The following is a 57,671-nucleotide window of genomic DNA, read 5'->3' on the forward strand; positions in this document are numbered from 1 at the left end:
AGGGAATCGGTGCGAAAAACTCTAGCCAAAAACGGTCCAGTTTGCCGGCCTCAGATCAACCGTGGATGCATCGATTCGAACTGGCGAGGGGTGGTCGAAAGGATCTGGCTGATCTCGTTATGGCGCTGGGCGACGGCGGAGATCGCGGCGAACTCTAGGGTGACGTCATGGTCGAAAGCTTCAGCATCGATGGCGAGCAGTGGGCAGATCCAGCGCACCTGCGGCGTAGACCGCAGGCAGGCGTGTTTTCTGATCTCAAGGCCTGAGGAGTCTGGGGTCTTCTTTGTGTCTCTTCGAGCTCCTTCAAGTTCTCGATCCCGAATTCGGTGCAGGGCGCGGCGCTGTCTTCGCCGAAGCTATAGACCCAGATGACTCGTCCTCGACTTCCATTTCGTTGGTGACATTTAGCGGCTAGCGGGTCGCGCCGAGGTAGGGTCGAGGATCGTCGCGCCGGCAGGCATGCGGATTTCCCGGACTGCGCGCTCCCATTTGCTTCACTCCAAGGCTTGTGGGACCTATCCGGTGGCGCAGCTTTCGGTGCATCGCGTCGCACTCGATAGTGAACTGCGTGAGAGTGTCGTACAGCCACGACCTATTCCATCGCTTCCAGCAGAAGCCCTTTGTTTCCGAGCCTGCGCCAGATGGCGCCTGACCTTCTTCTCTACCTAATCTTGATGTAGCTCAAGAACTCACTGGAATGTCCAATCCCGAAGTAGTTCACCCACCTCCGGAGCATCGGATTGATCAGGCTTATTACCCTGACAATCGGTTGCGAGATATCCGTCCAGCGTAGGCCGCAGACGGAGTGGTTAGCGCTTAAGCAGTCCAGGGTTTTCCTTGTAGGTAAGCTCGATCAGGTTCTCGATTCCGAAGTCGGTGAACGCCTTGACGCCGTCTTCTCCGACGCCATAGATCCAGATGACGCCGTCCTCGATCTCCATTTCGATGGCGATGTCGCGCAGCCAGTCTTCGTCTTCACCGAGGTCCTTTGCGACCTGGGTAATGGTGGTGACGTGATGGACCTTGTTGACGTGCATGGTCTGCTGCTCGAGCGGAGATCGCTGATGCCGGTGTCACTGGGTTTATTGCTGCCGGTCGGATCGTAACCAGCAAGGCAATGCCTTGTGACAGGAATTCCGGGCCCTGGCGGTTGGTGCGCTGGTCGAGCGGGTGGTTCTCGACGCCTTGATGTCGGATCAGATTGCAATCGCACTCGCGGCGGCGGGCCAGCTGGAGGAAGAGGGCCGTCAGCTCGAGCGTCAGTGGGCTCTCTTCGCGTGGAGCGCGCCCGCTACGAGGCCGAGCGCACGCGGCGTCAGTATGATACCGTCGAGCCCGAGAACTGCCTAGGAAGAGAAGCTGCGTGTCGGCGAGGCTTCGAGCAGGAACATGTGCGTTGGCGCGCGCTGGAGTCGCTTGTTATTGGCCCGGCGGAACGCGCAGCGCTACAAGCGCTTGCCGAGAATCTGCCGCGGATTTGGAACGCGGCCACCACGTCGGCAGCCGATCGAAAGCACATTCTGCGGCTTGTCATCCGCGAAGTCGTTCTTGATCAGAAGCTGACCCAAGGTCAGGTTTGGCTCAAGATCGTATGGCAGACGGGCGCGATCAGCGAACCTCACGTGCAGCGGCGCGTTCACACTTACGCGACTACATCGATTATTGATTGTTTGCGGCAACGAATCGCCGAGTTGAATGCTGAACACAAAATGACGAGATCGCGGCAATACTCAATCAGGAAGGCTTTGTCGCGACCCGCGGCTGCGCCTTTAGGCAAAATCCGATGCGCTGGCCTGACGGCAGCTTCTCGATTCAGGGCGCAGCAGCGAGCTTGGAATAACCCCGCAAACCGTCTTCGATTATCTCACGCGCGGATTATCGGCAGGCCGTCAGCTAGCCAAGAGCCAGCCATGGCAGATCGAACTCTCAGACGAACAAATCAGTCAACTTCGCAAGCGGGTGCGGCGCACCAAGCGTTCGAAGAAGGAGGATCATGAAGTCATCGGCTCTCCGATGGACGCATGCCATTGGTCCACGGGGAGCTGGCAGTGACGATGGTGGAACGGCCGTAGCGATCTTCGAGGGTTTCCAGGAGGTCGTGATAGGCGCCGGCATCAAGCGGCTCGAGACCCCAATCGTCGAAGCGCCGCTCGTGGAGTAGGATTTTCTTCGCCTGCAAAGTAGACGTGATCGGCGACGAGCGTTGCGTGAGGCTGGGCTTCCGAAAGGAGGGCGGCCTCGTCGGCGAGTACGACCGCGACACACAACGGCGTATTCCGAATCATATCGGCGCGCGCGTCCCGAGGATATCGGCTCGCTCATGGCGGGATTGTCGGGGGGGCATGGTGACGTTCTCGTCAAGGCTGATTTCGTGCGGATCGTTCGCGGTTCAATGACACAGCGTATCGGCTCCGCCTTGATCTCCTTCCGCTTTACCCAGGGGAGCTGGGCAAGCCGCCTGCCCTCACCGATGGTCACAGAACCGCAGCCGCCCCTTCTCCGTCGAACTCCGGTTCTACAACCAGATTTTGCAGGATGTCCTTGGCGGCGATGCTCGCGGCATAGGCCTCGATCGTCGTCTCGCTGTGCGGCGTCTGCGGAAGACACTCGTCGTCTTCGTCGTTCCATCCTCCCCCGTCCTTCCCCAATCCGCGCCTTGAGCTCTGTCGCTCATTGCAGGTTGGGCTGAACGAAAAACAAGCTATGCTGGCCTCCAAGCTCAGTACCTCACGAACCTGCTTCCCGCGGTGGACGCCCAATCCGCAGAACCACCAACTTGAATGCCAGTGCAGCGCTACTTATCGCTTTCGTCCGGTGACGCAGACAGAGCATTGCCCAAAACCGCAATCAGCTCCTGCTTCGCACCCCGTGTGCCCAGTAGACCTACATGTCGGACGTAGTTCGCATCCGCAATCGCGGTTCGCACGAGCTTCTGCTGGTCGGCGATAGCGTTCGGTGTCCAGGCTGGGACGAGAGCCGTACCCAGTCCTTCGGCAACGAGCATGGCGATCGCCTCAAGCCCATCCAGCTCGAAAATTTCATTTACCCGAAGCTGATGATCGTCAAGGAAGCGACTGATAATGCGACCCGTCCAGGACTGACGGTCCATGCGGATGAAGGGGGTTTTGGCAAGATGGGCGGCAATGCCCCCCTCATCAAGCGGGCCGGCGCTCAGCAATTGAAGCCGTTCCTGACGGAGCGAGTGCCAGCTCAGCGACTTCGGGATCTGCCAAGGTGGCCGGACGATGACCGCGCAGTCGATCGTCCCGCCGTGGAGGAACTGGATGAGCTGTTCGGATGTACCGGGGACGACCTTGAGGCTCATATCCGGTGCCATCTGCGTCAGCCGCCGGATCGTGCCAGGAAGCAGCGAGATCATGGCGGTCGAGATGCTGCCGAGGGTGAGGTTGCCGCGCGGCATCCCCATCTGCGCGATCTGGCCCAGCTCCGCTATGTGGGCCAGCAGCGAGCGGCTGGCATCGGCCACGGCGCGTCCCGCCGCTGAGACGGTCATCGAACGACCATTGCGCACCACCAACGAAGCTTTGAATTCTCGCTCCAGAGCCTGAAGCTGCTCCGTGACCGTTGAGGCGGCAAGTCCTAGACGCCGGGCGGCGGCGGCAACGCTGCCGCATTCCGCCACAGCGAGCAGGGTGGCGAGGTGGCGGGTATTCAACGGAAAATCCGATGTTTGAACATGCAAATAGGACGGTAGCCCCTTGGTTTGGGCACGCGCAATATCCCGGCGGCAAATTTCGGAGGAAACTATGCTGCTCGATCACACCGCGTCCGGCGTCTTCGCCATCGCGCCCACACCCTTCCACGACGACTGGGCCTCCGCGGATCGCATGACGGATTTCTACGGCTCCGTGGGGTGTGACGGCATCACCATTCTCGGTGTTATGGGAGAGGCGCCGAAGCTGGAGGCTCAGGAGGCGAGGGAATTCGCAACGAGGATGATCCGCCGGGCCGGCAAGATACAGATCATCGTCGGCGTGAGCGCGCCGGGCTTTGCCGCCATGCGCGCGCTGACGCGAGAGGCCATGGAGGCGGGCGCCGCCGGCGTGATGATCGCACCACCTAACACGCTGCGGACCGAAGACCAGATTGTTTCCTATTATTCTCAAGCCGCCGCGGCCATCGGCGAATACGTTGTCGTCAAGTCCGGCCGGGTAGGAAAGCGTGGCGCGGCTCACGACATCTTCGACGCGCATCTGCCACTGCTGCGCTACGAGCAGCAGCCCAACATCGGTCTCGCCGTGCGCAAGTACCTGATGGCGCGCCGCGGCATCATCGCCAACCCGGCACTGCGTCCCCCCGGGAGCCGGCCTCTCCGCCAAGGCCCGCGCCGAGATCGACTATCTGCTGCAGCGCCTCGCGCGAACCGACCGCCGCCCCTTGGCCCAGACCGCGTAACGAGCCCGAACATGGATTTGGGACTTGAAGGACGCTTGCCACTCGCTTTCGGCGGTGGCGGTGGCCTCGGCGATGCCATCGTTGGCAGCCGAAGTGGCAAAGGTGGTGCTATTCGACCGTGCCGAGAGCGCTTTGGCGCGGGTGGCAGCGGAAATCCGCGAAGGGCCCGAGGTGAAAATTGTGCCGAGGGACCTCGCCGACCCTGCGTCGATCGAGCCGCGGATTGCGAAATCGAGGCGGAGAGCCCGATTCAATTCTCGGTGGGACACTATGGCGAGCCCCGCAGCTAGTAGTTACTTTCTTGGCCGGCGCAAGAGCCAACTACATCACCGGATCCGTCATTCGGGTTGATGCCGGGTTGAGACCCAGCACTCGGTGGCGGGGAACGAGGACAAAAAGCAATTAACGCACCTAAGACTTTGCAGGAGGCCGTCCCATGACCAAGATTGCCCGTGTCGATGTATGCCTAGCCAGGGTTCCCCTTTCCAATCCGATCAATTTCTCGACTCGCACGGTGAGGGCTCGCGAATACTGCCTTGTCCGCATCACCGGCGAGGATGGGAAGCAGGGTCTTGGCTACAGCTATGCCGTGAATAATTCCGGCGCGCTCCTCGCCGATGCGGCGCGGGAGATTCTGGCGCCGCAGCTGATCGGTGACGAGTCCACCCGCGTCGAGGGGATCTGGCGTGAACTTTATCAGGAAACGCTGTTGATCGGGCGTGTGGGCGTCGTCATGCGGGCTCTTTCCGCCATCGACATCGCTCTTTGGGATCTGTCGGCGCGCAGCGTCGGGCTGCCGCTGAACCGCTACCTCGGGAGCTGCGTCCTCGATCGAGTGCCCGCTTATGGAAGCGGCGGCTATTACTGGCCCGGCAAGGACAACCGGGCGCTGGCGGAGGAGGCGCAAGCCTTTGTCGCAGCGGGGCACAAAGCCATCAAGATCAAGACTGGTCGCCTCTCGCCTGGAGAGGAGGAGGAGCGCCTTGCAGCCGTTCGCGAGGCCACGGGGCCGGACGTCGAGATCATGCTCGATGCGAACAACGCTTGGCCGGATCTGGCCACTGCCATGCGCTATGTGAAGCGCCTTGAGAAATACGATCCGTACTGGATCGAAGAGCCTTTTCTTCCTGACGATATCGATAGTCACGCTTTGCTGGCCGAGCGGACGCCGGTGATGTTAGCGACCGGCGAGGTCGAAGCGGGCCGCTGGCGGTTCAAGGATCTGGTCGAACGTAGGGCCGCGCAAATCATTATGCCCGACGCCATCGTCTGCGGCGGTGTCACGGAATGGCGGCGAATTGCCGCGATGGCCGCCTGCTACGGCATACAGGTCTCGCCCCATGCCTGGCATGACGTGCATGTGCATCTTGTCGCCTCGGCGCCGAATGCGAGCTGGGTGGAATTCATGCCTGACGATCATGTCGTGAACTTCCGTCTGCTCATCGACCGCCAGTTGAAGCTGGAGAACGGTGACCTGCTTCTTCCGCAGGAACCCGGTCTCGGCTTCGCCTTCGACGAGGCCGCTATTGAGCGCTACGGCGTGGCAGCGCCTGACCGGAAGCGTTGGAGGGCCGTCAAACAAGCGTGACGACAAGCCAAACGGGAAACACTCACGGACAGGTAACATGAGGTTGCGGCGATTGCCGTCGACCAAAACCGCAGACCGGAGGAAGGATGACTGGAACAAGCAGCATCGTTCAGCGAGGTTGGGTGTCCCATGGCACAGCCGGCGGATTCGTCTTCGTCGGTTGTTTCACAACCGAGCAGCGCAAAGCGCGCGGCAGGGGGATCGACGTCTACCGCGCCCAACCCTGGTCCGGCACCTGGACCTATGCGCATCACGTGGGCGGTCTCGTCAACCCGTCTTTTCTCATCACCGATCCGAAACGCCGCGCGCTCTATATGGTGCACGGCGATTCCGATTTCGTGAGCGCCTTCGCCATCGACGCCGCCACCGGAGCACTCGTGCCACTAGGCCAAGCTGCCACCGGCGGGAAGAACGGCGTCCATCTGACGCTCGCCCCTTCGGGCCAGTTTCTGCTCGTCGCAAACTACGCAACTGGCTCGATCGCGACACTACCCATCCGGCCGGACAGCTCTCTGGAGCCGTCGGTGCATCTGCTCGATTTGCCGGGAGAAACCGGCCCGCACCGCACCGAACAAACCTTCTCGCATCCGCATTGCGTGGTCCCCGCCCCTTCCGGGCGCTTCATCCTGGTGCCAGACAAGGGTCTCGACTGCGTTTTCACTCTCGCATTTGATGCGGCGGACGGGCGTCTCGAGATCGTGAGCCGAGTAGCGATGCGATCCGGCGCCGGACCGCGCCATCTCGTGTTCCATCCGCACCTGTCGTTCGCCTTCATCGTCAACGAACTGGAGTCGTCCGTCGCAACCTGCCGGTGGGATGAGAAGGCAGGCAAGCTGATGCCCCTGCACTTGGCGCCCGCTCTGCCGGCGGACTTCTTCGGCGCGAGTACAGCCGCGGCGATCGTGATCTCGCCCTGCGGCCGCTTTGTCTATGCCTCCAATCGCGGGCTGGATAGCATCGCGCGTTTCGCCTTTGACGAGACGGACGGTCGGCTGGACACCCTTGGCTGGACATCGACACAGGGGCGCGAACCGCGCTTCATGACGCTCGATCCCGCAGGACAATGTTTGATAGTCGCCAACGAGCAGGGTAATAGCATTGTGACGTTCGAGATCGATCCCATATCAGGCGACCTCTCCCAGCGCGATGCGGCGCTTGTGAGCGCTAGTCCGTGCACGCTTGCCTTTCTGCAAGCTTGATTTGGTCCCCGGCGTCTCATGCAATTTAGACACGGAGTCTGATATGACAGTTCCCGCGAAGCCTACCCTGCTGACTGGCGCGTCAGGCGCCTTGGGCCGTGTGCTGGCGAAGGCGCTCGCGGCCCAAGGGTGGGCCTTACGGCTCACCGATCGGGTGCCGTTTCCCGACAAGGTCCCAGAGGGCGCGCGCTTCACACTCGCCGAGCTCGAGGACGGACCTGCGATTCTCCGCCTCGCGGAAGGATGCGGAACCATCCTGCATTTCGGAGGCATCTCCGTGGAGCATCCGTTCGAAACGGTCATCGGGCCCAACATTCGCGGGCTCTATCATGCCTATGAGGCCGCGCGACGAGAGAGAATGCGGATGGTGTTCGCCTCATCGAATCACACGATCGGATTTCATGAGCGCAACGAGGTTCTCGACGACGACTGTCAAATGCGCTCAGATGGCTATTATGGCATCTCAAAGGCCTATGGCGAACTAATGGGTTGGCTCTATTGGGATAAGTACGGCGTGGAGAGCGTGTTCCTGCGCATCGGCTCGTGCACGCCAGAGCCGACAGACGACCGGATGCTGAGCACGTGGCTCTCCCATGGGGACCTGACACGACTTGTGGAGCGCAGCACGCTCGCTGAGAGTACCGGCCGTGCCGGCTGCCTCGTGATTTGGGGAGTTTCCAAGAATGCACGGATGACGTGGTGGCGCAAGGACGGGCGAGAGACTATCGGTTGGGCTCCGCAGGACAGTGCTGATCCTTACATTGCCAAGCTCGACGGAAAGGCAAGTGGCAACCCTGTTGCCGAACGCTACCAGGGCGGCAGCTTTTGCGCTCTTGATTACTCCCGTAAAGCACCGACGTAACTTGGAGGGCACCGTGTCATAAGGCGGCGATGTCGCCTAGCTCGTCATGTAACACACGTACAGCCCAAAAAATTACACCTCGCTCATCCACTTCCAGCAAAACCGCTACAGAGTGCGCACGAAGTACATGAACCAGGTGCTGAGCTTGCGCGTGTACCCGCAATGGCTCGTTCGCCTCTCAACACGCCTTGGCTCGCTTCCCCGCGCACCGGGACTTGGCGGGCTTCGACTTCGAGGCCACATCGATCAACGAGCAACTGGTTCGAGAGCTGCACACCTTGGAGTTCACCGAGCAAGCTTACAACCTCGTTCTGATCGGCGGCCCGGGGCACGGGCCCGACGCATCTGGGACCACCTTGGTGGTGGAATCAGTCGACCGACACCAGAAGCGGTCGTGAGCGCGAGGCGATACGGCCAGCTTTGCCCGAGGCCCAATTTTAGCGTGGAGACGGGATACGAATCCTGGCGGTTCAAGCTTAAGGATGCACTAAGAGATGTACACAATCCATCGAGCCTGGCTTCGGGTTCATGAAGCGGGTCAAGATTGATTCGGCACACGGGTTACTCAGAAGTCTGCGGAAGCACTTTGAGGTCCTTCCGCATGATCTGCTGCGGCCAGCGTGTGCTGACACAGTCCGGCAGAACAGGCCAAATCAGTCCTGTCAACCAGCTCTTCTGGCTTGCGGCCGGAGTGCCCCCCCGGTCGGGGTTCGTTATGTCTTTTCCAAGGTAATGCAGCGGTACCCTTTTTGCACCAAGACCGCATTTTTCAATTCAGCCGCCGCCCGGTCTCCTTGTCGAACACATGCACTAGCGCGGCATCGGGCTGCACGCGGATGATCTCCCCTGGCCTGACTTGGATGCGCTCGCGGAATACCAGAGTGAGCTCCTGACCGCCGGCCTTGGCTAACACCAGGGTTTCCGCGCCAGTTGGTTCGACCACCATCACCTCGACCGGCAGCCCATTGTCGGTGAGGCAAAAATGTTCGGGGCGGATGCCGTAAAGCGCCGGGCGGCCGTCGCCGATGGCTGCCCCAGCGGCGAGTGGCAGCACGAGGGCGCCGGACTGAAAACCGGACGTCTCCAGGCGCCCGTCGAGGATGTTCATTGCCGGCGAGCCGATGAAGCCGGCGACGAACAGGTTGGCCGGCTTGTCATAGAGCTCGAGCGGCGCGCCGACCTGCTCGACCACGCCGTCATGCATGACCACGATCTTGTCAGCCATGGTCATTGCCTCGGTCTGATCGTGAGTGACATAGATGGTGGTAGTCTTGAGTCGCTGGTAGAGCGCCTTGATCTCGGTGCGCATCGCCACCCGCAACTTGGCGTCGAGGTTCGAAAGCGGCTCGTCAAACAAGAAGACCTGCGGGTCGCGAACGAGTGCCCGCCCCATGGCGACTCGTTGGCGCTGGCCGCCAGAGAGTTCGCGCGGATAACGCCCGAGCAGTTGCTCGAGCCCGAGGATGGCCGCAGCTCGGTTGACGCGGGTGGCGATCTCCGCCTTCAGCGCCCGCTTCAGCTTAAGCGAGAACGCCATGTTGTCGGCCACGGTCATATGGGGATAAAGCGCGTAGCTCTGGAAAACCATGGCGATGTCACGCTCCTTCGGTGCCGCGTCGTTCACAACTCGATGGCCGATGCGGATCTCGCCGGCGGAGATGTTTTCCAGGCCCGCGATCATGCGCAAAAGGGTCGATTTCCCACAGCCGGAGGGCCCGACCAGGGCCACGAATTCGCCATCGGCGATGGCAAGCGACACGCCATGAACTACCTGGACCTTGCCGTAGGCCTTCTTCACGCTGCGAATCTCAACTGAAGCCATCTCGTCATTCCCTCATCTTGTCTCGGTTCTGCGCGAACTGTTCAGCGCAGCAGATTGAAGCCTGGCACGGATATCAGCCTTTGAGTGCACCTTGCGTGAGGCCCTCGGTGAAGCGTCTCTGCATGAGGACAAAAAGGACGATCACCGGAAGGAACGTGATCACGGTGCCCGAGAAGACCAGGTGATAGGAGGTCACGTTCGTGGAGACAAAGCGGACAAGCCCAAGCGGCAGAGTCTGTACGTCTGGGCTGATCAGCACCACCAGTGGCAGGAAAAAGTCGTTCCAAGTCGACAGTGCCGAGATGATCACCAACGCCTGCACCGCGGGCATGGAAAGCGGCAGGAAAACCCGCGTCAGAATCTGGAAATGGTTGGCTCCGTCGACCTTGGCCGCTTCGCTGAGCTCGCCAGGAACACTAACAAAGAACGAGCGCATCAGGAAAATACCAAAGGGCGCGCCGTTGCTCACCTGCGCCAGCACCACGCCCGTCAGCGAGTCGATCAGGCCGAGGCCAGTTAGCACTTGGTAGAGGGGGATGATGATCGCGTTGATCGGAATGGTGAGCCCGAAGATGAAGCCGTAGAACACCCATTCGCGTCCGGGAAAACGCATCTTGGCGAGCACATAGCCGGCGGGCACGCAAACAAGGAGCAGTAGGAGCACCACGCCTGCCACGTTCATCAGGCTGTTGCCGATGAGATCCGCAAAGCCGCCAATCTTCCATGCGTCCGCGTAGTTTTGCCACATCAGCTTGTTGGGCAGCGCGAAGGGATTGCTTGCGCCGATTTCCGCCTCAGTTTTAAGACTCGAGGTAATGAGCCACAGAAACGGAGCTACGATGATGAACGTCGCCGGCGCGAGTAACGCCAGAACCCGCCAGTCTTTACGTGAGACGCTCATACAGCCCTCCGGGCGCGCCAGCGATTGAAGGCGATCGTGATGGTAATGGCGATCACACTCATCAGGATGCACAGCACCGCCGCCAAGCCGTGGTCCTGCACTTGAAAAGTCAGGTGATAGATGTAGATTGAGATAATCTCACTGGCGTAGAACGGCCCGCCGGCGGTCATCACGAAGACCGTCGCGAAGCCTCGCAGGGCGTTTATCATGGCCAGCGAGAGGACGAAGGTCGTCACCTCGCGAAGGCCGGGCAACGTGACGTGGATCAGCTTCTGCCACGCGTTGGCCCCATCCACTTCGGCAGCATCGTAAAGGCTTGGGTCGAGATTCTGCAGTCCGGCCATAAAGAGCAGCATGTAGAGCCCGAAGCCTTGCCAGGAACTTGCCACGTTGACCGAGAACAGGACAAGCAGCGGGTCGGAGAGCCAGCCTTGCTCCAGCCAGGCCAAGTTTAGCTTCGCGAGCACGCTGTTCATGAGCCCGTAGAATGGATCGTAGACGTTGGCCCAGATCACGCCTACCACGGCGAGAGAGACAAGGTGGGGCAAAAAAAGCGTCGTGCGAAAGAACACCTTGCCGCGGACGAGGCTGCTGACCGCGAGCGCAAGCGCCAGGCCGAGTCCAACGGACAACACCACGTGATAAAAGAGCCATAGGAACGTGCGCGCCAAGCTCCCCCAGACAATTGAGTCGCCATAGGCGCGCACATAGTTGTCGAGCCCGACAAACTGCGCCTCCGTGTTGAAGCCGTGGGAATTTGTGAAGCTGATCCACACCGTGGCCACGATCGGCAGCAGCGAGAAGACCGAGTAGACCGCGATCGCCGGCAGGAGCAGGGCGAAAGCCGTGGCGCGGCTGTCACGTAATCGCCTCTGCGGGCGTCTGTCGGCGATGGAGGAGGAAGCAGGGTGGCTGCCCACACTTTCATCAGCAAAAGCGTCCTGAACCAATTTCGCTCTCGATGGCATGGAAATCTCGACCTACTGTCCCATCTTGCCCTGGATCTGCGCAAGTCCGTCGTTGGCAGAGACTTGGCCGCCAATCAGTCCGCCAATCACCTGATAGTAGGTGTCAATTGCGCCACTGGGGATGTAGCCCGTGGGGTTGTAGCCGATGCCCTTGGCCGCAGCCGTGAAGGCATCGCGCCTGACGGGAAGGGCCGGCTTCAAGTCGGGCACATCGCGCACTGGGAGCGAAATGTGCTCGTTGCGGAGCCGCATGATCTTATCCGAAAGCATGAAGTCGATCCATTTCATGGCAAGTTCCGGCTGCTTCGAGCTCACCGGGACCATCCATGACTGCGACACGGATCCGATAGGTAGAGACCCGTCCTCCAGGTCGCTCGGGATCGTCGCATAGCCGAGATTCGAAAGATCGTAGCCGACCCGCCGGGCTATTTCGGTGAACCACGGGCCGGCGAAGAACAGGGCCGCGCGCTTGTTAGCCCACAGGCGAACGGCGGCATCCCGGTCGAGGCTCACCATCTTAGGATTGATGTGCCCGGCCTTGACGCCGTCAATCAGGTTCTGCGCTCCTTTGATGACTCTCGGATCAGTCCAAGGGATTTTTCCGGACACGACCTGACCCATCACCTCTCGGCCGGCTGCGGCCTGCAAGTAGCTGCCGAACAGATGGCCGCCGCTGGTGCTGTTGCGGACGCCGACCGCGATGGGCTCGATGCCAGAGGCCCTGATCTTGTCCAGTGTGGATTGGAAGGCAGCCCATCCGCCTTTGAGCGACCAGCCGTTCTTGTTGAACATGTCCTTGTGATACCAGATGCCGATTGCCTCGAGGTCATCCGGCACCTCGTAGATGTCGCCGCCGAACTGGCCAGCAAGCTCTTTGTAGAGCCAAGGATAGATTTTGTCCTTCCACCCCCTTTTGTCATATTCCGCCGTCAGCGGCCGCACCAGCTTGGCGTTGGCGACAATGGCGACGCGGCCGATCCCGGCAGTGGTAATAAGCACGTCGGGTCCAACGTTGGACTGGATTGCCGCCTGAACCGCGCCGTTGCTGATGTTACCGGTCGGTTTCATGTAGTTGACCGTCACGGATGGATTCGCGGCCTCGAACTCAGCCTTGATCTTGTTCCAGAGCTCCGCAGTCGCCGGGTCCGCTAACTGATCGGTCGACCAGACCACCAGCGTCTGCGACTGCGCGGATGCAACGCCTCCCAGAACTCCGAGGATGGCAAGGGCCGAAGCGGCAATCAGACGTTTAAGCATAGTCCCCTCCTCTTAAGGCGTGCCATTTTTCGCGCGCCAACGTTTTCAGCGTAGAAATATTGCGCGGCGCTCTGCACCCATTCCGGATGATCGGCCGCGCCTATGCTTATGTTGGGCGCCGGCGGCTGAGCGGTCGCACTGACATGACGGAACTCCAAAAACCGCGTTTGGCCTAGGCTTGCGTCGTGAATTGGTCAGACGGTTGGAAACTCAGCGATGCGGAGCCTCGAGCAGCCATAGGGAATGAGCTCAACCACCGTCTCCACGCGGGCGGACGTCAATCCGATACCCATGTGGTGTTCTGCGGTGCAGACCGGGCTCACAGGCACGGGTGCGGCATTGGCTCCGTTCATGCCCCATTGCGGGACAAGTTCGGCCTTCACTTTAAGGATCATCGGAACGTCGTCTTGCCAAGGCAAATACTCGGTTGAGCCAGCCGTCCGGACCGGCTCTCCCTTCTGGGCAAAAGGCATTGAGCTGATCTTGTTGAAGATCACTTCGCATTGTGGGTGGTTCCGATCGATAGAGAGTGCGTAATTCCAATCGGTGACGGGCGCGATCCGCCAGTTGACACATCCAGGAGGCGTCTCCTCGTGCCCTACCCGGCACCCTCTCTCCTGCAGCACGTTAAGCGAGGGGAGCTTCTCAAAGGCCTGTCCAATTCGAAGGACAAAATAGAGCGGCCCCCAGGCAACGGCCACGGCATTATTCTGACGAGTCTCTGTGCGAACCTTGAAATTGAAGTTCAGGGTCACCACGTCACCGTCTTTCCACTCGCGCTCTACCTTGAACACCGCTCCACTTTGAGGATACCTCGGAGCGGCTTCTCCGGCGACGGAAACCTCCGCCCGGTTCGCCCAAGACGGAATCCTGAAGTAAAGCGGGAAATTGAGCGGTTCCTTACAGTGAACCGTGACACGCACACGGTCTGAGAAGGGATAATCCGTCTCTTCCGTGATCTCGACGAGCTTCCCCTCGGCGACGTTGGCGCTGAAACGGCAGGGACCATACCCCATCGCGATTAGGCCGTTGTCCGGGGTGGCCATCCACATCGACTCCACGTAGCGCGGCCAAGGCGAATGCATGTTGGACAAGCAGCACGGAAAATTCGGCGTAAAGCCGTAGATATTGGAGCTGTCGATGTTCCAGTGCCACGGCCGCCTCGCAACAGAAACCAAAACCTGATTGGCCTGCTGGTCGTACTGGTGGGCCCACATGTCCGCTGTGCAGGTGCCAGGGAAGGCATTGAAAATTAGCTGCTCGATGCGGTCAGCGAACTGCACATCGCCGATAACCGCAAAGTTATTCTCGAGGGAAAAGAGCAATTCCTCGATGGCACACAATTCTGTGCCCGCCACGGGATCTCTGCTTGCAAACCACTCGTCAGCCGCCCACCGGCCCCCCACCTGCCCATAGGCTTCGTCGAGATAGGTCATGCCTTGAACAACGACATCCCTTTCGCTCCGATCGCTGGAGATGAGTGAGTGGAGCACCGGGTATTGAACAGCAATGGCCGCACGAACGCCGTGCCGGCTAAATTCCGACGGAGCCTGATCGGGAAATTTTTGCGACGTAACGTCGGGAAAGCGAACGAAGTATTTGGGATCCTGGGGGAAGTTCGCGAAGTAATTGGTCCAGTCATCGACGCAGGCTTTCGTGCAGCGATCAAGCAGGGCGAGGACGTCTTTCTCGCCAGTTTGATTGTAGTACCAGATCCCAAAGCTCAGCAGCATCCCGACCATCAATGGCTCGACCGCCAAAATGGATTCGCGCATGGAATCGGTAAAGTCGAGAATGCGGCGAACCACTTGGATAGCTCGCCGGTCGCCGGTGAGTTCGTAGTATTCGGGCATCAACCTGCCGATGTAAAACCAAGCGGTGACGTTCGGCGTCACGTCGGCTAGTTTCTCGGCGGCAAGCACAAACTCTATGTAGGGCTTGCCGATAGTCATGAGCTGGTCGTCATGAAGGACGCCTGCCAGGGCTATCAATCCTTCGAGCCAGCGCGCACCGTAGCGTGGGGTGTATGTGTCCTCGCGGCCCTCCGCGTCGCCCTTCCACACTGATTTGTTGATGGCGCTCCACACCTCAGGGATGTGGCTCGTGAGGCTGTTCGCTTGGACGTTCAATTGAGACAGAAGCCATCCCGACGGACGGATCGCTCCCAACGGCAATTTGACATATCGGTTTTGGGCCAGTGGGGCGCGATTATTCTGGTAATTCGCGGCGGCGTGATCGGGCAGCATCATGTCCTTCAGCATTTGTTACGTGTGGAAATTATTGTGCGGGCCCAGCTTTGATGTCTACCATGCTGTCTGCACTTCAAACGTCGGATTTTCCGTTGAATACGCGGCATCTCTCTGCCCTGCTCGCCGTTGAGGAATGCGACAGCCTAGCCGCCACGGCTGCACCTCGACGCAGTTTGCGCATTCCGCTGAGGTGAAGGCGTCAAGGAGCCTTCCAACCGCGTCCGACAGGGCCCTGAGGGCGCCTCGCCGCGGGCGATGAAAGATGAACTGAAGGGGTGAATCAGAACGGCGAAGCAAACTTGCTAACTGATTCGGCCGCTGTTTTGACGAGGCACAAGCGCCTGAAATAAGCTTGTAGCAGCCACATGCCTTCCGCTCGACGACGCACTTGCGGCCATCGATCTGCAAAATGCCGCGCCTCTTGCTGATCAACTTTTGTTCTTCGAATTGGATTAGAGTTTCCGTTACCCCGGCGCGACGCAATCCCAACACGAACGAAAGGTACTCACGGGCAACCGGAAGTACATGAACCTCAAAAGCGTCACGCGCTAAGCACAGCCGATCGCGCCTAACCCCGTGCAATCCCATCTGAGCGCAACGCAAGGCCAGCACTTGAACGTACTGAAAAAGCCGTTCCCGGACTTCAGGACGCCCGTTCACGACTCGACGCAAGTGGTCGACACGGATCCCTGAGCGGGCGCTCCAAGACCGAGCACGACGGATTGATGCGTCGAAAGACGCCCTCCGACTAAGAGCGAAGCGTCGAATCGCACCGCGATGTCCTACAAGCACGCTTCGCGTCGCGACCACCCTTCGCGAGACGGGACCCAGCTCGTTGGAATAGACGTGATCAAGATGCCTCGGCTTTTGCAGCACCACGCGCTCCCTTAGGTCCATAGGTTCAAGGAACTCCCCTATTGTCGCGAGGCCCTGGAGAGAAATTCCCGCCAGAATCGTATTCTTGACAAAGCGTTGTAGGCTGCACCGCTCCTGCCGGTGAAGCTCCTGCTGTGTGCCGGACACCCGCGTGAGAATCGCATCTCCTGAGCTGTCAAGCGCCTCCAAGACGGCGGGCGCGTTGTCGGTCATAGTTCGGTCCACCCCTAGCATCTGGATTTCTCCGGACTGACCACGCCCGACTCTAACGACGTTTCAACCCTGATTAGTGCAATCAGCCTGGTTTCGACGCTCAAATTCGGCTTTTCGAGCGCTCTTTTCGCCGGATTCCAACTGGCCGGGCGGGCGGCCGCGTGTGCCAGCCCTCGCTTGGACCGCACCAATTTACCATTGCGCAGAAAAGGGATGGGGATTTGCTGTTCCCAATCGCTTGACACGTATGGTTATGGTGATTGCGGGCGAGGTGACGTGCAGTCATTGGGCCTGCCTTCGAACCTGAAGTTGCCTTGGGTTCCTCAGAAAAAGACGGCGAGCTTGTCGAAATACCGCGTTCTTTAGTCCCGCCTAAGATGTGAACTTTCGGAGGTTTGTCCATTTGGCTCCCGCCGTGAACGCTGATGTCGCCAAAGATCCAGATCAGCATTTGCCGCCGCGCGGACCACCCGCTCCGCGGTCAGGTAATTTGTCCATGATCGATCTCGAGAAGCTCACTCAGACGCGCCGCGTACACTCAAGAAGGGCATGACCCGGCTCGATATCGTCACAATCGGGTAATCTTCAATCCGCGTTTCCTGATTTCTCGTTGGCACGCACTTGCATTGGGCACGATCTCCTCTGTCTTTGCGAGTGAGAGCCGAAACTCGGGTGAGTAGGCCGGTGGGATTTCGCCGCCGGCCGCTCGAAGGTAGGGTCGAGGACTGGCGCGCCGACAGGCCTCTCGACCGTGCCACGTTTCCAGTCCCCTCCACGTCGCACGCAGCATGCGGATTTCCCGCACTGCGCGCTCCCATTTGCTTCACGCCAACGCTCATGGGACCTATCCTGCTGGGGCGACTTTCGGCCCGTCGCGTCGCACTCTGTAGGCGTTGAACAGCCCGAGAGTGTCGTACAGCCACCGCCTATTCCATCGTTCCCAGCCGAAGCCCTTTCGTTTCTGAGCATGCGCCAGATGGCGCCTGACCTTCTTCTCCACCCAGTCTTTGATGAAGCTAAAGCACTCGCTGGAATGCCCCACCGCGAAGTAGTTCACCCACCCCCGGAGCATCGGATTGATCAAGTTTATCACTCGTTCAATCGGTTGCGACCGGTGTCGGCGGAACACCTCTTTGAGCGCCCGCACCAGTGCCGTCCGCTTTTTGAGCTTGGGCGTGTAATGCGGCCGCATCGCTCCGCTTAGTCCGCGGAGGTAGCGGAACTCAAAGCCCAGGAACCCAAAGCACTCACCGCGCTCAAGGTCCACTGTGCGGCTCTTTTCATCATTGATTTCCACCTGCAGCTTGGCGAACTCCTCCCGGAGTCGTTTGGTCACGGCTCCAATCAGCCAGTCATGACGCTTGTAGGCGTCGATCAAGACCACCAGGTCGTCAGCGAATCGCGCGTATTCGACGTAGGTGTACTTGCCGTTGCGGGTGACTTGCCGCGCTCGCTCCAGCATCCTGTCCACCTCATTGAGGTAGAGATTACTGAGTAAAGGCGAGATCACACCACCCTGCGGAACGCCCTTCTTGCCTGAGGCTTTCAGCATCATCTTTAGGAGATGCATTATATCCGCGTCATCAACCCGCCGCGCCACTTTCTCCAACAGCCGGTCATGCCGGACATTGTCAAAGTAGGCCCGCAGGTCAATGTCGAGAATCCGCGTCTTCCGTTGGACTATCGCTTCAGCCACACGCTTGATGGCGCCATGTGCTGTCCGTTTGGGCCGATATCCATACGACCCCGGTTGGAAGTCAGCCTCGAACACAGGCTCGAGGATGAGCTTGAGCGCCCCTTGCACCACTCTGTCGCGGATCGCCGGAATCGAGAGGACGCGGACTTTGCCCCCGTCCTTCGGTATCTCCTGCCTCCGCGCGGGAAGTGGCCGGTAGGTACGCCCGATCAGTTCGTCCCGTAACTGCTCAAGCAGAGCTTCCACGCCTTGCGTCTCAATGGCCTCGAAGGTGACGCCGTCTATTCCCGGTGCTCCATCGTTCTCTTTGGCCATCTCATACGCAGCGCGCAGGGTCTCCATCTTGCAGACGTGGACGTATAGTCCCCAGAACCGCCAGGACGGTTCAGCCTTTGCCTTGACGTATATTCTCCGCCTCAGGTCCTGCAAATCAATGGACGCCTTTGTCATCTCGTCCTTGCCTTCCCCTATGTTGGAGACATTGCAAATGGCAGGGTCCCTTGGCTCCACGGATATTACTCCGCTTCATTGCTACTCCGGACCCGGCCGCCACCCTCTCGTCTTCGGCCGACTTCCCGGTTTCGCCGGTTATACGGCCTACCTTGCTCCGACGATTTCGCGTCGGGACGAGGAGGGCTTCTCCAGTTGCTCAGCATGTCCTTGTCACCGTGCTGTCGCTTCCACCCCGCCGAGGTGAACATCCGTATCGGTCAGTCTTCGGTTGCTCATGCGGCCTTCGCCCTCCGGTTGAAAGCTCGGCCCTCGGGGATACTCACTTTCGAGGCCACAACGCGTTCACTTTTATTACGGCCCGATGACTCGTAGCCTCCCCTGGGGAGACTTTGTCGATAGGCTTCAGAGTTTCAGTTTCCATCACCTCTGCTATCCAAACTACGGGGCTCTGACTTCTACCCCGGCAGGTTTGTCTCCTGCTGAACATGCCAGCCTTCGCTGGACACACAACCGAGCGTGAGACTCTCGCCTCACTCGGCTCCGATCAGGCAAACGTACCGATCATACTGAGCCGCCAGTGCACGAAAAGATTCGCGTTTTCCTGAGCCAACTTTTGAAGAAAGCGGCTCGCGCGGATCTTGTGAGCCCTAAAGTGTTTGAACTTCCGCATCGTCCAAGCCAGAAGCATCTGATTGATGTATCTGAGCATGGGGTACAGAGCCGATGACGAGTATCGTCCGTAGTATTCTATCCCCCTAGGAGAGGAATGATCTGTCGTGCGATCTCGTTCATTGTCAATTCTGTGCGATGTCGTAGGTTCAATTCCCGAATCGCCGCCCGCATGGCTTTCAGCGCCGAGGCGCTGACCGCCGGGTTGACGCCCAGAACAGTGTGTTGTCTCGGGAGCGTCGAACCAACCGGGGCCGAAAGCCGTATCCGAGGAAGTTGAATTGAATGTTCGGATACGTGCCTTTGCGCTTCCCGTCCTTGCAGTAGACGATCTTGGTTTTCGTCGGATGCATTTCCGGGCGGCACTCTGCCAGGCGCGCTCTTGAAGCTCTGCCTTGAGAGCCTGAGCTTCTTGCTCGTTCCGGCAGTGCACCAGTCCATCGTCTGCACACCGACACCACGGGAGGTCTGGGTACGTCCATGTCATCCAGAGATCGAACGCGTAATGCAGGAACAGGTTTGCCAGAATCGGGCTGACAACGCCCCCCTGAGGGGTTCCACGCGTTCTCTCAGCCTTCATCCCGTCAGCATGTTTCATTGGCGCCGTCAGCCATCGTTCGATGTAGAGTAACTCCGGTCGCCGCCAGGCCGTGTCGCCGTTGGACTGCTTTACCTGCAAATTGAGGTTGTACTCGTGGAGCCAGCAGAGCGCCCGTCGGGCACTGCCCAGTTCCTCGACCTTGTCGAACACCAGCTTGATCGCTTCCAAGACACGCCGATCCGGATCTTTCTCATAACGGTCGCCGGCCTTCACGAAGCCGACGGGCGCTGCCACAACCAACTCGCCCGGGCGCGCCTTCTCGTAGCGGGCCGAGAGCGAGCGCTGGCGCAACAGATCCAGCTCGTACTCGTTAAGGCTGCCCTTGAGCCCGAGCAGCAGGCGGTCCTTGCCGTGCCTTGGCGCATAGATGGTCTCCTGATCGACCAGAACAGTGTCGACCAGCGGCACATCTCGATGAGTTGCTGCCAATCCCGGCTGTTGCGAGCGAAGCGCGAGAGCTCGCGGGCGCAAACCGCACCAACCTCACCGAGGCAAACCTCTGCTACCATCCGCGCAAAGCCAGCGCGTTGTACCCCGCCGGCAGCTGAACGACCGAGATCATCATCGATCACTTCGATCTCGGACCATCCGAGCGTCGTCAGCCGGTCCCACATGGCGTATTGGAATGGCGTATTGGAACGCGCTGCTCTCCCGATTGTACAACACCTGATGTGCTGAGGATTGACGCACGTAAAGAAGCGCTTTGCGCTCCAGATGATGAGGTCTGACTTTGTCAGAGATCATGATCGGCCTCCTTCGCGGCGGTATCACTGTCGTCGCAGCATGGTCGAGGATTAACTGCGTCATCAGACTCGTGAGGCCGCCCGCGCTTCCGCCGGCAGCTCCGGCCATGCGGGCGCGCCGATGGCGCCGTGCGAAGACCGCTCCCGAACAGATCCATCTGCTGCGGTCGCGGTCGTCGATTGTGTCGGTATCCGTTCCTTGGCGTTGTCGTCTCGCGCGACATGAGTCTCTGCCCGATTCTGGTCGTGAGAGGCTCTGGATGCGCCAGAAAGCAGGGCAGCTGATGGCGATCGATGCCCCAAGGCCTGATCGAGACGCGCAGAGAGCGCCGCAAGTGCGTCGATGCTGACAAACGGCTGAATTGTCAAAGGCTGGGCGTCAGAGGCGCAAAACTCTAGTTCTGGGTGGTCCAAACCTCGGTCTCGCTGCATAAGGTGATGGACTCTACCAATTCTTGGAGGAGTTTGCGGGGCTCCGATCAGTTAGAAGCTCTTCTTGAAACTGATATCCATTGGAATGGGCCTCCTCCACAAGGCTAGCAGGAAGGGGCCTATGCCAAGAGACAACCAATAGGCATGGCGAACCTCTCGCCATTGTCGAGCACGCCGTCTGCGCGATCAGCCGGACCTGGAAACTCTGTGGAATCGAGCCAAGCGCCAGGAAGACCTGAAAGATCATGGACAAAGAGATTGCAAAGTCGGACCACGTGACGCAGGGGCAAGTTGCGGAAGATTTCGACCGCTTCGCCGACTCGTTCGAGGAAATAATCAATCAAGCCGTCGCCTTCACAGGGCGAGATCGCGCATTTTACATTCAGGTGAAACGCGAACATATCCTGCGTCTGGCTCAGCGACATTTCGCCGATCTCGAAAGCCTGAATGTGCTGGATCTAGGCTGCGGAACCGGTGCGTGTCATCCCGGGCTTAAAGGCAGGTTTGGTGAACTCCACGGCGTGGATGTGTCTTCCGAAAGCATCAAATTGGCGGCGGCGCGGTACCCTTTCGTGCGCTACTCGACGTACGACGGCAGCCGACTGCCCTACGGAGATGGACAGTTTTCGATCGTCTTCACGATCTGCGTGATGCACCATGTCCCTCCGCCGCAATGGGAGAGCTTCGTGGCCGAGGCGTATCGCGTCACCGCGCCCGGTGGGTTAATGCTCGTCTTTGAGAACAATCCCTACAATCCGCTGACGCAATACTTTGTCCAAACATGCGAAATCGACAAGGATGCTGTCTTGTTGCGGCCCGCGAAGTTGCGTCGCATGTTCACTGCGGCCGGCTTCACTAGTGTCTTCACGCGGACCATCCTTTCAGTCCCCCCCGCTGGGGGATTCCTGACCAGAATGGATTCGGTATTGGGTGTTCTGCCTTTCGGGGCACAGTACTATCTCAGCGCTACAAAGAAAGCATTCTGACAGATTTATCGGCAACGACAACGCAGGCTATCAAGAAATGCTCGACATCTTCGGGGAACTCGAAGCCTACGACGCTGTCGTCCGCATATCTGACGACAATGACATCCCCTCTTGCCTCTTGGCGCTACCATTGTTGGATCCAAAGATCAACATGACACAAGTAGACATCCGCAAGCAGCGGCGAGCACTGCTCCCTGGGGCGTGCCCAGATACGATAGACTTCTGATCCCGTTCTCGATGACGCCGACGTTCTGCCATTTGCGGATCAGGCGCAACATGCGTCGATCGGCGATCCGGTGCTCGAGGAAGGGCAACATCCATCTGTGATCGATCTTATCGAAGGAAGCGGCCACAGACTACCCATCACCCTGATATTCCAGATTCGCTAACCGTCACCCGCGAGCGCCACGCCTTCGAAGGCCAGTCGCTCGCCGTGATCAGCAGCATCCGGCGGCGCGGCGTCCTCCTCGTTCTCGTGGTCTAGCCAGACGGAAGCCGCTCGCTGATTCCGGCCAACTGGACCGATTGGAACGCCGAGCGGGCAAGGCGAACGATGCTGGTGGTGCCCACGATCTCGGCCGGCTCGGCGATTTGCTCCACCTGCGCAAGATCATTGACGCTCTCTACCACCGACCCGTCGAGCCGGTGCAGTGCAAGGAGCGCAACCATGCAACCGAACCTGGCCTTTCTCGACCGCCCCGATCTTCCGACCCCCTTTCCAGCAGCCCCGTCGGCGACGGCGTGGGAGCAGCTCGACGAAGCCTCGCGCATCGCGGCGCTCGAGATCCTCGCACGTCTCATCGCCCGCATGATCTCGGCCAGGTCGACGAGGGAGGCAAGCGATGAATGAACGCGCCAAGATCACGGCCAGCCATCTGTCCCGCCAGGCCATCGATTACCTGCGCCGGTCGAGCGCCGCCCAGGTCGAGCACAATCGCGTGTCGACCGATCGACAGTATGCGCTTGCCGCCAAAGCCCGTGAACTTGGCTGGCCCAATGATCGCATCATCGTCATCGATGAGGACCTCAGGCTCTCCGGTTCCGGCTTTGTTGCGAGATCGGGCTTCGCGCGCCTCACTGCCGAAGTCGCACTCGCCCCCGTCGGCCTCGTGCTCGGACTCGAGGTCTCGCGCCTGGCGCGCAACAATGCCGATTGGCACCGCCTCATCGACCTCGGCGGCCTCACCGACACGCTGATCGGCGATGCAGATGGCATCTATCATCCGGCCCTCTTCAATGATCGCCTCCTGCTCGGGCTGAGCGAGGGCGAGCTGCATGTGCTGAGGGCTCGCCTGAACGGCGGCCTTCGCAACAAGGCAGATGTCCGCCACCTCGAACGCCGGACGTGCGCCGGGCACCTACTCGGGCCGAGATCTCAATGGTGCGTCGGGATCGTCGAGCGGGCTTCTGGCCCGTGCGATCAGATTGGTTGCGACTTGCGTGTAGCGCTCCGTCGATGACAGTCTCGCATGCCAAGAAGGACTTGGATGAGCCGGATATCAGTACCGCGCTCGTAAAGTGAGTAGCCAAGCTGTGCCGCAGAACATGTGCCGTCATCCGCTTATCGAGGCCGGCATGTGCTGAGCTTTTGCGGCAAGCCTCTTGCAGCGTGGCGACGTTCACCGGATCGTCCGGAATGCGCCCCGGAAACAGCCAATGGCGCGGTTTGGCCAGACACCAGTAGGATCGCAGGATGCTGAGCAGCCGCGGTGACAGCATCACGTAACGATCCTTGCCGCCCTTGCCGGCGGTGATCAGGATCAGCAAGCGCCTGCTGTCGATCGCGCTGGGCTTCAGGCGGCTGGCCTCGCCGACCCGTAGCGCGCAGCGTAGGCCGTCACCAGCGCAACGCGGTCGCGCAGGGCCGGTACAGCCTCCAGGAAACGGGCGACTTCCTGCGCACTCAGCACCAGCGGTTGCTTGATCGGCTCGCGGGCCGGAATAATGTTCTCAATCGCCTCCTTGCGCCCGAGCGTCACCGCATAGAAAAAGCGCAACGCGCACGTCACTTGGTTGATGTTGGTCCACGACCGCTTCAACCTTGCTGCGTCGACCGCGTCAAGTTGCGCAGCGTCGCATCCTCGATCATGCGGCGGCGCAGCGGGCTCGAACTCATCGTGGCCATGAGGCACTCCTGTCTCCAGAGGAATGGACTTGCAGTCCCATCCTCTCGAACAGATGCCCGTCAAATAAACGGCCTCGCCACGCCCTCCCGCGGAGCGGTCCGTAGCTCGGAGGTGAAAGTCCTCCACCGAGCTGATGGAGGTGAAGGGTAGTGATGCGCAAGGGCTGTCGCCGCGAAGCGGAGTCTGAAGGAAGCGCGAAACAAAGGCGTGAGCCGATGAACAAAAACCGGATACGAGGCGCAAGCGTCGGACGAGCGGGCAATGAGCCGCGAAGTCCATATCCATCAACGACGCAAAGCGTAGATCCGGCGGTTGTGCGCCGAAGGCGACTGAGCTTACCCCGGGAGATCTGCTGCGTGTCGCCTCTGGCGACTGAGGTGGCCGAAGACCATCTGACCGCGAGGCAGAAGTCAGCAGAGGGCATATCAGGTCAAGCAGTCGGCGAGGCTATTGAGGCACTCCAAGGCTGAAAGGCGGAGCAACGGATAGGCTGAGCCGGAAACGATGACCGAAGGCCCGAACGAGTAAGAGTGCCAAATAGGATTGGCAACTCATGAGTGGAGAGCGGCAGAAGACCCAGTACGAGCTGGCCTTGGCAACCGAGGACAAGGGCGAAACCCGTATCAGCGGATGCGAAGGGACCGAACCACTCGTGGCGCAGCCAAACCTCGAAAGCCCGGCTTTTGCGGAACCATTGATGGAGGAGGTGTGCGCCCGAGGAAATCTCGAAATAGCGTGGAAACGCAAGGAAACAAGGGTGGCCCCGGCGTGATGGGATGACCATCGAAGACGCCAAAGGCTACCTGCTAAGCACTGGCCAAACATTCGATTCCAGTTGCTCGAGGAGACTTACCAGCCGCAACCGTTCAAGCGGGTCGAAATACCCAAGCCGGACGGTGGGATCAGAAAGCTCGGCTTGCCGACGCGCCGGGCATAATACACCTCATACAGTGTGCCTTGGGGATGGTGGGTGAAGATGGCTTGAAGTCGCAACCCATTTTCGGAGACGCCGGTCGACGCAATCGTCGATGGTGATTGCATATGGCGCATTCGGCTTGCGTTGCAGGGCCGAGACTATACCACGTTCGATCCAGTAATGGACGACCCACAGGCTGACGCCAAATCTCTCACAAACCTGGCTGACGTTCAGCGTTCCGGCGGGAAGAGATTGGCCAGTGATACGATGCTTGTAGCGGATCCATCGAATCATGCTGACGGTGAACGGCCTTCCGGTCGAGCTTGTCTGGCCATTGCTTTTGAGTTGCGCGACGATCTCATGATCATCATGTAGTTCCGCCAGCGCGCGGATTTTGGCAACGAACTCATCGGGATAACGAACTGCTTCGGGGCGGTTCGGCCGCTGCCGGACCTCAATTGTCTCAGTAGCCCCACCTTGCCAGCGAATTTGCAATCGCAGCAGCTTGGGCTCTGGACCCTTAGCGACGGTGATGTCGCGTATCAACAGACGGAGCATCCGCTTGCGGTCACGAGCTGAAGTGCTTGAAGCCTTCCACAGTCGGGGAAAGTCCCTGCCAAGCTGCAGTATTTGCTGCCTCTGTTCGGTTGTGATGCTACGCAGGTTCTGGCGCTCAAAATTGGCCAATTCAGTCTCGAGCTCGAGAAGCCGCTCCATTGCATCGTTCCAGCGCTTCTCGAGCGTACTGGTAACCAACCGATTGCTGGGGTCTGCTTCTTCATAGCGTCGTTCTGCCAAGTCACAATCATAACGGGCCCGGTCTATCCTTCGTTGCCATTGCGCAGCAATTGACCTGTCGCGCTCCTCCAAGCTTGTCAGCGCTTGCAACGCCAGTTTAACCGTCAGTGGCGTGACGGCGGTCAACAGGCGCTCTGCAATGGCGTGATCAAGCGGTTTTGATGGCAGAGACATGCAGTGTTGCGGCGCCAGTGCCTCCCGACGCCTCCAGTTGCATTCATAGATCGGGTAAAGACCGCCATTGCCGGCGTAGCGCACATTTAGACGCCGTCCGCAAGCGCCACAAAGCAATAAACCTTGCAGCAAACAAAGTCCCTCTCGAGCGGGTCCGGCGATAACTTCGCTGTTGGTCCTGTTCGCCGCCAAGTGTTCGCGGTTGGTAAAGAATCGATCCCAGGTAATATAACCAGCATGGTGATCGGGAATGACAACACGCCACTCATCTTGTGGCATGCGGCGCAACTGAGTTTGGATCTCACCGGTAGGGCCAACCTGCTTACAAGATTGATATCGGCCAAACACGTAAGTGCCGGCGTAAGAAGGATTGGCAAGGACACCGAGCACGCGTGAATGGGTAAGTCGTCCCCAGATCAGCTTGCCGTCCCAGACGCCGCCATAGGCTCGGCGTGGAAAGACAAGGCCGAGTTCATTGAACCGTTTAACTACGCCGTAGGCGCTGCTCTCTTGTTCAAATAGTTCGAAGACTGTTCGAACCGCGCCTTGCACTTCCTGATCGGGGTCGAGGGTGATCCTATCGCCGTCGAATACCAAACCGACCGGCAGAGGGAAGTGCAATTCACCTTTCTGCGCCTTGTTGAGTTTGCCTCCGTGGAGGCGCGCGCGAATGATGTGCAGCTCTGCCTGAGCAAACGTACCCTTCATGCCAAGCACAAGGCTGTCGTTGAAGTCCGCCGGATTGTAGCAGCCATCGCCGTCGAACACCAATGTGCGTGTCACCGCGCACAGCTCCAGCAAGCGATGCCAATCCTTGTTCGAGCGGGCCAGGCGCGAGGCTTCCAGAGAGAAGATCGCGCCGACTTGGCCCATCGCCACATCGCTGACCAGCGTCTTGAAGTCGTCGCGATTGGTCGCCTGCTCGCCGGAGTGACCGAGATCCCGGTCGAGGATCCGGATCTGCTCCGGAGTCCACCCGAGCGACCTCGCTTGGTCCGCTAAGTTGTACTGGCGCTCTGTGCTCTCTTGATTGAAGCGGACTTGCCCCATCGTCGACTGACGGATGTAGATGCAGGCCTGCCGCGCCAGATGATGATCGGCAATCTTGGGATTGATCATGATCGGGTCCTTCCACATCGGGCGGCGGAGCGCCTGCAGCGAGATAGGAGTCGATCATGTTGGCGATGATGGCGCCCGCCTCGGTAAAGTCGAGGGCTGCGACCGCCGGATCCATCTAATCGAGACTTTCGCGGCGACGCAGAAGCTCGGCATTGATCGCGCAAATCTCGTTGAGCATCTCCTGGAGCTTGCGGTAGTTGGCGAGAAACTCGGCCACCTGAGGATACGCGCCATTCGGCACATAGCCGAGCCGCGGGCGTTCGCCGGTTCGAGCGATTGTGGACAGGTAACGCTTGGGGCCGTGTCCCGGTCCGTCGACGCAGTGGCAGCTGGGTCGGCCGCAGCGCTTGTAGGTCTCGATGAGCGACCCGCGCACAATCTGCTCGATCGGCGGCAGGGCACGCAAGAGCTGGTGGCGGCGCTTTCGCAGGGCCGCGGAAGAAGGCTTCTTCATTTGCGGACCGAATCGAATTGATGTCCGAGTGATTCAGAAGCTGAGTCATTGGTCAAGCCTCATTTCTTGTGCTTCAACGAAGAGGCGAATTCGGCGAGCGCAAGCAGACCAAGGGCGTCGATGAGCAACGGCTGCTGGCCATTGATAGGCTCGCTCCGAGCACCGGGAAGCGCCCAGTCCGTCCAGTCGCGTGGGACAGCAAGCGATCCGATCTCGGCGTGGCGCAGGCTCAAAGTCTCGACGCCAGAGACCTTTCTGACCTTGAGGACAGCAAATCGCTGACCACGAAGTACATGGAAGGGATGGGTTATCTCAGCCGAACCCAAATCCTGACGGGGCTGAAGTGCAGTTCGACGTAACCGTGCCATGCGTCGTTGACCGACTGATCCGGCAAGCTTTGCTGCAAGTTCTCCAAGAGCGGTGGGACCCGACGTTCTCTGAGTACAGTTACGGCTTCCGACCGGAGCGCTCCGCTCATCAAGCGGTGGCCCAGGCGCAGCAGTATATCGCTGAGGGCTACAACGTCGTGATTGATCTCGATCTCGAAAAGCTTTTCGACCAGGTCAACCATGACAGCTTGAGGGCTCGCGTCGCCAAACGGGTGACCGACAAACGCGTGCTCAAACTCATCAGGGCCTTTCTCAAGGCCGGGGTGATGGACGATGGTTTGGTCCGACCGGTGGAGAACTCCGCAAGGCGGTCCGCTTTCGTCCCTCTTAAGCAACCTCGTGCTCGACGACCTCGATAAGGAGTTGGCCCAACGCGCTCACCGTTTTTGCCGTTACGCTGATGACTGCAACATCTATGTTCGCAGCTTCCGCGCCGGCGCTCGGGTCATGACTTCGGTGATCCGGTTCCTGACCCAGAAGCTGCGGCTGAAGGTCAACGAGGCGAAAGCGCGGTGGCGCGCCCGGAGGAGCGCAAGTTCCTGGGATTCAGCATCTCGAACGACGGAGGCGAGCGGCGCATCGCGCCAAAGGCCCTCGATGCATTCAAGGCGCGGATTCGGGACATCACCAGCCGGACACGCGGGGTCAGTCTGACGCGGTTGGTCGAAGATTTAAGACCATACCTCATCGGCTGGCGCGGATACTTCGGCTTCTGCCAGACTCCCCTAGAGTGCTCACGAATCTGGAAGCATGGATCCCCGAAGATTACGCATGTATCTTTGGCGGCAATGGCGGAACGGGTACAATCGCTTCAAGGAACTGCGCCGTCGTGGCGTGTCAACGATCCAAGCGGCGACCGCCGCCAGTTCATCGACGGGCCCTGGCGCATGTCAGCACACCGGTGATCCAGAAAGCCCTGCGCAACCACGTATTCGATCAACTCGGGCTTCCCCGGCTCTACATTCCCGCCAAAGCTTAACTCAATCGAACCGCCGTGGTACGGACCCGTATGCCCGGTGGTGTGGGAGGGGCGGTGTCATGAGCCCCCCTATCCCGATCAATGGCGCGCGATTTCATTTCGGAAGGATGAGCGATTTCGAGCGGAATCAGCGCTCGTACGGCCTGAGCTTTGCGACGGCTGCTTCCTTGACTACAGATGGCACGCAGGTAGGTCTGCGTCGTTTCGATCAACTCTTGACCGAGCCACAGCGCAATTACGAAGCAATCGACGCTTGCTTGCAGCAGCTCCATCGCAGCGGTGTGCTTGAGCACGTGCGGCGATACCCCTTGGACACCAATGACGAACAGCTCTCGCCGGCGACACGCACATGCTTGGCCAGAAACGGCTCGACGCTGTCGGCGCTAAGCCAACCAGCGTGCATATTGGAGAACTACGCGTTTGCCCGTGGCGCGCCGGTTCCTTGAGCCATGCCTGGAGGGGGCCTCGCACATGCGCGCCGGCGCTGAGGTGGACAGGATCCCTGTCGAGGCTGATCAGCTCGGATAGGCGCAAGCCGGCTCGGCCGCGGCCAGCAGCAAGATATAATAACGACACGTCCGAGGATCTGGGGCGACGAGCATCGCCTCGATCTCGAGTCGCGTCAGGGAATGCACCTGACGCTTGTCGTGACGCTTGCTTGGTATCGCCAAGACTCGCCGGATCAGAGCGCTGTGCGGATTCACGCCGGACACAAGGTTGCAGTGGCCAAGTTGCAAACCCACGTACGCCTGCCTACTACACAGCTTACGACGACTGCAAAAATCCGTTGTAGGCTTCAAATATGATATCCATATCACTTCTCGATGGCGTCCAGCCCAAACATTTAGTCGTGCCCTCCGTGTCGAGAACATAGTCAATATTCGCAATGGCAAACTGCTCTGGATAAAGCAGTGTCAAGGCCGCTCTATCAAGCAATGAAAGTGTAGGCTGCAGCATAACTGCCGGTATAGGAAGAAGGATTGATCTTGAGCCGGCTCGCCGGATCAATTCTCGGAGAAGCTCTCTGACAGTAGGCGGTTCATGGGAGCCGAGATGAAATGGACCAAGGGGGCAATTTCTTTCTACGGCCGCCAGCGCGGCGGCGACGCAATCCTCAACGGCGATCATTTGATAACGGTTTTTGCCAGCGCCTATTAGGGGAATGGGCAGTCCCGCTCTAATCAGTCGAAAGAGCTTCTTCAATATTCCAAGGCGCCCGGCACCAGTGATAAGTCTTGGACGAAATATGGTTGCATGGAGGCCGAACTCCCTACAGGCTTGTATCAGAAGCCGCTCCGCTCCGACCTTGCTCCTACCATACGGTCCGATCGGAAGTTGCATATCGGTCGTATTGACCGGTGTGTGATCGGGCTTTCCGTAGGTCATGTCGGTGGAAAAAAAAACAAGTCGCTGCGTGGAGCCCGCTGAAATTGCCTCCAGCAGACAGCGGGTGCCATTCACGTTAACGTCAGCAAACCATTCGTCTCGATTTCTATGAGGCACACCACGGTGGAACTGACGTGCTGCAAGATGATAGACCACATCATCACGCCCAAGATGAAGCTTCCTGAGGTCTCGATGCTGACGCACGTCACCCCTCACGAAATCTATTGAGTTCTTGGTTGCTAGTGGCTCCTCGACATCAAATACGATAATCTTCTCTCCCCGGCGGGCGAGAGCGGATACCATGTACGTTCCAGTGAAGCCAGCCCCTCCGGTGATGACGTGTCGCATCGGGGCTACACCGTTCGACCAAATAAGATTACCCGACGTAAATCAGTCCTATGCCAATGAGTATCGCAAGAGGTATTGCTTCGCCGAGTGGAAGGAAATTGAGTACGACTGTGACTACCATATCCAAATGATTGTGCGGCCATGTGGACAAGGATATCGCCCACGAGGATCACAGCTTTCACTATTGGCTCCATTTCTGGCTATGCGGCCGTTCTCGCCGGGCTTCACGGCAGGATTGCTCTGCCAGCGCGGGGGGGCGTACGGGCTTCAACAAAAACTGCCTGTAAGCATTCGGAAAGTCCCCGTCGTTGACGGGGGTTTCGAACGTAGCGGCGATGACGTAGTCCGCATGCCCGGCTCCAAAGGAGGCGATGACACCGGCTTGGTCAAGATGACGCGGGCCATCCGGCTCGATCAGCAGCCACGCTTTGGCCAGATCGGCGCAGTTCTCAAGTCCGAGCGCTTTCACCGCGGCCGCGTTAGTGCCGAGATATCCCCTGAGCACCAATTGTGCATCGAACGTTCCCTCCACCGGCACGCCACCGCTGGCAGTCCCGATCAGCCATGGTAGACCGAGCGCTCGCGTCTCGAGCACATACAGCAGGCCCGGCGAGCGGCCAGAGAGATCGACCACCGGGGTACCTACTTCTAGGCCGGCCGCACGAGCCTGGGCTCTGGCCGTGGCCAGATAGTCGTGGAAGGGTTGCGAGAGCACCAATTTTCCACTACCCGGCAGGGGCGTGACAGCGGTATAAGCGCGCACATCTTTCACCTGACGCCACGGCTTGAGGATGCCAGCATTGACCGCTGATGCAGTGAGCAACTGTGCCAGCACCGTCAGGGGCAGCAGGGTGGCGACGCTGCGTCCCTGTTGCCCAAGAGGGCTCAGGAAGGCAACGACCGCGAGCATCCAGAACAAGGCGGCTTTCGAACCGAGGGTCCAGTAGTTGCCAGTGGTGCCCAATGCGTACAGGTGTGGCAGGACCAAAAAGGTTAGCGCTAGAGCGATGCCGGTGGGAGCCTGGGTGCGCAGAACCAATCCCTCACGGTAGAACATCGCGCCAAAGCATGTGAAGGCCGGCACCAGGAACAGGGTCGAGGGCTTGATGCTGATCGGATCGGTCCCCAGCAGCGCAATCGCTATTGTTATGATCAACACCGCAGCGAGAACCAGCGATGGGAGCAACTTGTGGGTAGCCCCCAAGAGAATGCTGAGCAGAAGGGCTGTCGCCATTAAGACAGCGATAGCGAGTTGCAAGCGACTGGTGGCGGGCCAGTCGATCCGATACATGAGAGACACCTCGTGCCCGGCACCCAGCAGGGTTTCCACCTCAACGTTGTTGACCATACGGGTCACCAGCCCGGTGATGCCGCCGTCAATCAAGGAGGCGGTAACGATCAGTAGAGCGAGGGCGACCAGCGCCGCGCCAAACATGGGCAGCAACGACTTTCGGCGCAAAACGACCACATAGAGCATAACGACGAGGGCAATGGCCGCAGCCGTGGTCGGCTTGGCCATGAAGCAGCACCAGCCGCCAACGCCGACCAGGATCCACCCCAAGACCTGGTGGATTCGCCCTGGCCGGTCGGCTAGCAGCAAACCGATCATCACCATAAAGAGCGATTGAACGTTCAGCGAGTTGTAGTTGGGGGTGAACACCCAGAAGTAAGAGCCGGACAATGCCAAGCTGGCCATCCCTGCCGATAGCACCGCTGCCTGCGGCTTGCCTACTGTCCAGAGGCGACGGATCGTGAGGAAGCTGACAATCCAGCCCAACGCCATGGTGAGCGTGACATTCGCGATGCGAAGCACTGCGATGTCGCCACCGGCCCATTGATATGGCCAGTGATAGACGAAGCCGAAAAGGGACGGCGGAATATTGATTGCGTAGGGGAATGGGTTCGCGATGAAGTTGAGGTATAAACCTTCGTCGCTGAGATCGAGACCGTAACTGCTGTAGTATAGCTGCCAACTCAAAAGGATCGCTGTGGTAACGGCGGACAGAGTCAGCAAAGTGCGATCCAGCAAGACTGACAACGTCCTTCCGTTGGCAAAGTGGTTATCTCTTGGCATAAGCCCTTCCGGCCAATCTCGTAGAGGAGGCCCATCCGAATGGATATCAGCCTGGAGGACCTTCTAGCTGAGCTGAGCTCCTGCAATCTCCTCCCAAAATTGGTAGAGTCCATCCACTCGCAGGGAGATGGATATGCAGCCGAGCCGGGTACGGAAAAGCAGATCGTCGGTAATCTTGCGGGAGCAAAAAGCCGGGGACGAAGAAAGGCCTACGTGTGTGTAGCAAACATGGGATCAGCAACGCAAACAAATGGAAGATCCAAGTACGGCGGCCTGGAAGTTTCCGGTGTCAGGTGACTGAAGGCACGAACACGAAGCTGAAGAAGTTGAACGCATGTGCTCTCCCAGGAGCGGCCCTCCGCCGCGGGCTACTAGTTCTACGGGGCATTGCCGTGACGCCGAAATCAGCGTCGAGTTCCCGGCCTAAATAAAGCCGCCGAAGCGCAACTCGACTTCCCAAAGAAGCCTTACTGGATCTTCGCAAGTCCCGCATCCGAAACGGCTATCCCCGCCATGTGAGTGATAAGCAATTGAACTTCGTCGCTTTCTTACGGGTGGGCGGGCCACGGAAGAATTCCGCGCGCAATCGTTCGGCATTGCAACGCACGGCACCTAGCGAGCCTCTGACCGTTCAACATAGATGGCGCCGTGACGACAATCTCGTAGTGACAGCGGCGAGTCTTTACACCCTGAGACTTGCTAATTTCCTTAGCAGCTACTGTGAAGGAATTTCGCTGTGGACTAGCGCTGCGAATCTCTATGGTCAATCCTGCATGACTGACCGAGCGTTCGCCGAGTTACTCATGCATGTAGAGGAAGCAAAGCGCGATGAAAAAGAAGATTGCTGAAATCAGGACGACTATCCGCACGACCACTCTGTACAAAGGTACGGTCTAAGCTGGTCGACGGGTAGCCCTGGATATCTTGTGACAGGCACAGCGGAATGAGCATCGGAGGATGGTCCTTCAATCGCCCGCCTTTGTGACAGGTTCAGGAGAGTAACATGGTTGATTTGATCCAGCTGCGCATTGCTCCGGCTATCTCAACATCTGTCGACGCCAGTCCGATCACGATTTTGACGGCAGAACTAGGCATGGCGCCGGTGCCGACGATCAAATTGGCGCTCTCCAACTCTACGTCAGTCCTATCCATCACAGACGGCGACTGGCGCGCCGGCGGCTACCTCGCAGGTCTGCAAGAAGTTATCGACACCGAACTGAGATGGGCTACGGACAACAAGCCACAACTGGTCGAAGCGGCACAGCAATCCTTAAAGCCGCTGATCCCTCTCATGGTCAGCGACGCCTTTACCATCCCGAAGGATCTCACCAACACATCGACCAAAGAGGAGCGCACACGCTTCTACCATCACGAATATCAAAGCAAGCTGCTAGTCGGATTAGCGGAATTTCTGATCGGATGCGCTCGGGAACGGAACGAAAGGCACGTAGCCGTTATCGATCGGGCGCCTGCCCTGTTCAATTCGACCAAGAATCTCGTCAAACTTCTCGTCAGGTTGGAAAACGGTGCGAGTCTGTTTCGATTTATCGTGATCGACTATGAACAATGTCTTTATTCTCCTGATGCCAATGAATTGTACTTCGACAGATACAGTCCGCACGAACTAGCGCCGATCTTTAGTCGGGATATCGCTCTGGAGAAGCAACGACAGATCTTTGAGGCGAGTGGCGGAAATCCGCTGATCGCGGAGGCTTTGAGCAAATGTGAGGCGGCCGGATTACCGGTTGGCTATCTCGACCCAATAGCGATTGTGGACCTCTATTTAGCCAGCCTCACCGGCGGTGAACGGCGCAGTCTTCTGAAACCATATATCGAGTCCAATCGTACGACGCCTGATCTGATCGCGCAGCGCAACTATGCAGTTTTCGAGCACGCGACTGCAGATCATCTGCACGAGCAGTTACATCGCGGATGCCTGGATCGATATCTCGCCGGCGAGGCACCGCTCGTCATACTTCGTGCGCCCTCTGCTCGGGACAAATACAAGCGGCAGGAGTTACTCGCCGAGCCGAGTGAGATCCTGCAAAGCATCGGACTGTATGACTTATGGTTTAGCTATTCGGGGAGATTTTTGCCGACCCGGCGCTCGGCGCCTTGGATCGGGAGATTGTGTGAGGCTATCGCCTACGATCCCTACTATGGAGAATATCAGAACGACTTGGGGAACCTGCTTTCAAAAGTACCTAGCTGTGAAGCCGAGGCTCTAGAGGCATCTGCCCGTGCGATTGAGCTTTGCCCGCCCTACTATGAAGCCCATCTCAACAGGGCAACATTACGCGCCAGAATGGGCAACGCCGCTGGCGCCCTGAGCGACCTCGACAGAGCACTCACAATCAAGCCGAACGAATGGCGAGCTCACTTCGGGAAGGGCAACATTCTGATGGGGCAAAACAAGGTGAAAGCTGCGCTACAATCCTATCTCTCCGCGTCCGAGATCAACTCCCAAAGCGCCGATTTGCAAAGCAATCTCGGCCTCGCTTATTCCGAGCTTGGCAATGGTAGCGAGAGCATTGCGTACTATCGTCGGGCACTTGACCTCAATCCCTGGCACGCGCTCATGCACAACAATCCGGCCACTGAGTATTTTAAGGCGGGCGAGCGAGATAGGTCGCTTCACCATGCCACAGCCGCGGCCGAGATCGGTAGGGACCCGGACTATGGCCCTACCCTCGAACATATCCAGATGAGTGTGCAAGCTGATCTTGGTCCCCAACGAAGGAGACAGCCTGCGTCTTACCCAAGCCCATGAGCCAGGTTCCAAGCGAGCCGGCGCTGGCTCGCTCTCCAACTTAGCGGCCGCGCGATACGGCATGTCAGGGAATGAGGGGTTACAACTTTGAAGTTCAGTGAAGTTGCCAGGCGCGCTCCGTCCGAAGCGCTAAAGCACTGCGTTTTCACTTGCGATCGGGTTGACGACATTGGGGTTCCTGCCAACGTATGCCGTGTTTTCTTGCAAGGGGATGCACACCAAATTGAGGGCGATATCGGGCTGTCGCTTGGTTGCGAGAACGTTTATCGCGCCCCAAACGGGGTCGCTGTTACCCCACCGCTGATCGATGTGCGTGTTCCGGACAGTCGTCGTTGGTATGACGTCATCGACGGCACAACTTGGCGCGAGCTGAGCGAGCCAGCGTTCGGAATCGGCGCATTGTTGGGCAGGCTAGTAAGAGCTGCAGTTGTTCTACTGACCACCGACAAGACGATTTCTACGTCCAGACAGGCTGGTTACCTTTACTTCAATCCCCTTCTTCTTGAACCCGGGCCAGCCAGAGTATCTCAATCTCGTCAACCGCCCCGGAGGTACGTATCTGATCCTCAGGGCTTTATCGTACCGATATCTCGCGGGACATGGCACCACGGCATTTTCTCGTTTGCGAACCCGACCGCAATCAAACTTGCCCGACTCAATGACGCTTCGCTGGGCATCGTCTAGCGATGAGCATAACGAGCACACGACAACTCATGTATCTGTCGTTTCTTATCATTCAGATCGGTAGTTGGGCATTCAGAGTCGGCATCCTGATTGGCCTCCTTCAATCCAATATGAGTGCGGCGGGCGTTGGAGTTGCGGTCATTTTTGCTCCTATCACGCTCGGCAGCCTCTTCTTGTCCCCCCTGGTCGACAGAGACGATCCGCTGACGGTCATGATGATCGTTAATGCCATTCGCGTTTGTGCGCTCCTTTCCATCTTTTGTTCGATAGAGATTAACTCCTTTTCGACCTACGTTTCCATCGTCGTCTTGAGCTTAGTCCAACCCATCTACTTGTCGGCCCAAGTCTCTTACTTCCGGCGCATCACACCAGAAGACGGCATGATCTCCGTGTTAGGCAATATTACCAATATCGAGTGGCTCACATATCTACTGGGAATGTTTGCAGCTGCCATGCTCGTGGGGCCATTGCGCTTGCCCGGAGTCCTAGCGCTCAACATAACGGCGGCATTGGTTTCGCTGATAGTGCTCTTTGTTATCAGGCAACATTCGAGGAAAGCGGCAGGTACATTCGGAAAGCCTCCTTCCGGTACTATCCTAGATTTGACGCCCCTCTACCCCGCCCTTTTTGCAGTTTTTCTTCTTAATTTGGGCGCTGGAATCATCAACATCTATCCTGCAATACGTGCAACGGCTGGAGGAGGTCTTGACAGACGGGTCCTCTTGGCAATTGTAATGACGAATGGCGTTTTCGGCCTTTTGGGCGCGTTATCCGTTAAGCCAATCTTCGAGTGGTTAGGCGCCCTGCCCACGATAGCCGGCGCAGCGGCACTAACGTCGGCATCCTTGGTAGCCATGTCACTCGATGCTAGCCTGGCACTGGTAGTCGCTTCCAGCAGCGCGATGCTCGGCCTGAGCCAAATATTTGCGGTTTCCGCTCACACGTACATGGTTTCGTCGGTGGCACCGGATCGGGCTGGCCGCCTCTCCGGCCTGTTTCAAAGTTGCACCTACGGCGGCTTCGCAGGCAACGGAATTCTCTTCTCGATTCTGGGTGATGAACTCTCTTTCGGGCTGATCGTGCTGATGTGTGCGGGTAGCGCATTTCTCGGCTTCGGCGTCGCCACCTTTGCCATATCGCGATCCACGCACTGCCAAATATCACGTACTATCGAGCGATAGATCCGAGATCAGCCACATGCCACGGACATGGACGAGGAAACGCCGGATGAGCTCGCCGGCGTCGAGCGTTATCACCTTTTGCCGGTTGTCGTTGCGATAGTCCTTGCACCGGAAGCGTACCTTGCCATCCTCGATATCGACGATCCGGTTGTTGGCGATTGCCACCCGGTGTGTGTAGCGTCCGACATATTCCAGAACCCCCGGGCGGTCAGTTCAAATTCCCCCAGGAGTGGTCGGTCAAACTCCCCCACCCGTGAAGCAGGACACGGATGGATTGTTAGTTTGACCTTGTTTCAAGGGCAGGGGTTTCAGCGGCCTGCTTGAGGCGATAGCTGCGACCATCGAACTCGAGCAGATGGCGATGGTGCATCAGGCGATCGAGTATCGTAATGCTCATGGTGTTGTCGCCGCGGTATGTTCCCCGTGCCTTGCGCGACACGATTGGAGGTGACGATAACGCTGCGGCGCCGCAATTTGTAGCGCTGATGGATCAGGGTCTGCAGCAAAGCTGCCGGCGTCGTCGGGGATGGTACGGGAGAGGAACAGATCGCCCAGTACGAGGAGGTCGCAGTCGATGATGTTTCGCAGCCGGACCTCACGCTGCGCGAGGGGCTCAGTAGCGATGGAAGAAGTCATCGGTCTCGATATACTGGATCTTGTGGCCCTGCAGGGTCGCCTGATAGGCAATCGCCTTGGCGATGTGCGATTTCCCGGTACCGGGTTTGCCAACGAGCAGTGCGTTCTCGCCGGCGGCCATGAAGCCAGCGTTTGGAGCTGGAAGCAGCTCTGGCGCGGCAGTTTTGGATTGAACGATCAGTCGAACTCGGCGAGCGTCAGCCTTTCTTCGAGCCCGGATTGCTGGTACCGGCGCTCGATGAGGCGGGACTGACGACGATCCAGTTCGTCCTGCAGGATCAAGGAGAAGGTCTCGAGAAAGGGCCGGTTGCTGCCCTGCGCCTGCAGCACGCGCGTCTGCAGCGTGTCGCGGACGCCCAACAGGCGCCGTTGGCGCAAGCAGCGTTCGATTTCCGGCATGGTCATTGTCATGTGGTTGGGTCTCCGGTTGGGGGGAAGCAGCGGGAGCGCTCGTGGCGTCGGAGCTGGTGTCGCTCCGCAGGCCATCGTTGCCGGCCCCGTGCCGCACAGCGCAGCTGAAGAATTCGCCATATTCCGCAGCGGCACGGATCAGCGGATGATGCTGCATAAGCTGCAGTGCAAGCTGTGGCGCCCCTTCAATCCGCTCGAGCGCCTGTTCGAACAACCGCTCGACGGTCGCGCGCACGTGCTTGTAACGGTAGATGCGGTTGCTGATGGCGTGCGCGCAGGCCTGTTCGACCAGCCGGGCAGGATACTTCCGGCTCAGTCCGACAATGCCCCGCATCGCGCGCTGGCCAACCCGGCCTTCGGTATCGAACATCTGCTGGCACAGTGCCTTGGTCTGCGGGCCGATGCGGCCGGCGCTCGACAGCAGGACGGCGGTCTGCCGTAACGGATTGAACGGCGTTCGTTGTTCGGCAGGACGACCGAACGGGGGTGCGCCATCCGGGAATGAACGCGCAGCAATGCATGGGTGCGGCGGTCACGGATCTCGATCGTCGAGGTGTAGATCCGCACCACCATCTGGCTGCCAATGGGCGCGAGCCGCGCGGCGTAATAGCTGCTATCGACATGAACGGTGGTATCGTCACAGACGGTCCGGACAACTTCGGTGAAGGTGCGGAAGGCAGCCACGGGCAACGGCCGCAGGTGCGGCTTCTTCTCCTGGAACATCGCGCGGGTCAATCACGAACAGGCGTGGGCGGCGGTACCGGCCGCTCTTCGGATCAACCGTCAGCGCGCCCTCGCCATAGTCGACCTAGGCCTCCTCGCCAGGCAGGAACTCAAGACGATCAAACTGCCGAGGATCGCTCTGCCGCAGCGTGCGGACAAACCGCGTGACGCTTTCATAGCTGGGCAGAAAGCCAAATTGATCGACAAGGTCCTGATAAATCGCTTGCGCGTTCCGCTTCAGGCGGACCTGCTGTTCGATCCACGCCCGATGCGGTTCGCAGGCCGAGCGGGCCAAGCCGTTGGTGACCGACGTTGCCGACGCCTCAACAACAGGTGGTCGGGCTGGGGGAATTTGGCTTTCCCCGCCCTTCGAGCCGGTGGTCACTTCCCCGGGGGAGTTTGCCTCCCCCGCGGCCAGCAGCGCTCGGTACCGGCGGATCGTCTTCCGATCCACCCCCGTCAGTCTTTGGATCTCGCGCTGGCTGGTCTTGCGATCAAGTAACGTAAATATCGTGCTTTGCAGGTGTGGCTTCAAGACGTTCAACTCCCCATCCCCTTCCTGGTTGAAGGGACGAAAATAAACGTCCTGCTTGACCGGCCGCCGCTGATCAGCGCCGCCGCCGGCGATCATCAGATGGGGAGGTTTCAGGTGATCATGCCTGAGGAATTTGACCGACCGACGGGGCCAGAACCTGCTCAGCGCCCGCGAAGGGTGGCTTGGCATATACCCAGTTGACCTGGCGGGCGGAATCTAGGTAGCGCCGGAATGCGACGAGATCGCGCAGCCGTTCCAATGACGAAAAGAATCGCAACTCACCGGCATCGAATGCCCTTTGCAGGCCTTCGAGAAATAATCGCCGGAAGAGTCGGGAGAGCACGACGACTGGTAGGAAGAAGCCGGGAGGGCACGCGATCCAGCGGCTCCCGTCCGGCGAAAGCCCGCCGCCGGGCACGACGCAGTGGAGATGGGGATGATGGCTAAGATTCTGCCCCTAGGTGTGAAGCACCGGGAAAAACCTGATCTCCGCGCCGAGGTATCGCCGATCGGCAGCGATGGTGCGCAACGTCTCGGCGGCCGCGTGGAACAGGATCTTGTAGACCGTGCTGGCATTCTGGAAGGCAATCGCGGCGATCTCGTCGGGAACGGTGAAATTGGGGATCGGACGCGGCAGCAGTTCAAGCGGGCTCGTCGCTGCGCAAACCATGTTGGTGGCGATCCGCAGATATTGAGCGGTCGTTGACAGGCTGCGATGGCCGAGCAGGAGCTGGATGGTGCGGAGATCGGTTCCAGCTTCGAGCAGGTGCACCGCAAATGCGTGCCGCAGGGAATGCGGTGTTACCGGCTTGGAGAGTTTCGACATCCGATGTGCCTGGCGGCAGGTGGCATCCACGGCGCTTGTCGATATCGGTTCTCCAGCAACGGCGCCGGGAAACATCCATGCCCCGGTTGGTCGCACGGCGCGCCAATAGTCCGTCAGCACCTCCAACAACCTGGCCGACAGCATGACGTAGCGGTCTTTCTGTCCCTTGCCTTGCTCGACGCGCAGCACCATGCGCTGGCGATCGATAGCCTCAGGCTTCAGCCGGGTCGCCTCGGAAATACTTAGGCCGGCAGCATAGCATGTCGTCAGGATCGCCTGGTGTTTGAAGCTCTCGATGCAGCCAAGGAAGTGCAGCACCTCCTCGAGGCTGAGAATGACGGCCAGTGTCTTTGGCGCCTTTGGGCACGGAATGATCCGGTCGAAATCCCAATCGAGGCCGAGCGTGACGCGGTAGAGAAATCGAAGCGCTGCGACGGTCACTTGCACCGAGCGTGGCGCCAGCTTCTTCTCGTTCGTCAAATAGACCTGGTAGGCGTGGATATCCTCCGGGCCGAGCAAAGCTGGCGATTTAGCGAAATGCCGGGCGAACTGCGAAACCTGCAGCAAATACGAATCCTGCTGGTGTCGCGACAGGTTGCGGACCTGCATTCTTCCATCATGCGTAACCGAAGCGAGGTCATAGCGTACTCCTTGACAAGAGGGACGCTGCGCGCGGGCAGCAACACCATCTTGTAGGGGCACGCTTCTGAAATCGGGTGGATTACGTCGCCGTGCGGGTGGTGCTGGGGTCAGTCAGAGACACGGGCTGGCTTCAAGGGGGATACGCCGCGTTCAACGCGGATACCCTCCCGCGGAGCGGGTTCGTCCAATACCCGGCCGGAATAAATCGGTATCCGCAGAAACGGGCAGCGGGCCAGCCTTCCTTATCGGCCTGTTCGGCAAATTTGGGCCATATGAGCTTGATGGCAAGAAGACGCAGTTCGTTGAGAAGGATGCCAAGCTTGGCGGTATCGATGGTGCTGTTCGCCTTCATGCTGCGTCTCCCATGGTCAGGCCGGCACCGATCAGGGCTTCATAGACATTGAGCGGCACGAGGCGGATCTCGACGTTCGGCAGTGCGGCGGGATCGGGCGCGAAGTGGGCCCGCAAACCGGCCATGTCCGGCAAATGCCCGGTCTCCAGAGCGGTGGAAAGCTTGTCGGCCAGTTCGCTCTCGCAGCCGCCCTCATGGGCGAGCGCGAGCAGATCGGCCATGACGCGGCAGGCCTGACGCTCCGGCAGGCGCATCAGGAGCGTGTCGAAGATTCGCCGGTAAGCGTCGCGTGGAAACAGCTGATTGCGATAGACGAGGCTGAGCAGCGCCATCGCCTTCCTGCGAAGCGAATGGATGACATTGCGATAGTCAACCACCTGGTCGTGCTTGCCGGAAGCATGAGGGCGTCCCCGCGTCAGGGTCATGAGCGGGGTGCCACCGATGAACAGGTCCAGCCGGTCGTCGAACAGGCGCACTCGGAGCCGATGGCCGATCAGGCGCGCGAGGGCACGGTGTAGAACACCTTGAGCAGCGTGAAGCCGCCCGAGGAGGTGACGGGGACGCCGACTTCCTCGTAATCCGAGGTGCGCTGGCCCGGCAGGGGCTGCAGTTCGGCGCGTTCGAGGTCGATGCGCTTGGCATTGCGGACGTTGCGGCGGCTGACGATCTCGTCGATGAAATGGACTCTGTGGGCATCAGTAAGAGCACAAGCTGATCTCTCCGCCCCGCCGCGGCGATCTTGCTTCTCCGTGCCGACACTTCGCAGAGTTATTGGCGCAGCCGTCCGGCTCGTATCATTCTGACCGAACGTCGGCAAATCGTAAGCGCTAGGGCCAGACTCTTTATTCCTTGACTTAACGATGGCCGGTGGAAGCGCCAGGGTATGAGGCCCTCAATCTGGCTTTGCGGATGACCGTTGAGGATGATCTGCAGGGTTTCGCCCGATGTAGGCGACGGGATTGACGTTGCTGCGCTTGCAGGTCACCACGATGGAGACGAGCAATGCCCAATTTTCCGCTCCGACCTGGAGTCCTGCAAACAAAAGAAGGGCTCCCGCGGGCACGCCGGAGGCCTTCTTGGAGGCTAAACTTAGGTACAGGTGCCGCTTCTTCTCCTTGGCAATTGGACAGAGACTCAGAAGTTGCGCTGAACAAGGAGCCGGAACGCGAAGCTGCTTTGGTCCTTCAGCTCATACACAGCAGGCGGCTTTCCGATACCCGATTGCAGCGGCAGCAGCACCGTGCTTCCGGTCGCGTACTTTTGGTCCAGCATGCTGTAAGAGAGTTCCGCTAGGAAGGTTAGATTCTTAACCGGGGTCCACGAGGTTTTTGTACCGACAACGGCATAGTTGAAGTCGGGGTTACAGCCCGCAATCCCGCTCGAAAGCGCGAGGCCCGTGACGAACGCATTGCATATGTAGCCCTTGGCTGTGCTGTTATAGCGCACAGCGCCAATCCCACCGAAGATGCTGCTAGCCCAGTGTGGATCCCAGTTGTGGTTGTAGGCGCCGTTGAAGCCAAACGCCGTGGTCAACTGCTGGCCAGCGCCTGCAACGAACACGGAATCAGAAAGACCAGCAAGTCCGACGCTCTGGTAAGCACCCGCCAAATTAGTTCCAGCGTACCTCGCGTAGGTGGCCGACATATAATCGTTGAAGGCATAACGGCTTGCACCATTCGCATACACGCCTGACATGTTGATCGAGTCACCGGGGCCGGTCGGGATGTTCTTGATGGACAGTCCCAGCTGACCAGCCCAACCCCACTTGTCGTCCGGATGGCCGGAGAGTTCGGTCGCGCCATAGTAGGCAGCATGGTTGACATGCGCCGCTACGGACGCTTGGAAGAGGCCCCAAGCCTGGTCAACGCGAACCATCGCGATGAGGTCCGGAGCTACCGTACCCCCGATGTCGTTGCCACCGTACGTACCAGTCGCGAGACCTGCAGCCGTCGCTGCGCTCACGTTCCAGATGTTGGATGTGTCATGTTGGACTTGATCCTGGGCCGAGAACGAGGCCGTGATGCCTTGGCCGAAGTCAGCAGTATAGGTGAACTGGTTCACTTGGTCCCAGGGCCCGCTGCCCGGGAGTTCACTGTAGTTTCCGGGATACTCGCCCCAAGGCGTGGAGAACTGCGAACCTGCCTTACCGAACGTGAAGCCAGCGAACTGGATAAAAGCGTACCAAACGCCGAACGTACCGCCAGCGACAGCGCCCGGGTTCGCGTTGTTCGGCGCCGAAACTCCGCCGATCGACTGGTAAACGGTCGAGCCATTTCCTAGCCCGCTGTAGGTCCCCGATGCCCATTGAAAGACACCTTCAAAGTAGGTCCGAACAACGCCATAGTCGGTTGCGGTGCGCGTATCAATGCTCAGGTGTTGACGAGCGCGGGCCGTATAGTGATTGCTGAAGCGGTTCGCTGCACCACCCGGACCAAAGTCGGGGTTTAGATTGAAACTATTGGAGTTGAATTCTGCCTGGGCGCGCAGATACCCACCCAGCTTGATGCAAGTGTCAGTGCCCGGGATGTAGTAGAATCTAGAGCCATACAGAGAGCATGTCCTCACGTATTCAATCGGGTTTACCTTCACGGGAAGATCGGCAGCCCGTGCTCCACCTAGGGCGATCAGACTCGCGGCTGACCCGAGCAAAAGACTCTTCGCCATCTTCATAATAGTCGTCTCCAATTGTTCACCTCAAAAGTGGCCGCTCGATACCACACCGAGACTAGCCAATCTTCGTCCCCAATATTTCGGCCTAGGGCGCCGTATCGAACGTGTTAATGGTCCAGTAAACGCCCCGATACGAGCCAAGCCGCGACTTGCAGGATGACTTTGACATATTGCGTTCATGACCAAGACATAAGTTTGGGACGAAACGTACGGATCGCGCTTGTGCTCACGAGCGTGTGTTCGAATGGTGACACATTGGCGCGATTCGTACCTGTCAATTGGCTTGCCAATTTGGCTCTGACTCACTTTGCATCGCGCCGATGGAGCCGATATCCAGTCGGCGAAGCGCTCAGTGAAGATCTGGCGTCCGCACACGACGGCGTCGCAGCGGAAGGTGCGATCAAGTCTACGGCACGCAAGTGCGGCCGAGCTCGAGAGCTCCAGCCAAATCCCCCTGCGAGCGTATCCGTCCGGCGAAGCTTTCAATTACCCACAAATGCTTGATTCGATTGCAGTAGCCCTAATCGAAAAATCTTGAATCGGATGAATCGCTTGTGATTCATTGTCGAGCACCTGAATCGCGACGACGAGGTGCCTTGATGTGTTCAAGCGGAGCGACGTCTCGTTGGTCGGCCGGCCCGGATGGTCGCCAGGATGATGGTGATGAAAGCGTCGTCGAACACTGGACTGAGCGCGAGATCGACAAGACAGCTTTCAAGGATGCCCGTCTTGGTCAGCGATTTGGCGAGCCGTTGAAGCAAATTGGTGACGGCATGGGCGGGAGCATACCGTTCGCGTGCCAGGACTGGGCGAACACGAAGGCGGCCTACCGCTTCTTCGCCAACGAGCGCGTGGAGGAAGCCGACATCCTCAGCGGCCACTTCGCCGCCACACGCGCGCGCTACGATCATTGTACAGGCCCAATTCTCCTCATTCAGGACACGACGGAATTCTCCTACCAGCGCGCGAACACGAGCGCTATCGGCCTGACCAAGAGCGTCAACAGCGGCCGGGACAAGGATGGCCGTTGGCGCCATCACACGGTCTGCGGAATGCTGATGCATTCCAGTCTGGCCGTGACTGTCGAGGGCCTACCGCTGGGATTGGCGGCGGTGAAGTTCTGGACACGGAAAAAGTTCAAAGGCACAGCGCAGCTCAAGAAGAAGGTCAACCCGACCCGCGTTCCGATCGAGAAGAAGGAGAGCGTTCGCTGGCTCGACAATCTCAGGCAATCGATCGAGCGGCTCGGACAGCCGGAGCGTTGCATTCATATCGGTGACCGCGAAAGCGACATCTACGAATTGTATTGCCTGACGCAAGAGCCTGGCGCTCACTTCCTGGTCCGCGCCTGCGTCGATCGGCTGGCGGGCGATGGAGGTCATACGATTGCAACCGAGATGGAAGAGACCAGCGTCAAAGGCTTGCATTATATCGACGTGCGCAATGACAAGGGCGAGACGACGAAGGCCGCGCTGGAAATCAAATTCAAGCGGATCGCAGTCTTGCCTCCCATCGGGAAGCAGAAACGTTATCCAGCCCTCGACCTGACTATAATCCATGCCACCGAGCGCGGTACGCCAAAGGGCCGTAAACCGATTGAGTGGAAGCTCATCACGGACCTAGCCGTCCGCAGGCGCTCCGAGGCAATCGAGAAGATCAACTGGTACGCCATGCGGTGGAAAATCGAGGTGTTCCACAAAATCCTGAAATCGGGTTGCAAGGCGGAAGACTCAAAACTTCGGACCGCGGAGCGACTCGCCAATCTAATGGCGGTCTTCTGCATTCTCAGCTGGCGCGTCCTCTGGCTCACCATGCTCAATCGCATCGCCCCAGACGCGTCACCGAAGCTCGCATTGACGGACACCGAGATCGCATTGCTCGATCAACTCATCAGCGGCGCCAGCCATCGACGATGTCGCCCTGGAACCCTTGCATTTTACCTTACCAAGCTTGCACGACTAGGTGGCTACTTGGCCAGGGCCGGCGATCCGCCACCTGGAAATGTTGTCATCTGGCGCGGCCTCTCGAGACTCACAGATATCGAACTCGGCGCCGAAATCGCATCGGCTGGAAATGTGGGTAATTGAAAGCCGGCGAAGCCCGCCTTGCGCGATGCGAGGTAGCGGTGAAGACATAGGCGTATGACTGACCATACGCCTATTCCGAAGGTCTCCTGACTGGACGTCATTTCAACGGGTGCCCGGCGCCGCTGGACGTCGGAAGAGAAGCAGCGGATCGTGGCAGAGAGCTATAGTGGGCCATGGCTCGTGTCGGTGACGGCGCGGCGGCACGGGCTGTCTACGAGCCAATTGTTCACGTGGCGCCGGCTGGCCCGGCAAGGCCGGCTTGTCGAGACGGATGAGGCCAGGGTGTTTGCACCTGCAATCGTCAGCGGCGAAACTTCAGCAAGAAATCCGCCGCCGTTACCGGAACCGATAGTCCCTGCGGAGGCCTCGCAATCCTCACGATGTCCATCGCCGGGTCGGATCGCGATCGTGGATCGCGCATCAGCAGCTCATGATCGAAAAGCTGCGCCGCGAACTTTACGGCCAGCGTACGGGGAGCGCCTTCTCGACCAGAAGGAGCTTACGCTGGAAGAGCTTGAGGCAGCGGCGACGGAGGACGAGCTCGCGGCTGAAGCTGCGGCGGCGAGGACGTAACCGAAACGCTGGAGGTAATCCCGCGCCAGTGGAAGGTCATCGAAACGGTCCGCGAGAAGTTCACATGCCGGGACCGCGAGACGATCGCGCAGCCGCCAGCACCGTTCCATGCGACGCCGCGCGGCTTTATTGGGCCGAAGCTGCTGGCGACCATCCTGGTCGACAAGTTCGTTCAGCATTTGCCGCTGAACCGCCAGAGCCGACGCTTCAAATGCGAAGGGATCGACCTGTCGGTTTCGACGCTGGCCGATCAGGTCGGCGCCGGGGTGTGGGCCGCGATGCCGCTCTACCGTCTGATCGAGACCCATGTGCTGGCGGCCGAGCGGTTGCATGGCGATAGATGACACCACGGTGCCGATCCTGGCGTCAGCCAAGATCGTGACCGAGCGGATCTGGACCTATGTGCGCGACGATCGGCCCTTCGGCGGCCGTGCACCGCCGGCGGCGGTGTATTATGCCTCGCGCGACCGCCGCAGCGAGCATCCGGCTACGCATCTGCAGGGCTTTGGCGGCATTCTGCAGGCCGACGCCTATAGCGGCTTCAACGTGCTCTATGATCCGGCGCGCAAGCCCGGCCCGGTGACGCCCGCCCTCTGCCGAGTAGGCGGGGATGTTGCCATCCCCGCCCCTCACAGACCCGGACGAGCGGATTACCCGCATCCGGTTCTTCACGCGTAAGCTTCGCTCACGGGACGGCATATTGGTGGACGATCTTGGCTGTCGGCAGCGGGTGTCGCGCGAGCATGGCCCGGAAGCGCGACCACGGCAGATTGTGGTGGCGGCCACGCCGCGCAAGCCATTTCTTCCATATCCGTGTGATCTGGTGGTGATACCCTGATCCGTCGGCCGTTGCTGGAGATGCCGTAGTAGGCGCGGTGCCCCCCGGATCACCCGCGACAAGTGCGCGGGCTGTTCCCGGAACGGACGGTGTAGGTTGAGCCGACACCATTCCGTCACAGAGGCCAGCGCCGGGCATAACGGTCTTTTGCCGTTATCTGTCGGACGACATTCTTACCCTTCCTCGATTGGCCCCACACATGGGTGAAGCCGAGGAAGTTGAATGTAGTCCCCGTCGTCGCGGGGTGACGCCCATCCGGGCGTTTGAACCAGAAGTCTACGAAGCGGGTCGGTCTTGGTCGGATGGAGTTGAAGCCCGTACCGACCGAGCCGCTTACCCAGCACATTCAGCAATCGCTGAGCGGACAGATTGTCCTCGAAGGCGATCACCGCGTCATCAGCGTACCGGACCAGTTGGCATCGCCCCTTGAGCCGCGGTCGTGCCACCTGCTCGAACCATTCATCCAGCACATAGTGCAGATAGATGTTTGCAAGCAGTGGCGAGATCACGCCGCCTTGGGGCGTTCCGCCAGTCGTGCGGCGCAGGACGCCCTTTTCGAGCACCCCCGCCTTCAGCCATTTATCAATCATCCCCCGGACGACGCCGTCCGTGACTCGCTGATCGAGGAATCGGCGCAGGTGTGTGTGATCGATGGTGTCGAAGGAAGCCGCCACACACTGCCTATCACCATGATGTTCCAGCTTCAGTGACGATCACGCGCAAGCGTCACCCATTCGAAGGCCAGGCGTTGGCCGTGATCGGCACCATTAGGAGCGCGACATCCCCTATCTCCTCACAATTCTGCCGGATGGCAGTCGGTCGTTGATTCCGGCGAGCTGGACCGATCGGAAGGTGGAGCCACTTGGAGGCACGCCACCAATCGATGCCGATGACGCTGTCCACGATCTCGGCAGGTTCGGTGATTTGCTCCACTTGCGCAAGCTCGTCGACGCTCTTTGCATCCGGGGTGTCGAATCGGCGCCGTGCAAGGAGAGCCGCCATGCAATTGAACCTGGAGTTTTTCGATCAGCCCGATGTTCCACCAAGCGCGCCAGTCGCGTGGGAACAAATCGACGAAGCCGCCCGCATGGCGGCAATCGAGATTCTGGCGCGCCTCATCTCACGCCTGCTTCAGAACGGCCCGGCGACGGAGGCAAGCGATGAATGAGCGCGTCAAGATTACGTCAAGTCATCTGTCTCGACAGGAGGCTATCGTCTATCTGCACCAATCCAGCGCCGCTGTTCCGCGGCGGTGAGGGTTGCGGTCAGCTTGAGTCACGAACGCCTGTTTGCGAGCCTCTTGTCCAGCCGCTCGCGCAAGCGCGGACAGATCATGCTTGGTACTAGACCAGGCTGCCAGATGTCACGTCAAGATTGGTCACCAGCACGCGATAGAAGCCATTGGCAAACTGAAGCCCGCTTTGACCCGATCCAAAACAACCATGGTTTCAAAGCGCTTTATATCTGGATTTTCCTGTACAAGGCGTCGAGTAAAGTGCTCATATTCTTCCATACTATTTGCTGTAACTAGCACGACAAAGTCCGCCTGGCCCGTAACGTAAAATCCACTCATCACCTCAGTCATCTTGCAGATTGCCCGCTTGAAGCGATCAATGACGTCGGCCCGAGCGCGCTCGAAGGAGATGAGAACCAACGCGGTCACGTTTCGTCCTATCGCTTTTGGGGAAATTATTGATACGTCTGCTTCTATTACGCGTTCCGATCGTAGGCGCTTCAGTCGGCGCTGAACTCCTGATGCAGACAAGCCGACTTTGGCGCCGAGTTCTTCGCTACTGAGACGATTGTTGCGTTGGACGAGATCAAGAAGACGAGCATCGATCCTGTCGAGTGCCATGGCTGCGCTGCCGTAAATAGAGCATGATTGCTTGGCCAAGGCATTCGAGGTGATTCCGCTAAGTGGATCTGTCATTTCAAACCTCCTCCCTAATGTACGGCTTCACCCGAGAAGCATTGGGCAAAGCATGCAGTTCTTCATTCAATAGGGTTCCGACAGTCAGCGGCAGCAAAGCAGCAACCCTGCCCGCCCCCACCGTCACCAAAGAAGCGGATATTCGGCGTCCTAGTCGACTCTTCTAAATGGACCAATCCACGACGTACATGCAACGATGGCCTAGCGTCTCCATGACAAGGCCCCTCCACGTGGCCCTCGTCACCGACAAGCAGTACTTGTTGTCGTCCCTCCATCGAAGGCTCATTCGCTTGGAACCGGACCGACTGGTGGGCCGCCCCCTGTGCGGGCGGCGGGCGTTCCAGTTTGAACCGGCATTTTTAAGTTCCTCTTTTTCCGGCTCAATGTGAATTGGGGGTTTGGCAGCCCGGTTACTGGTCGAGCACCGATAAAGATTTGACCTGCGGTTGGCGTTGCGAACCCCGCAATCATCATCAGCGTGGTCGTTTTGCCGGACCCGCTAGGCCCGAGAAATGAGACAAACTCGCCAGCTTCGATCTGAACCGAAACCTCGCGAACCGCTCGTATGCTGCCGTACTGCTTACAAAGTCGCTCTAACCGCAGCGGCTCACCTTTGAGCATCGACAACCTCTGCTGTTGCAAATAATGCAATGATGTTGCATAATTTGTCAGGTGCGTGAGCGCTTGTCAAGTTGAGCTGAGGTGTCGTCGATGAGTTCTGGCAAACATTCCCCACGGGATCGCGACCGAGCCGGCGGCGAGGTTACGACCGTGCAGCGCGCATTAAATCTGCTGAGGGTTCTCGGCGCGAGTGAAAGGCCGATTGGCGTGAATGAAATCGCGCGCCGCCTAGGAAGGCATGCAAGCGCGGTTTCGAGGACTCTGGCGACGCTCGAACACAATGGATTCGTCGAGCGCGACGAAGAGACTGGACGTTTTGGGCTCGGAGTTGAGCTTATCGCGCTGGCGAGCAGACTTCTTGCTGAACTCGATGTGGTCCGCGTGGCGCGACCTTATCTCGAGGAACTTGCCGATAGCACGAGAGAAACGGCTTCGATCAGTCTTTGGAACAAGACTGAGGCTATCACCGTCGAGACCGTACTTGGCCCCGGATCGATCAAGCATATCGCGGCACCAGGGGGCCGCAACCCAGCGCACTGCACGGCTACTGGAAAAGCTATACTATCGCAGATGCCTGGCTCAACTCTGAAAGAGATTTTGGCGCTCGGCCTCGAGGCCTATACGGACCGGACGATCACCAAGGCGAGCGCGCTTGAGCGCGAGCTGCGCTGCGTTCGCGAGCGAGGATACGCGCTGAATGTAGGAGAGTTCATTCCCGAGATCGCCTCTATCGCGGCCGTCATCCACGATCGGAGGGGAAGAGCTGCAGCGGCGATTTCCGTTACCATGCCGCTCTTTCATTTTACCCCGCAAAGTGAACGGCAGCTGGCGCCTCTTGTTATGAATGCAGCAGCGACTATCTCCCGGCGTCTAGGATACCCCGGCGCTCGGTCGACATGATCAGCCAAACGAGACCCGGCTTGTTGGAATTGGTTGCAACTCTCCCCGTCCGTGACAGCCATTCTGAGATCGCGTGCAACCCGATGAATGTGCGCGCTGTGCTGTGTGCCGGCTAAGCTATGGAGAATCCCAATCGACCGCTCCGTCGTGGTCCGCTCAGCAGGCCCTCTCCCTTGCGCTTTTGGAGCACTCGAGCGCGAGGATCGAACGCCATGTAGATTCTCCAGGGGGCGGCTCATCGCAGGCCGGATAGATATCGGCGAGTTTGAGACGATGGACGCGTCCGTCGATCGCGTCGACAATGGCAAAAAGTCACCGTGACGTTGCCCTTGTCGCCGCGCTCGCCGAGAAGCAAACCGGTAGAAGGTCGCGAGCTCGAGGTTATGCAAGACCGTCTGGAATTCGATGGCCCAATTTTCTACAAGCGCATCGCGCAATGCCAAAGTCCGATGAGCGGTAGCTCAATGATAAGCCGATCTGACAGCGGCTTTGCGGCCTCATGCTCGTCGGCGGTATCCATTGCCACTCCTCCAATCTTGATGGAGGTGGGCTGCGTGTGGCCAATGATTGCTTGGCTGTCTGTCGATGGGGTCTCGCCGTCATGTGCGTCCGCTCGAGCACAGCCCGGACCTGGCCCTCGTTCTCGTCAGCGAGGGCGAGCGAGATTCGGCGGCGGTGGCGGCTATGTGTTCGATGAGCTGACGGCCGCCCGGCCGCGCAGCAGTCGGCCATAACTTCGGCCGCATCCTCGCCTGGCTAAGGGATCTTTTGGCGCATCCTTCTGACCGCTCTCATCACAGCCAGCACCGTCTCGCCCGCGCTCAAATCAGCTTCTTACGGACGACTCTCTAATCAGCGTACCAAGCCGGGCATGTCGAAGCCCAACGCGTCTAGGTCGCCAAGAAGCTTCGCCTTCTGAGCATCCGTCAACTCGACCAGCGGCGGCCGCACCTTCGACCAGGTCCGATCTTTGCTCCAATGGGCTATCGTCTGTTTAAGCCCAGGGATCATGGGAAAGTTATGAAAAGCAGCTCGGACCGCATTCAGATTCGCTTGCTGTGCATCCGAGTCATCGCGCTCCCACGTCGCATAAAGTCTGTGAATTGGACCGGGGTTAACATTGGCTGTGGCACTGATGCAGCCAGCGCCACCGGCCCGCATGTTAGCGAGCAAGAACGTTTCACTTCCTGCGAACACACCGAAACCTGCAGAAGCGAACGCCTCCAGCACGGCCTTTGTGTTGTTCCAGTCACCAGATGAGTCTTTGATTCCGGCGACAGTCTGCGGATATTTCTTCAGCAGCCGCTCAATCAATGCGGTACTTATCGGAATCTGTGATACGGGGGGAATATGGTAGAGATAAATCCTCAGCCTGGTATCTCCGACGCGCTCAACGACCTCAGAAAAATATCGGTACAACCCTTCGTCGGACACCTGCTTGTAGTAAAACGGCGGAAGCATCAAAACGCCTCCGCAGCCCAGTTTTACGGCGTGGCGGGAGAGTTGCACCGAGTCGGTTAGCGAACAGCAGCCAGTGCCGGGCATCATTCGCGCGGAATCAATCCCGGAATCGATCAACGCTCCTAAGAGCATCATTCGCTCTTCGACGCTGAGAGAATTAGCTTCGGAGTTGGTGCCAAACACGGCTAGCCCCACGCCATTTGCCTCTAGCCAGCGGCAATGGCGTACAAATCGATCGATGTCCGGACGCAAGTTCGAATCGAAGGGAGTTACGACGGGTGACAGCACACCCTTAATTGGTGGAATGCTCATTTTTCACTTCTCCAGCCAACGGTTCATCTAAGAGAACCTAGCGATGTCACCGCTGCTGGGCAACGAAGCGTGCGGCAACGCGATATATGTCCGTTCGTTGTGTCGATAGGCCCGCCCCGGTAGTGCTGGGAGCGGCTGCCGCAAAAGGTCAGACCCACTCGGATCTTTTTATTTTCTTCAGAGCACTGGTCTTCGTTTGCGAACCTCCCCAATATACGTTTTCTAATCGAAGAGGCAGTTTGATTTCCTGCAAAATTGCGGGGTAGCCTGCAATATCTGCCAGAATCGGGTGATTTCTGGCGTGAGAACGCCGGATTCCAAGCAGATGGATCGAAAAGATCCATCTGACAGCAGTCAGCGAAAAGGTTAATTTCTTTGCGCTGACAATACAGTCCTGATTCGGTTTTGGAAGCGGGCTGGGATTGTTGCCCGCCTTCCTTCGAGGCTTTTCAAGGTTTCGTACTGATCGCAGCAGGAATCCAGCTCCGTCAGCGCGAGACGTTCCAATCCTCGGCTTGCTCCACGAGAGAGGACCTTCGGAAAGACGAAACGCCGTCGCCTGACGGTGTACGCAGATTGAAGCCGGCCGGGGGATTTTGCCCCGTTCAACGGCGGGCCCTGATGCCTAGTGCCGGTTACCGCGCGTTGCGCCAGCACTTTGATGCGCGCGCTAATTGACAGTGCCGTGGATGCCGCTGATCAGGCCGCTCGCCGGAGTAGTGATGCCATCCAGCGCACTTACCGACCAGTTTGACTTTAGCGCCCATCGGTTGTCCCGACCCGCATCACGCCGTTTTGCGATGCGCGCCGCGACACGCACATCGCTCATTTCGTCTTTACGATGAACCGCCGGTGAGTGCGAAGCGAGAGGCAGGATGTGGGAATTTGGCATAGCCTGGCGGGAATCGGGAAGGAGACCGCAGTGATGATCTCGCCGTCGTTCAATGCCATTGCGAACTGGCCCTTGAAGTAATTGTCGGCTTCGATCAAACGCTTGTTGGTCTTGATCGTCGCGTTCGTGCCAGCACGCGGCCGGGCAGTCGGCTGCCGGATCGCTATTGGCGAGCGAACCGCCGATTGTGCCGCGATGCCGCAACCGCGGGACGCCGATCGTGTGCTAGCAAGATACGCCAACGCGGGATCGCTCTTTGCGTGTCGTCGGAGGTCGCGAAATCATAGTGCGATGTCGCGGCCGTGACAGTGACCGTATCTGGAGACCTCGATGCCGTTGAGGTCCTTGATCCGGCAATGGTTGAGAAAACTGACTGGTCAAGGGCAATTAGGCGAAACACCGGTCGACCCTCAAGACCGCAATACAAAAGGGTCCTGCGCGACTTCATCTAACTCACACCATACGCTTTTTGTTTGCAGGTACGAGTCAATGGCCTCAATGCCATTTTGGCGTCCAATCCCGCTCGCCTTGTACCCTCCGAAGGGAGAATTGAACGTTATGCCACGGTACATGTTTATCCACACCGTTCCAGCCTCAAGCGCACGCGCCATGCGATGAGCGCGTCGCAGGTCCATTGTCCAGACGCCGGCAGCCAGCCCAAATTGGGTGTCGTTTGCTATAGTCAAGGCCTCTTCCTCGTCATCGAATGGAATGACCGAAAGCACCGGACCAAACACTTCGTTTTGAGCAATGAAATCGTGAGGACGAACGTTGGTCAGGATTGTTGGCGAGAAGAAAAACCCATCTCGAAATCCGTCTGGTCTAATTCGCTCGCCGCCGAAGGCAACCTTGGCTCCGTCGGCGACCGCCCGCTGAACCATGACCTCGTTCTTCGAGAGCTGAGATCGGGTCGCAATCGGTCCCATCTGTGTGGAGGAGACAAGCGGGTCACCGATGCGGATGTCAGCGGCGCGCTCGACAAGCCTCTGCAGCAGTTGATCATGAATGCTGCGGTGGATCAGTGCGCGTGAACCGGCGACACATGTCTGTCCGGCTGCCGCAAAGATACCAGCAAGCAGCCCAGCTTCCGCTTGCGCCAAATCGGCGTCGGGGAAAACAATGCTCGCGCTTTTCCCACCAAGCTCGAGCGTAGCATGAGCAAATCGCGAAGCGGTTGACACCGCAACCTTGCGCCCAGCCTCGACTCCTCCGGTGAAGGCGATCTTCGCCACGCCAGAGTGGCTTACCAACGCCTCGGCAGTATCTCGCCCTCCCGTAATGACATTGATCACACCGTCCGGAAAATCGGCCTCCTTTGCAAGTTTTGCCGCCTCGAGCATCGAAGCTGATGTAACCTCCGAGGGCTTTACGACGACTGTATTGCCAGCAGCCAACGCAGGCGCGATTGCCATCACAGCAAGGAACAGTGGAGAGTTCCAGGGCATTACGACGCCAATAACGCCAAGTGGCTCCCGCATCGTATAGTTGAGAACTGACGTTCTATCGAGCGGAATCACCCGTCCCTCGATTTTGTCGGCAAGCCCCCCATAATAATATAACCAGTCCGGTACGATCCTTGCCTGCAACACAAGTTCGCTCGCCAGCTTACCGTTCTGTATCGACTCCAACCTTCCTAGGCGCTCTGCGTTCTCGGCGATCTTGTCTGCCCAGCGCATCATCATACGGCCACGTCGTGTGGGCGAGATTTTCGCCCAGGCCTTGCGAGCGCTCTGTGCTGCATGTACTGCTTCGTTGACGTCCGTCGGTGCACCTAACGCAAACTTGCCCCAGGCGCGTCCGGTCGTCGGGTTCTCGGTAACAAAGGTGGCACCATCGGCACTGGTCACGTCCGCACCTGCAATCCAATGCTGAAACCGCTGCTCAACAACTTGCGCAATGCTCATTAATGCCTCACTTCTGAGTTCGCTTGGAAGAACACTACTAAGGCTCCCTTAGCGACCGTGATTTTATCTCATCCTTAGCTACGGTCGCGGAAGGTGAATAGAACTCAAGCACGCCCCTTCGCTCGCGATCCTAGGTAGGCATGTGCAGGCCCCTAGATGACGCCAGCAGCGCGGGCCGCGAGGATCTCTTCAGCGCTCAGGCCCGCAAGCTTCGAGAAGACGTCTTGGTTGTCCGCCCCTAACGGACGACCGGTGTGCCTGAAAACAGGCGGAGTTTCTGAAAGGCGCGGGACTGGTGCGGGCACCACCAGTGCGCCGACACGCGGGTCCTCAACATCCAACAAGTTGCCTCGCGCCGCGTATTGAGGATCCTCGAAAATCTCGCGAATCGAGTAGATCTGAGCACATGGTACACCACCATCCCGCGTTCTACCAATGATGTCCTCAAGAGAATGGTTGGCCATCCATTGCGCAACGACTGAATTGATGTGTTCACGGTTTTGAACGCGCGTCGCGCTCGTCGGAAATTCCTGCGCGAGCTCGGGACGCTCCATCACGCTCGCGAATCGAGCGAACATCTTGTCACTAGTGCAAGCGAGCGCCACCCATTCGCCTGTGCCAGTGCGGTAGTGGCTGTGTGGAACGACGTTGACGGTATCCGCTCCCATGCGTTCACGTATCGTGCCGTACTTTGCGTAGGCAGGGGCAAGCTCGTCGAGTAAGCGAAAGACCGATTCGTAAAGAGCGAGATCAATGAATTGCCCGCGGCCAGTCCTGTCTCGGGCCCGAAGTGCAGTCAGCACACCTATGGCTCCCCACATTCCAGAGATGTAATCGGCCATCGATGTCGATCCAGGGACCACCGGAGGACCATCGGCTTCACCTGAAAGCCATGAGATACCTGCAAATGCGTGCGCGATACGCGCGAAGCCCGGTTCATCGCGTTTCGGACCGGTCTGCCCGTATGCACTGATCCGCAGCATGATCAGTCTTGGGTTTACTTCCCGCAGCGTCTCAAATCCTAATCCCCACTTTTCGAGGGTCCCCGGCCGGAAGTTCTCGAGAATGATGTCCGCCTTCGCTGCCAGGTTCTTGAACAGCACAACACCTTCAGGTTTGCGCAAATCGAGCGTCGCGGTTTTCTTGTTCCGCGCTTCACTCAACCAAACCAGACTATCCCCGCATTGACTGATTGTGCCAAACTGCCGCAACGGGTCACCTCCCTTCGGCTGTTCGACCTTGATAACTTCCGCACCGAAGTCGGCAAGAATTGTGCCGCAAAAAGGAGCAGCGACGAACGTCGCGATATCCAGAACACGCAGTCCTTCTAGAGCGCCTACGGATTGCGTTACGGCTTCAAAGGTGGGCAGTGGCAGGGAATCCAATTCGCACCCCTTCAGTTCAGCGACGAAGCTGCACCCTACGTCTGCGCCCCATAGATAGACAAATGAGTTTATGCCGCCGATTATGCAATCTGGCTATATAATGAGCCATCGTCCGTGCAAAACCGACCGTAAACGTGAAAAAGAAGCATGCAGTTCACCATGTTGCGGCTGCTAATGCTCAAGCGCGTGGTGCGTGTTGGAAATGAGCCAACTCAAAGCAAACCTGGCGCGGGAATTCTCTGGCGATGCACTGCAAGTCATGGCCGGGGCTTTTTTCGGCTCAACTTTCCGGGACGCGATCGCCGAAAAGCGGGGACTAGGACCAACCCGAGCAGATCGCGTTTAATCGAAGAAACTTCACAATCGGCAAGATAAGTCTGATTGTTGTGACCGTCGGTGAGGTTTAGGTAAGCCGAAACCACGGAAAATGCGGCAGCCCAGCTGACGTTGAACTGTGAAGAAAACGATGAACTATCACTTTTTGCATGGACTGCGCGTTGTCGAGAGCTCCGCATTCATCGCGGCGCCACTCGCTGGAATGACCTTATCGCAATTCGGCGCAGATGTAATTCGTATCGATCTGCCTGGCGGAGGAATCGACTACGCGCGCCAACCCACCGTCTCAGGCGGCAGGAGCCTGTATT

Annotated in this window: 44 protein-coding genes and 14 pseudogenes (1 of these 58 running past the window's edge); 22 read left to right on the forward strand and 36 right to left on the reverse strand. The window is 58.9% G+C overall.

Translation table 11 applies throughout. The features are described from left to right. Window positions 1-661: 661 nt before the first annotated feature. The 6 genes and pseudogenes from ACFFWD_RS00290 to ACFFWD_RS00315 form a co-directional block, all read right to left on the reverse strand. Window positions 662-829, reverse strand: coding sequence for a group II intron maturase-specific domain-containing protein (locus ACFFWD_RS00290; RefSeq protein WP_376960389.1), 168 nt, complete (start codon window positions 827-829; stop codon window positions 662-664). Beyond that, on the reverse strand, window positions 810-1,037 hold the full coding sequence (locus ACFFWD_RS00295; protein WP_376960294.1) for a hypothetical protein: 228 nt from the start codon (window positions 1,035-1,037) through the stop codon (window positions 810-812). Before ACFFWD_RS00295 ends, ACFFWD_RS00290 begins: the two co-directional genes overlap by 20 nt. Before the next feature lie 408 nt (window positions 1,038-1,445). Then, the gene (locus ACFFWD_RS00300; RefSeq protein ID WP_376960295.1) at window positions 1,446-1,640 is read right to left on the reverse strand and encodes a hypothetical protein; all 195 of its coding nucleotides are present in this window, start codon (window positions 1,638-1,640) and stop codon (window positions 1,446-1,448) included. Between the two features lie 363 nt (window positions 1,641-2,003). Beyond that, window positions 2,004-2,140: pseudogene (locus ACFFWD_RS00305) on the reverse strand (ATP-binding protein); the annotation flags it as partial. A gap of 204 nt (window positions 2,141-2,344) precedes the next feature. Next, window positions 2,345-2,597 (reverse strand): annotated as a pseudogene (locus ACFFWD_RS00310) (ParB/Srx family N-terminal domain-containing protein); the annotation flags it as partial. 197 nt (window positions 2,598-2,794) lie between these two features. Next, window positions 2,795-3,676 carry a LysR family transcriptional regulator gene (locus ACFFWD_RS00315; RefSeq protein WP_376960297.1) on the reverse strand — a complete coding sequence of 294 codons (882 nt, stop codon included), beginning with the start codon at window positions 3,674-3,676 and terminating at the stop codon, window positions 2,795-2,797. A gap of 91 nt (window positions 3,677-3,767) precedes the next feature. Between ACFFWD_RS00315 and ACFFWD_RS00320 the strand changes: the two are divergent. The 5 genes and pseudogenes from ACFFWD_RS00320 to ACFFWD_RS00340 all read left to right on the forward strand — a co-directional run. Continuing rightward, a pseudogene (locus tag ACFFWD_RS00320) lies at window positions 3,768-4,416 on the forward strand (dihydrodipicolinate synthase family protein). Window positions 4,417-4,852: 436 nt separating this feature from the next. After that, a complete protein-coding gene (locus ACFFWD_RS00325) occupies window positions 4,853-6,004 on the forward strand; it encodes a mandelate racemase/muconate lactonizing enzyme family protein (protein ID WP_376960299.1) in 1,152 nt (383 codons plus the stop codon). Window positions 6,005-6,090: 86 nt separating this feature from the next. Next, the gene (locus tag ACFFWD_RS00330; RefSeq protein WP_376960301.1) at window positions 6,091-7,203 is read left to right on the forward strand and encodes a lactonase family protein; all 1,113 of its coding nucleotides are present in this window, start codon (window positions 6,091-6,093) and stop codon (window positions 7,201-7,203) included. 43 nt (window positions 7,204-7,246) lie between these two features. Further along, entirely contained in the window at window positions 7,247-8,065 is an 819-nt protein-coding gene (locus tag ACFFWD_RS00335; protein WP_376960303.1) for an NAD-dependent epimerase/dehydratase family protein, read from the forward strand. Between the two features lie 179 nt (window positions 8,066-8,244). Continuing rightward, window positions 8,245-8,463 (forward strand): annotated as a pseudogene (locus ACFFWD_RS00340) (ATP-binding protein); the annotation flags it as partial. Between the two features lie 371 nt (window positions 8,464-8,834). Here ACFFWD_RS00340 and ACFFWD_RS00345 read toward each other — a convergent pair. The 8 genes and pseudogenes from ACFFWD_RS00345 to ACFFWD_RS00380 form a co-directional block, all read right to left on the reverse strand. Beyond that, window positions 8,835-9,887 carry an ABC transporter ATP-binding protein gene (locus tag ACFFWD_RS00345; protein WP_376960305.1) on the reverse strand — a complete coding sequence of 351 codons (1,053 nt, stop codon included), beginning with the start codon at window positions 9,885-9,887 and terminating at the stop codon, window positions 8,835-8,837. Window positions 9,888-9,960: 73 nt separating this feature from the next. Then, window positions 9,961-10,788 carry a carbohydrate ABC transporter permease gene (locus tag ACFFWD_RS00350; RefSeq protein ID WP_376960307.1) on the reverse strand — a complete coding sequence of 276 codons (828 nt, stop codon included), beginning with the start codon at window positions 10,786-10,788 and terminating at the stop codon, window positions 9,961-9,963. After that, on the reverse strand, window positions 10,785-11,756 hold the full coding sequence (locus tag ACFFWD_RS00355; RefSeq protein WP_376960309.1) for a carbohydrate ABC transporter permease: 972 nt from the start codon (window positions 11,754-11,756) through the stop codon (window positions 10,785-10,787). The genes ACFFWD_RS00350 and ACFFWD_RS00355 overlap by 4 nt, the downstream gene beginning before the upstream one ends. A 12-nt stretch (window positions 11,757-11,768) precedes the next feature. Next, a complete protein-coding gene (locus ACFFWD_RS00360; protein ID WP_376960311.1) occupies window positions 11,769-13,013 on the reverse strand; it encodes an ABC transporter substrate-binding protein in 1,245 nt (414 codons plus the stop codon). A gap of 194 nt (window positions 13,014-13,207) precedes the next feature. After that, the gene (locus tag ACFFWD_RS00365) at window positions 13,208-15,274 is read right to left on the reverse strand and encodes a glycoside hydrolase family protein (protein ID WP_376960313.1); all 2,067 of its coding nucleotides are present in this window, start codon (window positions 15,272-15,274) and stop codon (window positions 13,208-13,210) included. A gap of 1,921 nt (window positions 15,275-17,195) precedes the next feature. Beyond that, window positions 17,196-18,497: a group II intron reverse transcriptase/maturase gene (gene ltrA, locus ACFFWD_RS00370; protein ID WP_376960315.1), complete on the reverse strand. Its 1,302-nt coding sequence runs from the start codon at window positions 18,495-18,497 to the stop codon at window positions 17,196-17,198. Window positions 18,498-19,044: 547 nt separating this feature from the next. Continuing rightward, complete coding sequence (locus ACFFWD_RS00375) at window positions 19,045-20,199, reverse strand: reverse transcriptase domain-containing protein (RefSeq protein WP_376960317.1); 1,155 nt, start codon at window positions 20,197-20,199, stop codon at window positions 19,045-19,047. 32 nt (window positions 20,200-20,231) lie between these two features. Continuing rightward, window positions 20,232-20,384 (reverse strand): annotated as a pseudogene (locus ACFFWD_RS00380) (recombinase family protein); the annotation flags it as partial. An 806-nt stretch (window positions 20,385-21,190) separates the two neighbouring features. Here ACFFWD_RS00380 and ACFFWD_RS00385 point away from each other — a divergent pair. Further along, window positions 21,191-21,931: a class I SAM-dependent methyltransferase gene (locus tag ACFFWD_RS00385; protein WP_376960319.1), complete on the forward strand. Its 741-nt coding sequence runs from the start codon at window positions 21,191-21,193 to the stop codon at window positions 21,929-21,931. Window positions 21,932-22,411: 480 nt separating this feature from the next. Here the strand turns inward: ACFFWD_RS00385 and ACFFWD_RS00390 are convergent, their stop codons facing one another. Then, window positions 22,412-22,600, reverse strand: a complete 189-nt coding sequence (locus tag ACFFWD_RS00390) for a hypothetical protein (RefSeq protein WP_376960321.1) — start codon at window positions 22,598-22,600, stop codon at window positions 22,412-22,414. Between ACFFWD_RS00390 and ACFFWD_RS00395 the strand changes: the two genes are divergently transcribed. Both ACFFWD_RS00395 and ACFFWD_RS00400 read left to right on the forward strand, forming a co-directional pair. Then, window positions 22,599-22,781: a hypothetical protein gene (locus ACFFWD_RS00395; RefSeq protein WP_376960323.1), complete on the forward strand. Its 183-nt coding sequence runs from the start codon at window positions 22,599-22,601 to the stop codon at window positions 22,779-22,781. The genes ACFFWD_RS00390 and ACFFWD_RS00395 overlap by 2 nt on opposite strands. Next, entirely contained in the window at window positions 22,774-23,391 is a 618-nt protein-coding gene (locus tag ACFFWD_RS00400) for a recombinase family protein (RefSeq protein ID WP_376960325.1), read from the forward strand. Before ACFFWD_RS00395 ends, ACFFWD_RS00400 begins: the two co-directional genes overlap by 8 nt. 112 nt (window positions 23,392-23,503) lie before the next feature. On the opposite strand, the pseudogene ACFFWD_RS00405 reads toward ACFFWD_RS00400, so the two are convergent. Together ACFFWD_RS00405 and ACFFWD_RS00410 are read right to left on the reverse strand one after the other, a co-directional pair. Then, window positions 23,504-23,728: pseudogene (locus ACFFWD_RS00405) on the reverse strand (site-specific integrase); the annotation flags it as partial. Then, entirely contained in the window at window positions 23,725-23,928 is a 204-nt protein-coding gene (locus tag ACFFWD_RS00410; RefSeq protein ID WP_376960327.1) for a hypothetical protein, read from the reverse strand. The pseudogene ACFFWD_RS00405 and the gene ACFFWD_RS00410, both read right to left, overlap by 4 nt. Window positions 23,929-24,610: 682 nt before the next feature. Between ACFFWD_RS00410 and ACFFWD_RS00415 the strand changes: the two genes are divergently transcribed. Continuing rightward, a complete protein-coding gene (locus tag ACFFWD_RS00415) occupies window positions 24,611-24,829 on the forward strand; it encodes a hypothetical protein (RefSeq protein WP_376960329.1) in 219 nt (72 codons plus the stop codon). Between the two features lie 171 nt (window positions 24,830-25,000). Here the strand turns inward: ACFFWD_RS00415 and ACFFWD_RS00420 are convergent, their stop codons facing one another. From ACFFWD_RS00420 to ACFFWD_RS00430, 3 genes are all read right to left on the reverse strand, one after another. Next, window positions 25,001-27,064, reverse strand: a complete 2,064-nt coding sequence (locus tag ACFFWD_RS00420) for a recombinase family protein (RefSeq protein ID WP_376960330.1) — start codon at window positions 27,062-27,064, stop codon at window positions 25,001-25,003. A 115-nt stretch (window positions 27,065-27,179) separates the two neighbouring features. After that, entirely contained in the window at window positions 27,180-27,518 is a 339-nt protein-coding gene (locus ACFFWD_RS00425) for a DUF6788 family protein (protein WP_376960332.1), read from the reverse strand. 59 nt (window positions 27,519-27,577) lie between these two features. Continuing rightward, entirely contained in the window at window positions 27,578-27,886 is a 309-nt protein-coding gene (locus ACFFWD_RS00430) for a DUF5372 family protein (RefSeq protein ID WP_376960334.1), read from the reverse strand. Between ACFFWD_RS00430 and ACFFWD_RS00435 the strand changes: the two genes are divergently transcribed. From ACFFWD_RS00435 to ACFFWD_RS00450, 4 genes are all read left to right on the forward strand, one after another. Beyond that, the gene (locus tag ACFFWD_RS00435; protein ID WP_376960336.1) at window positions 27,862-28,266 is read left to right on the forward strand and encodes a reverse transcriptase domain-containing protein; all 405 of its coding nucleotides are present in this window, start codon (window positions 27,862-27,864) and stop codon (window positions 28,264-28,266) included. The genes ACFFWD_RS00430 and ACFFWD_RS00435 overlap by 25 nt on opposite strands. Beyond that, complete coding sequence (locus ACFFWD_RS00440) at window positions 28,181-28,561, forward strand: reverse transcriptase domain-containing protein (protein WP_376960338.1); 381 nt, start codon at window positions 28,181-28,183, stop codon at window positions 28,559-28,561. The genes ACFFWD_RS00435 and ACFFWD_RS00440 overlap by 86 nt, the downstream gene beginning before the upstream one ends. Further along, on the forward strand, window positions 28,558-28,812 hold the full coding sequence (locus tag ACFFWD_RS00445) for a hypothetical protein (protein ID WP_376960391.1): 255 nt from the start codon (window positions 28,558-28,560) through the stop codon (window positions 28,810-28,812). Before ACFFWD_RS00440 ends, ACFFWD_RS00445 begins: the two co-directional genes overlap by 4 nt. Before the next feature lie 133 nt (window positions 28,813-28,945). Beyond that, on the forward strand, window positions 28,946-29,332 hold the full coding sequence (locus tag ACFFWD_RS00450) for a hypothetical protein (RefSeq protein WP_376960340.1): 387 nt from the start codon (window positions 28,946-28,948) through the stop codon (window positions 29,330-29,332). Window positions 29,333-29,651: 319 nt separating this feature from the next. Here ACFFWD_RS00450 and ACFFWD_RS00455 read toward each other — a convergent pair whose 3' ends face one another. Continuing rightward, on the reverse strand, window positions 29,652-30,620 hold the full coding sequence (locus ACFFWD_RS00455) for an NAD-dependent epimerase/dehydratase family protein (protein WP_376960342.1): 969 nt from the start codon (window positions 30,618-30,620) through the stop codon (window positions 29,652-29,654). 181 nt (window positions 30,621-30,801) lie between these two features. After that, on the reverse strand, window positions 30,802-32,649 hold the full coding sequence (locus tag ACFFWD_RS00460) for a hypothetical protein (protein WP_376960344.1): 1,848 nt from the start codon (window positions 32,647-32,649) through the stop codon (window positions 30,802-30,804). Window positions 32,650-32,733: 84 nt separating this feature from the next. Here ACFFWD_RS00460 and ACFFWD_RS00465 point away from each other — a divergent pair, with 84 nt between their 5' ends. From ACFFWD_RS00465 to ACFFWD_RS00475, 3 genes are all read left to right on the forward strand, one after another. Continuing rightward, complete coding sequence (locus ACFFWD_RS00465) at window positions 32,734-32,991, forward strand: hypothetical protein (RefSeq protein ID WP_376960346.1); 258 nt, start codon at window positions 32,734-32,736, stop codon at window positions 32,989-32,991. A 706-nt stretch (window positions 32,992-33,697) separates the two neighbouring features. After that, complete coding sequence (locus ACFFWD_RS00470) at window positions 33,698-35,464, forward strand: tetratricopeptide repeat protein (protein ID WP_376960348.1); 1,767 nt, start codon at window positions 33,698-33,700, stop codon at window positions 35,462-35,464. A 713-nt stretch (window positions 35,465-36,177) separates the two neighbouring features. Continuing rightward, entirely contained in the window at window positions 36,178-37,329 is a 1,152-nt protein-coding gene (locus ACFFWD_RS00475; RefSeq protein ID WP_376960350.1) for an MFS transporter, read from the forward strand. A gap of 24 nt (window positions 37,330-37,353) precedes the next feature. Here the strand turns inward: ACFFWD_RS00475 and ACFFWD_RS00480 are convergent. The 8 genes and pseudogenes from ACFFWD_RS00480 to ACFFWD_RS00515 form a co-directional block, all read right to left on the reverse strand. Beyond that, a pseudogene (locus ACFFWD_RS00480) lies at window positions 37,354-37,527 on the reverse strand (transposase); the annotation flags it as partial. Between the two features lie 79 nt (window positions 37,528-37,606). After that, window positions 37,607-38,370, reverse strand: a pseudogene (locus tag ACFFWD_RS00485) (ATP-binding protein). A 40-nt stretch (window positions 38,371-38,410) separates the two neighbouring features. Further along, a pseudogene (locus tag ACFFWD_RS00490) lies at window positions 38,411-39,601 on the reverse strand (IS21 family transposase); the annotation flags it as partial. 184 nt (window positions 39,602-39,785) lie between these two features. Then, window positions 39,786-40,250 (reverse strand): annotated as a pseudogene (locus tag ACFFWD_RS00495) (IS91 family transposase); the annotation flags it as partial. A gap of 3 nt (window positions 40,251-40,253) precedes the next feature. Then, window positions 40,254-41,101 (reverse strand): annotated as a pseudogene (locus ACFFWD_RS00500) (tyrosine-type recombinase/integrase); the annotation flags it as partial. Window positions 41,102-41,232: 131 nt separating this feature from the next. Continuing rightward, window positions 41,233-41,454: a hypothetical protein gene (locus ACFFWD_RS00505; RefSeq protein ID WP_376960395.1), complete on the reverse strand. Its 222-nt coding sequence runs from the start codon at window positions 41,452-41,454 to the stop codon at window positions 41,233-41,235. Beyond that, a pseudogene (locus tag ACFFWD_RS00510) lies at window positions 41,451-42,133 on the reverse strand (IS21 family transposase); the annotation flags it as partial. The pseudogene ACFFWD_RS00510 and the gene ACFFWD_RS00505, both read right to left, overlap by 4 nt. A 455-nt stretch (window positions 42,134-42,588) precedes the next feature. Further along, window positions 42,589-44,124: a porin gene (locus tag ACFFWD_RS00515; RefSeq protein ID WP_376960352.1), complete on the reverse strand. Its 1,536-nt coding sequence runs from the start codon at window positions 44,122-44,124 to the stop codon at window positions 42,589-42,591. A gap of 599 nt (window positions 44,125-44,723) precedes the next feature. On the opposite strand from ACFFWD_RS00515, the gene ACFFWD_RS00520 reads away from it, so the two are divergent. The 3 genes and pseudogenes from ACFFWD_RS00520 to tnpC form a co-directional block, all read left to right on the forward strand. Next, complete coding sequence (locus ACFFWD_RS00520; RefSeq protein ID WP_376960354.1) at window positions 44,724-46,211, forward strand: IS4 family transposase; 1,488 nt, start codon at window positions 44,724-44,726, stop codon at window positions 46,209-46,211. Window positions 46,212-46,361: 150 nt separating this feature from the next. Next, window positions 46,362-46,427: pseudogene (locus ACFFWD_RS00525) on the forward strand (hypothetical protein); the annotation flags it as partial. Window positions 46,428-46,566: 139 nt separating this feature from the next. Further along, window positions 46,567-47,381: pseudogene (tnpC, locus tag ACFFWD_RS00530) on the forward strand (IS66 family transposase); the annotation flags it as partial. A 414-nt stretch (window positions 47,382-47,795) separates the two neighbouring features. On the opposite strand, the gene ACFFWD_RS00535 reads toward tnpC, so the two are convergent. Next, window positions 47,796-48,296, reverse strand: coding sequence for a reverse transcriptase domain-containing protein (locus ACFFWD_RS00535; protein WP_376960356.1), 501 nt, complete (start codon window positions 48,294-48,296; stop codon window positions 47,796-47,798). Window positions 48,297-48,622: 326 nt separating this feature from the next. Between ACFFWD_RS00535 and ACFFWD_RS00540 the strand changes: the two genes are divergently transcribed. Further along, a complete protein-coding gene (locus tag ACFFWD_RS00540; protein ID WP_376960357.1) occupies window positions 48,623-48,790 on the forward strand; it encodes a hypothetical protein in 168 nt (55 codons plus the stop codon). Window positions 48,791-49,000: 210 nt separating this feature from the next. Here ACFFWD_RS00540 and ACFFWD_RS00545 read toward each other — a convergent pair whose 3' ends face one another. After that, window positions 49,001-49,477, reverse strand: coding sequence for an Lrp/AsnC family transcriptional regulator (locus ACFFWD_RS00545; RefSeq protein WP_376960393.1), 477 nt, complete (start codon window positions 49,475-49,477; stop codon window positions 49,001-49,003). A 357-nt stretch (window positions 49,478-49,834) separates the two neighbouring features. After that, entirely contained in the window at window positions 49,835-50,173 is a 339-nt protein-coding gene (locus ACFFWD_RS00550; protein ID WP_376960359.1) for an ATP-binding cassette domain-containing protein, read from the reverse strand. A gap of 90 nt (window positions 50,174-50,263) precedes the next feature. Here ACFFWD_RS00550 and ACFFWD_RS00555 point away from each other — a divergent pair, with 90 nt between their 5' ends. Then, complete coding sequence (locus tag ACFFWD_RS00555) at window positions 50,264-51,073, forward strand: IclR family transcriptional regulator (RefSeq protein ID WP_376960361.1); 810 nt, start codon at window positions 50,264-50,266, stop codon at window positions 51,071-51,073. Window positions 51,074-51,925: 852 nt separating this feature from the next. Here the strand turns inward: ACFFWD_RS00555 and ACFFWD_RS00560 are convergent. The 3 genes from ACFFWD_RS00560 to ACFFWD_RS00570 all read right to left on the reverse strand — a co-directional run bounded on the left by ACFFWD_RS00560 (window position 51,926) and on the right by ACFFWD_RS00570 (window position 57,027). After that, a complete protein-coding gene (locus tag ACFFWD_RS00560; protein WP_376960363.1) occupies window positions 51,926-52,846 on the reverse strand; it encodes a dihydrodipicolinate synthase family protein in 921 nt (306 codons plus the stop codon). A 1,302-nt stretch (window positions 52,847-54,148) separates the two neighbouring features. Further along, window positions 54,149-55,642 carry an aldehyde dehydrogenase gene (locus ACFFWD_RS00565; protein ID WP_376960365.1) on the reverse strand — a complete coding sequence of 498 codons (1,494 nt, stop codon included), beginning with the start codon at window positions 55,640-55,642 and terminating at the stop codon, window positions 54,149-54,151. Window positions 55,643-55,794: 152 nt separating this feature from the next. After that, the gene (locus ACFFWD_RS00570) at window positions 55,795-57,027 is read right to left on the reverse strand and encodes a CaiB/BaiF CoA transferase family protein (protein ID WP_376960367.1); all 1,233 of its coding nucleotides are present in this window, start codon (window positions 57,025-57,027) and stop codon (window positions 55,795-55,797) included. A 466-nt stretch (window positions 57,028-57,493) separates the two neighbouring features. Here ACFFWD_RS00570 and ACFFWD_RS00575 point away from each other — a divergent pair, with 466 nt between their 5' ends. Then, window positions 57,494-57,671 carry the 5' end (the start) of a CoA transferase gene (locus ACFFWD_RS00575; RefSeq protein ID WP_376960369.1) on the forward strand. 1,106 nt of this gene lie beyond the right edge of the window, so the window shows 178 of its 1,284 coding nt (coding positions 1-178); its start codon is at window positions 57,494-57,496; its stop codon lies off the right edge, out of view.

It is taken from the genome of Bradyrhizobium erythrophlei (genome assembly GCF_042430365.1).
In the GTDB taxonomy this organism is placed as follows: domain Bacteria; phylum Pseudomonadota; class Alphaproteobacteria; order Rhizobiales; family Xanthobacteraceae; genus Bradyrhizobium; species Bradyrhizobium erythrophlei.

Excerpts from the sequence above, each read along its gene's own strand:
- ACFFWD_RS00365 (WP_376960313.1), bottom strand. The coding sequence starts at position 15,274 with ATGCTGAAGGACATGATGCTGCCCGATCACGCCGCCGCGAATTACCAG.
- ACFFWD_RS00360 (WP_376960311.1), bottom strand. The coding sequence starts at position 13,013 with ATGCTTAAACGTCTGATTGCCGCTTCGGCCCTTGCCATCCTCGGAGTT.
- ACFFWD_RS00390 (WP_376960321.1), bottom strand. The coding sequence starts at position 22,600 with ATGGTTGCGCTCCTTGCACTGCACCGGCTCGACGGGTCGGTGGTAGAG.
- ACFFWD_RS00355 (WP_376960309.1), bottom strand. The coding sequence starts at position 11,756 with ATGCCATCGAGAGCGAAATTGGTTCAGGACGCTTTTGCTGATGAAAGT.
- ACFFWD_RS00455 (WP_376960342.1), bottom strand. The coding sequence starts at position 30,620 with ATGCGACACGTCATCACCGGAGGGGCTGGCTTCACTGGAACGTACATG.
- ltrA (WP_376960315.1), bottom strand. The coding sequence starts at position 18,497 with ATGACAAAGGCGTCCATTGATTTGCAGGACCTGAGGCGGAGAATATAC.
- ACFFWD_RS00560 (WP_376960363.1), bottom strand. The coding sequence starts at position 52,846 with ATGAGCATTCCACCAATTAAGGGTGTGCTGTCACCCGTCGTAACTCCC.
- ACFFWD_RS00395 (WP_376960323.1), top strand. The coding sequence starts at position 22,599 with ATGCAACCGAACCTGGCCTTTCTCGACCGCCCCGATCTTCCGACCCCC.
- ACFFWD_RS00400 (WP_376960325.1), top strand. The coding sequence starts at position 22,774 with ATGAATGAACGCGCCAAGATCACGGCCAGCCATCTGTCCCGCCAGGCC.
- ACFFWD_RS00440 (WP_376960338.1), top strand. The coding sequence starts at position 28,181 with ATGGTTTGGTCCGACCGGTGGAGAACTCCGCAAGGCGGTCCGCTTTCG.
- ACFFWD_RS00415 (WP_376960329.1), top strand. The coding sequence starts at position 24,611 with ATGAGTGGAGAGCGGCAGAAGACCCAGTACGAGCTGGCCTTGGCAACC.
- ACFFWD_RS00565 (WP_376960365.1), bottom strand. The coding sequence starts at position 55,642 with ATGAGCATTGCGCAAGTTGTTGAGCAGCGGTTTCAGCATTGGATTGCA.
- ACFFWD_RS00345 (WP_376960305.1), bottom strand. The coding sequence starts at position 9,887 with ATGGCTTCAGTTGAGATTCGCAGCGTGAAGAAGGCCTACGGCAAGGTC.
- ACFFWD_RS00385 (WP_376960319.1), top strand. The coding sequence starts at position 21,191 with ATGGACAAAGAGATTGCAAAGTCGGACCACGTGACGCAGGGGCAAGTT.
- ACFFWD_RS00325 (WP_376960299.1), top strand. The coding sequence starts at position 4,853 with ATGACCAAGATTGCCCGTGTCGATGTATGCCTAGCCAGGGTTCCCCTT.
- ACFFWD_RS00335 (WP_376960303.1), top strand. The coding sequence starts at position 7,247 with ATGACAGTTCCCGCGAAGCCTACCCTGCTGACTGGCGCGTCAGGCGCC.
- ACFFWD_RS00430 (WP_376960334.1), bottom strand. The coding sequence starts at position 27,886 with ATGGCACGGTTACGTCGAACTGCACTTCAGCCCCGTCAGGATTTGGGT.
- ACFFWD_RS00505 (WP_376960395.1), bottom strand. The coding sequence starts at position 41,454 with ATGAAGGCGAACAGCACCATCGATACCGCCAAGCTTGGCATCCTTCTC.
- ACFFWD_RS00475 (WP_376960350.1), top strand. The coding sequence starts at position 36,178 with ATGTATCTGTCGTTTCTTATCATTCAGATCGGTAGTTGGGCATTCAGA.
- ACFFWD_RS00555 (WP_376960361.1), top strand. The coding sequence starts at position 50,264 with ATGAGTTCTGGCAAACATTCCCCACGGGATCGCGACCGAGCCGGCGGC.
- ACFFWD_RS00550 (WP_376960359.1), bottom strand. The coding sequence starts at position 50,173 with ATGCTCAAAGGTGAGCCGCTGCGGTTAGAGCGACTTTGTAAGCAGTAC.
- ACFFWD_RS00330 (WP_376960301.1), top strand. The coding sequence starts at position 6,091 with ATGACTGGAACAAGCAGCATCGTTCAGCGAGGTTGGGTGTCCCATGGC.
- ACFFWD_RS00515 (WP_376960352.1), bottom strand. The coding sequence starts at position 44,124 with ATGAAGATGGCGAAGAGTCTTTTGCTCGGGTCAGCCGCGAGTCTGATC.
- ACFFWD_RS00420 (WP_376960330.1), bottom strand. The coding sequence starts at position 27,064 with ATGATCAATCCCAAGATTGCCGATCATCATCTGGCGCGGCAGGCCTGC.
- ACFFWD_RS00545 (WP_376960393.1), bottom strand. The coding sequence starts at position 49,477 with ATGGCACTCGACAGGATCGATGCTCGTCTTCTTGATCTCGTCCAACGC.
- ACFFWD_RS00350 (WP_376960307.1), bottom strand. The coding sequence starts at position 10,788 with ATGAGCGTCTCACGTAAAGACTGGCGGGTTCTGGCGTTACTCGCGCCG.
- ACFFWD_RS00540 (WP_376960357.1), top strand. The coding sequence starts at position 48,623 with ATGCAATTGAACCTGGAGTTTTTCGATCAGCCCGATGTTCCACCAAGC.
- ACFFWD_RS00425 (WP_376960332.1), bottom strand. The coding sequence starts at position 27,518 with ATGAAGAAGCCTTCTTCCGCGGCCCTGCGAAAGCGCCGCCACCAGCTC.
- ACFFWD_RS00450 (WP_376960340.1), top strand. The coding sequence starts at position 28,946 with ATGAGCCCCCCTATCCCGATCAATGGCGCGCGATTTCATTTCGGAAGG.
- ACFFWD_RS00295 (WP_376960294.1), bottom strand. The coding sequence starts at position 1,037 with ATGCACGTCAACAAGGTCCATCACGTCACCACCATTACCCAGGTCGCA.
- ACFFWD_RS00470 (WP_376960348.1), top strand. The coding sequence starts at position 33,698 with ATGGTTGATTTGATCCAGCTGCGCATTGCTCCGGCTATCTCAACATCT.
- ACFFWD_RS00520 (WP_376960354.1), top strand. The coding sequence starts at position 44,724 with ATGTGTTCAAGCGGAGCGACGTCTCGTTGGTCGGCCGGCCCGGATGGT.
- ACFFWD_RS00465 (WP_376960346.1), top strand. The coding sequence starts at position 32,734 with ATGGATATCAGCCTGGAGGACCTTCTAGCTGAGCTGAGCTCCTGCAAT.